Origin of the sequence: Mesorhizobium sp. M0621, from assembly GCF_040320745.1 — a bacterium.
Classification (GTDB): Bacteria; Pseudomonadota; Alphaproteobacteria; order Rhizobiales; family Rhizobiaceae; genus Mesorhizobium.
Genome location: NZ_JAMYQF010000015.1, coordinates 56,587 through 112,545 on the forward strand (window position 1 = coordinate 56,587; position 55,959 = coordinate 112,545).

Annotated in this window: 54 protein-coding genes (2 of these 54 cut by a window edge); 21 read left to right on the forward strand and 33 right to left on the reverse strand. The window is 64.0% G+C overall.

Annotated elements, in window-relative coordinates; genetic code table 11:
- From NKI38_RS13245 to NKI38_RS13260, 4 genes are all read right to left on the reverse strand, one after another.
- A protein-coding gene (locus NKI38_RS13245; RefSeq protein WP_352658216.1) for a TonB family protein crosses the window boundary here: on the reverse strand, positions 1 to 68 show its 5' portion. 874 nt of this gene lie to the left of the window's left edge; only the first 68 of its 942 coding nucleotides appear in the window; its start codon is at positions 66 to 68; its stop codon lies beyond the left edge, outside the window.
- Entirely contained in the window at positions 65 to 511 is a 447-nt protein-coding gene (gene exbD / locus NKI38_RS13250; protein WP_352658219.1) for a TonB system transport protein ExbD, read from the reverse strand. The genes NKI38_RS13245 and exbD overlap by 4 nt, the downstream gene beginning before the upstream one ends.
- Before the next feature lie 4 nt (positions 512 to 515).
- Positions 516 to 1,460: a tonB-system energizer ExbB gene (exbB, locus tag NKI38_RS13255; protein WP_352658222.1), complete on the reverse strand. Its 945-nt coding sequence runs from the start codon at positions 1,458 to 1,460 to the stop codon at positions 516 to 518.
- A 151-nt stretch (positions 1,461 to 1,611) separates the two neighbouring features.
- Positions 1,612 to 2,409 (reverse strand): ATP-binding cassette domain-containing protein, encoded by a 798-nt coding sequence (locus NKI38_RS13260; protein ID WP_352635870.1) that lies wholly within the window; start codon positions 2,407 to 2,409, stop codon positions 1,612 to 1,614.
- A gap of 297 nt (positions 2,410 to 2,706) precedes the next feature.
- Here NKI38_RS13260 and NKI38_RS13265 point away from each other — a divergent pair, with 297 nt between their 5' ends.
- Positions 2,707 to 3,381 carry a cysteine hydrolase family protein gene (locus NKI38_RS13265; protein ID WP_352658225.1) on the forward strand — a complete coding sequence of 225 codons (675 nt, stop codon included), beginning with the start codon at positions 2,707 to 2,709 and terminating at the stop codon, positions 3,379 to 3,381.
- 93 nt (positions 3,382 to 3,474) lie between these two features.
- On the opposite strand, the gene NKI38_RS13270 is transcribed toward NKI38_RS13265, so the two are convergent.
- Together NKI38_RS13270 and NKI38_RS13275 are read right to left on the reverse strand one after the other, a co-directional pair.
- Positions 3,475 to 4,416, reverse strand: coding sequence for an LLM class flavin-dependent oxidoreductase (locus NKI38_RS13270; RefSeq protein WP_352658228.1), 942 nt, complete (start codon positions 4,414 to 4,416; stop codon positions 3,475 to 3,477).
- Positions 4,417 to 4,527: 111 nt separating this feature from the next.
- A complete protein-coding gene (locus NKI38_RS13275) occupies positions 4,528 to 4,683 on the reverse strand; it encodes a hypothetical protein (RefSeq protein WP_023760893.1) in 156 nt (51 codons plus the stop codon).
- Positions 4,684 to 4,972: 289 nt separating this feature from the next.
- Between NKI38_RS13275 and NKI38_RS13280 the strand changes: the two genes are divergently transcribed.
- Positions 4,973 to 5,740 carry an SDR family NAD(P)-dependent oxidoreductase gene (locus NKI38_RS13280; RefSeq protein WP_352658231.1) on the forward strand — a complete coding sequence of 256 codons (768 nt, stop codon included), beginning with the start codon at positions 4,973 to 4,975 and terminating at the stop codon, positions 5,738 to 5,740.
- Between the two features lie 254 nt (positions 5,741 to 5,994).
- Here the strand turns inward: NKI38_RS13280 and NKI38_RS13285 are convergent, their stop codons facing one another.
- The 7 genes from NKI38_RS13285 to NKI38_RS13315 all read right to left on the reverse strand — a co-directional run bounded on the left by NKI38_RS13285 (position 5,995) and on the right by NKI38_RS13315 (position 13,975).
- Entirely contained in the window at positions 5,995 to 6,939 is a 945-nt protein-coding gene (locus NKI38_RS13285; protein WP_352658234.1) for an ABC transporter permease, read from the reverse strand.
- The gene (locus tag NKI38_RS13290; RefSeq protein ID WP_352658236.1) at positions 6,936 to 7,991 is read right to left on the reverse strand and encodes an ABC transporter permease; all 1,056 of its coding nucleotides are present in this window, start codon (positions 7,989 to 7,991) and stop codon (positions 6,936 to 6,938) included. The genes NKI38_RS13285 and NKI38_RS13290 overlap by 4 nt, the downstream gene beginning before the upstream one ends.
- A gap of 224 nt (positions 7,992 to 8,215) precedes the next feature.
- Positions 8,216 to 9,727 carry an ABC transporter ATP-binding protein gene (locus tag NKI38_RS13295; protein WP_352658239.1) on the reverse strand — a complete coding sequence of 504 codons (1,512 nt, stop codon included), beginning with the start codon at positions 9,725 to 9,727 and terminating at the stop codon, positions 8,216 to 8,218.
- Between the two features lie 195 nt (positions 9,728 to 9,922).
- Positions 9,923 to 10,954, reverse strand: a complete 1,032-nt coding sequence (locus NKI38_RS13300; protein WP_352658242.1) for a BMP family protein — start codon at positions 10,952 to 10,954, stop codon at positions 9,923 to 9,925.
- 153 nt (positions 10,955 to 11,107) lie between these two features.
- Entirely contained in the window at positions 11,108 to 12,313 is a 1,206-nt protein-coding gene (gene pcaF / locus NKI38_RS13305) for a 3-oxoadipyl-CoA thiolase (RefSeq protein WP_352658343.1), read from the reverse strand.
- Between the two features lies 1 nt (position 12,314).
- Complete coding sequence (locus tag NKI38_RS13310) at positions 12,315 to 13,121, reverse strand: CoA-transferase subunit beta (protein ID WP_352658245.1); 807 nt, start codon at positions 13,119 to 13,121, stop codon at positions 12,315 to 12,317.
- Positions 13,118 to 13,975 (reverse strand): CoA transferase subunit A, encoded by an 858-nt coding sequence (locus NKI38_RS13315; protein ID WP_352658247.1) that lies wholly within the window; start codon positions 13,973 to 13,975, stop codon positions 13,118 to 13,120. The genes NKI38_RS13310 and NKI38_RS13315 overlap by 4 nt, the downstream gene beginning before the upstream one ends.
- A 120-nt stretch (positions 13,976 to 14,095) precedes the next feature.
- Between NKI38_RS13315 and NKI38_RS13320 the strand changes: the two genes are divergently transcribed.
- Entirely contained in the window at positions 14,096 to 14,866 is a 771-nt protein-coding gene (locus NKI38_RS13320; RefSeq protein WP_352658248.1) for an IclR family transcriptional regulator domain-containing protein, read from the forward strand.
- A gap of 240 nt (positions 14,867 to 15,106) precedes the next feature.
- Here NKI38_RS13320 and NKI38_RS13325 read toward each other — a convergent pair whose 3' ends face one another.
- From NKI38_RS13325 to NKI38_RS13340, 4 genes are read right to left on the reverse strand one after another with little or no spacing between them, the layout of a single operon-like run.
- On the reverse strand, positions 15,107 to 16,408 hold the full coding sequence (locus tag NKI38_RS13325; protein WP_352658250.1) for an NAD(P)/FAD-dependent oxidoreductase: 1,302 nt from the start codon (positions 16,406 to 16,408) through the stop codon (positions 15,107 to 15,109).
- Positions 16,409 to 16,410: 2 nt separating this feature from the next.
- Positions 16,411 to 17,790, reverse strand: coding sequence for a glutamine synthetase family protein (locus tag NKI38_RS13330; RefSeq protein ID WP_352658252.1), 1,380 nt, complete (start codon positions 17,788 to 17,790; stop codon positions 16,411 to 16,413).
- A 5-nt stretch (positions 17,791 to 17,795) separates the two neighbouring features.
- Complete coding sequence (locus tag NKI38_RS13335) at positions 17,796 to 19,079, reverse strand: glycosyltransferase (protein WP_352658254.1); 1,284 nt, start codon at positions 19,077 to 19,079, stop codon at positions 17,796 to 17,798.
- A gap of 10 nt (positions 19,080 to 19,089) precedes the next feature.
- Positions 19,090 to 20,028, reverse strand: a complete 939-nt coding sequence (locus NKI38_RS13340) for a GntR family transcriptional regulator (RefSeq protein ID WP_352658256.1) — start codon at positions 20,026 to 20,028, stop codon at positions 19,090 to 19,092.
- 230 nt (positions 20,029 to 20,258) lie between these two features.
- Between NKI38_RS13340 and NKI38_RS13345 the strand changes: the two genes are divergently transcribed.
- The 9 genes from NKI38_RS13345 to NKI38_RS13385 all read left to right on the forward strand — a co-directional run bounded on the left by NKI38_RS13345 (position 20,259) and on the right by NKI38_RS13385 (position 28,577).
- On the forward strand, positions 20,259 to 21,323 hold the full coding sequence (locus tag NKI38_RS13345) for a polyamine ABC transporter substrate-binding protein (RefSeq protein ID WP_352658258.1): 1,065 nt from the start codon (positions 20,259 to 20,261) through the stop codon (positions 21,321 to 21,323).
- Positions 21,324 to 21,561: 238 nt separating this feature from the next.
- Positions 21,562 to 22,404 carry an ABC transporter permease gene (locus NKI38_RS13350; RefSeq protein ID WP_352658344.1) on the forward strand — a complete coding sequence of 281 codons (843 nt, stop codon included), beginning with the start codon at positions 21,562 to 21,564 and terminating at the stop codon, positions 22,402 to 22,404.
- A 183-nt stretch (positions 22,405 to 22,587) separates the two neighbouring features.
- Positions 22,588 to 23,379, forward strand: a complete 792-nt coding sequence (locus NKI38_RS13355; RefSeq protein ID WP_352658260.1) for an ABC transporter permease — start codon at positions 22,588 to 22,590, stop codon at positions 23,377 to 23,379.
- Positions 23,376 to 24,449: an ABC transporter ATP-binding protein gene (locus NKI38_RS13360; RefSeq protein WP_352658262.1), complete on the forward strand. Its 1,074-nt coding sequence runs from the start codon at positions 23,376 to 23,378 to the stop codon at positions 24,447 to 24,449. The genes NKI38_RS13355 and NKI38_RS13360 overlap by 4 nt, the downstream gene beginning before the upstream one ends.
- A 13-nt stretch (positions 24,450 to 24,462) precedes the next feature.
- Complete coding sequence (locus NKI38_RS13365) at positions 24,463 to 25,737, forward strand: glycosyltransferase (RefSeq protein WP_352658264.1); 1,275 nt, start codon at positions 24,463 to 24,465, stop codon at positions 25,735 to 25,737.
- A 238-nt stretch (positions 25,738 to 25,975) separates the two neighbouring features.
- Positions 25,976 to 26,326, forward strand: coding sequence for a cupin domain-containing protein (locus NKI38_RS13370; protein ID WP_352658266.1), 351 nt, complete (start codon positions 25,976 to 25,978; stop codon positions 26,324 to 26,326).
- Between the two features lie 17 nt (positions 26,327 to 26,343).
- Positions 26,344 to 26,685 carry a cupin domain-containing protein gene (locus NKI38_RS13375; protein WP_352630946.1) on the forward strand — a complete coding sequence of 114 codons (342 nt, stop codon included), beginning with the start codon at positions 26,344 to 26,346 and terminating at the stop codon, positions 26,683 to 26,685.
- A 17-nt stretch (positions 26,686 to 26,702) separates the two neighbouring features.
- Positions 26,703 to 27,047 (forward strand): cupin domain-containing protein, encoded by a 345-nt coding sequence (locus tag NKI38_RS13380; RefSeq protein ID WP_352658268.1) that lies wholly within the window; start codon positions 26,703 to 26,705, stop codon positions 27,045 to 27,047.
- 21 nt (positions 27,048 to 27,068) lie between these two features.
- Positions 27,069 to 28,577 (forward strand): aldehyde dehydrogenase family protein, encoded by a 1,509-nt coding sequence (locus NKI38_RS13385; RefSeq protein WP_352658270.1) that lies wholly within the window; start codon positions 27,069 to 27,071, stop codon positions 28,575 to 28,577.
- A gap of 107 nt (positions 28,578 to 28,684) precedes the next feature.
- On the opposite strand, the gene NKI38_RS13390 is transcribed toward NKI38_RS13385, so the two are convergent.
- From NKI38_RS13390 to NKI38_RS13415, 6 genes are all read right to left on the reverse strand, one after another.
- On the reverse strand, positions 28,685 to 29,443 hold the full coding sequence (locus NKI38_RS13390; protein WP_352658272.1) for a hypothetical protein: 759 nt from the start codon (positions 29,441 to 29,443) through the stop codon (positions 28,685 to 28,687).
- 312 nt (positions 29,444 to 29,755) lie between these two features.
- The gene (locus tag NKI38_RS13395; RefSeq protein WP_352658273.1) at positions 29,756 to 30,517 is read right to left on the reverse strand and encodes an SDR family NAD(P)-dependent oxidoreductase; all 762 of its coding nucleotides are present in this window, start codon (positions 30,515 to 30,517) and stop codon (positions 29,756 to 29,758) included.
- Positions 30,518 to 30,527: 10 nt separating this feature from the next.
- On the reverse strand, positions 30,528 to 31,340 hold the full coding sequence (locus tag NKI38_RS13400) for an ABC transporter permease (protein ID WP_352658275.1): 813 nt from the start codon (positions 31,338 to 31,340) through the stop codon (positions 30,528 to 30,530).
- Positions 31,340 to 32,203, reverse strand: coding sequence for an ABC transporter permease (locus tag NKI38_RS13405; protein WP_352658277.1), 864 nt, complete (start codon positions 32,201 to 32,203; stop codon positions 31,340 to 31,342). Before NKI38_RS13405 ends, NKI38_RS13400 begins: the two co-directional genes overlap by 1 nt.
- Positions 32,204 to 32,276: 73 nt before the next feature.
- On the reverse strand, positions 32,277 to 33,440 hold the full coding sequence (locus NKI38_RS13410; RefSeq protein ID WP_352658279.1) for an ABC transporter substrate-binding protein: 1,164 nt from the start codon (positions 33,438 to 33,440) through the stop codon (positions 32,277 to 32,279).
- Complete coding sequence (locus tag NKI38_RS13415; RefSeq protein ID WP_352658281.1) at positions 33,421 to 34,557, reverse strand: ABC transporter ATP-binding protein; 1,137 nt, start codon at positions 34,555 to 34,557, stop codon at positions 33,421 to 33,423. The genes NKI38_RS13410 and NKI38_RS13415 overlap by 20 nt, the downstream gene beginning before the upstream one ends.
- A 117-nt stretch (positions 34,558 to 34,674) precedes the next feature.
- Here NKI38_RS13415 and NKI38_RS13420 point away from each other — a divergent pair, with 117 nt between their 5' ends.
- On the forward strand, positions 34,675 to 35,481 hold the full coding sequence (locus NKI38_RS13420; protein ID WP_352658283.1) for a response regulator transcription factor: 807 nt from the start codon (positions 34,675 to 34,677) through the stop codon (positions 35,479 to 35,481).
- A gap of 27 nt (positions 35,482 to 35,508) precedes the next feature.
- On the opposite strand, the gene NKI38_RS13425 is transcribed toward NKI38_RS13420, so the two are convergent.
- From NKI38_RS13425 to NKI38_RS13460, 8 genes are all read right to left on the reverse strand, one after another.
- Positions 35,509 to 37,581, reverse strand: a complete 2,073-nt coding sequence (locus tag NKI38_RS13425; RefSeq protein ID WP_352658285.1) for a 3-hydroxyacyl-CoA dehydrogenase NAD-binding domain-containing protein — start codon at positions 37,579 to 37,581, stop codon at positions 35,509 to 35,511.
- A gap of 322 nt (positions 37,582 to 37,903) precedes the next feature.
- Entirely contained in the window at positions 37,904 to 38,851 is a 948-nt protein-coding gene (locus NKI38_RS13430; RefSeq protein ID WP_352658287.1) for an ABC transporter permease, read from the reverse strand.
- A 3-nt stretch (positions 38,852 to 38,854) separates the two neighbouring features.
- Complete coding sequence (locus NKI38_RS13435; protein WP_352658289.1) at positions 38,855 to 39,835, reverse strand: ABC transporter permease; 981 nt, start codon at positions 39,833 to 39,835, stop codon at positions 38,855 to 38,857.
- 1 nt (position 39,836) lies between these two features.
- A complete protein-coding gene (locus tag NKI38_RS13440) occupies positions 39,837 to 41,306 on the reverse strand; it encodes a sugar ABC transporter ATP-binding protein (protein ID WP_352658291.1) in 1,470 nt (489 codons plus the stop codon).
- Positions 41,307 to 41,355: 49 nt separating this feature from the next.
- A complete protein-coding gene (locus tag NKI38_RS13445) occupies positions 41,356 to 42,369 on the reverse strand; it encodes an ABC transporter substrate-binding protein (RefSeq protein WP_352658293.1) in 1,014 nt (337 codons plus the stop codon).
- Positions 42,370 to 42,459: 90 nt separating this feature from the next.
- Entirely contained in the window at positions 42,460 to 43,350 is an 891-nt protein-coding gene (locus NKI38_RS13450) for an SMP-30/gluconolactonase/LRE family protein (protein ID WP_352658295.1), read from the reverse strand.
- A gap of 175 nt (positions 43,351 to 43,525) precedes the next feature.
- Positions 43,526 to 44,260: a response regulator gene (locus NKI38_RS13455; protein WP_352658297.1), complete on the reverse strand. Its 735-nt coding sequence runs from the start codon at positions 44,258 to 44,260 to the stop codon at positions 43,526 to 43,528.
- The gene (locus tag NKI38_RS13460; RefSeq protein WP_352658299.1) at positions 44,260 to 45,546 is read right to left on the reverse strand and encodes a GAF domain-containing sensor histidine kinase; all 1,287 of its coding nucleotides are present in this window, start codon (positions 45,544 to 45,546) and stop codon (positions 44,260 to 44,262) included. Before NKI38_RS13460 ends, NKI38_RS13455 begins: the two co-directional genes overlap by 1 nt.
- Before the next feature lie 395 nt (positions 45,547 to 45,941).
- Here NKI38_RS13460 and NKI38_RS13465 point away from each other — a divergent pair, with 395 nt between their 5' ends.
- From NKI38_RS13465 to NKI38_RS13500, 8 genes are all read left to right on the forward strand, one after another.
- Positions 45,942 to 48,374: a glucan 1,4-alpha-glucosidase gene (locus NKI38_RS13465; RefSeq protein WP_352658301.1), complete on the forward strand. Its 2,433-nt coding sequence runs from the start codon at positions 45,942 to 45,944 to the stop codon at positions 48,372 to 48,374.
- A gap of 35 nt (positions 48,375 to 48,409) precedes the next feature.
- Positions 48,410 to 49,417, forward strand: a complete 1,008-nt coding sequence (gnd, locus tag NKI38_RS13470) for a phosphogluconate dehydrogenase (NAD(+)-dependent, decarboxylating) (RefSeq protein ID WP_352658303.1) — start codon at positions 48,410 to 48,412, stop codon at positions 49,415 to 49,417.
- A gap of 22 nt (positions 49,418 to 49,439) precedes the next feature.
- Positions 49,440 to 50,816 carry a glucose-6-phosphate dehydrogenase gene (gene zwf / locus NKI38_RS13475; protein WP_352658305.1) on the forward strand — a complete coding sequence of 459 codons (1,377 nt, stop codon included), beginning with the start codon at positions 49,440 to 49,442 and terminating at the stop codon, positions 50,814 to 50,816.
- Positions 50,817 to 50,828: 12 nt separating this feature from the next.
- Complete coding sequence (locus NKI38_RS13480; protein ID WP_352658306.1) at positions 50,829 to 51,548, forward strand: ROK family protein; 720 nt, start codon at positions 50,829 to 50,831, stop codon at positions 51,546 to 51,548.
- 215 nt (positions 51,549 to 51,763) lie between these two features.
- A complete protein-coding gene (locus NKI38_RS13485) occupies positions 51,764 to 52,225 on the forward strand; it encodes a Ros/MucR family transcriptional regulator (RefSeq protein WP_352658308.1) in 462 nt (153 codons plus the stop codon).
- A 120-nt stretch (positions 52,226 to 52,345) separates the two neighbouring features.
- Entirely contained in the window at positions 52,346 to 53,446 is a 1,101-nt protein-coding gene (locus NKI38_RS13490; protein WP_352658309.1) for an aminotransferase class I/II-fold pyridoxal phosphate-dependent enzyme, read from the forward strand.
- Positions 53,447 to 53,605: 159 nt separating this feature from the next.
- On the forward strand, positions 53,606 to 54,841 hold the full coding sequence (locus tag NKI38_RS13495) for an MFS transporter (protein WP_352658311.1): 1,236 nt from the start codon (positions 53,606 to 53,608) through the stop codon (positions 54,839 to 54,841).
- Positions 54,842 to 54,892: 51 nt separating this feature from the next.
- On the forward strand, positions 54,893 to 55,201 hold the full coding sequence (locus tag NKI38_RS13500; RefSeq protein WP_352658313.1) for an NIPSNAP family protein: 309 nt from the start codon (positions 54,893 to 54,895) through the stop codon (positions 55,199 to 55,201).
- Here NKI38_RS13500 and NKI38_RS13505 read toward each other — a convergent pair.
- Positions 55,198 to 55,914: a glutamine amidotransferase gene (locus NKI38_RS13505; RefSeq protein ID WP_352658315.1), complete on the reverse strand. Its 717-nt coding sequence runs from the start codon at positions 55,912 to 55,914 to the stop codon at positions 55,198 to 55,200. The genes NKI38_RS13500 and NKI38_RS13505 overlap by 4 nt on opposite strands.
- A 15-nt stretch (positions 55,915 to 55,929) precedes the next feature.
- Positions 55,930 to 55,959, reverse strand: the 3' end of a protein-coding gene (locus tag NKI38_RS13510) for a tellurite resistance TerB family protein (RefSeq protein WP_352630874.1). It continues 450 nt past the right edge of the window; only the last 30 of its 480 coding nucleotides appear in the window; its start codon lies off the right edge, out of view — the gene reads right to left on this strand; the stop codon is at positions 55,930 to 55,932.

Consider the following 55,959-nt stretch of genomic DNA (forward strand, 5'->3'; position numbering starts at 1 on the left):
CACAAGCCGAGGTCGCGCCAGTTGAGGCGCGACAACTCGACCGAAGGCAAGGCGGCCGCTTGCGTCATGGCGCCGCCGCACCAGTGGCTGCCGGCGCCGCCTCCAGGCCGACCAGCGCGATCTTCGGATAGCCGGCGCCGCGCAGCAGGTTCATCGCCTCCATCAGGTCGCCATAGGCGACCGCCTTGTCGGCGCGCAGGAATATGCGCGCCTGCTTGTCGCCTTTTGTCCTGCTGTCCAGCGTCGCGGCAAAAGCCGGGCGCGGCACGCTATCGTTGCCGATCGCCAGCGTCAGATCGTCCTTCAGCGTCAGGAACAATGGTGTCTCGGGGCGAGGCGCGGGCGTTGCGGTCGAGCCCGGGAGGTCGACATTGACATCCACGGTCGCCAGCGGCGCCGCGACCATGAAGATGATCAAAAGCACCAGGATGACATCGATGAACGGGGTGACGTTGATCTCGTGGCTTTCCTCGAGATCGTCATCCATGGTCTGTCGGATTCTGCTTGCCATAGCGCTACTCCGCCGCCAGAGCCGTTGCCGGTGCGACGGTGCGGAAGTCGAGGTCGCGGCTGACCAGCCGTTCGACGCCCGCCGACGCATCGGCGAGGATCTGCCGGTAGCCGGCTATCGAGCGGGCAAAGACGTTGTAGACGACGACAGCCGGTATCGCCGCGACAAGGCCCATCGCCGTGGCCAGCAGCGCTTCGGCGATACCGGGCGCGACCACGGCCAGATTGGTGGTCTGCGCCTGCGAGATACCGATGAACGCGTTCATGATGCCCCAGACGGTACCGAACAGGCCGACGAAGGGTGCCGTCGAGCCTATCGTCGCCAGCACGCCGGTGCCGCGCGACATGCGCCGCGACGCCGCCGCCTCGATGCGCGACAGGCGCGACGTGACCCGTTCCTTCAGCCCGTCGCCCGAGACGTGGTCGAGCGCACCGGCCGAAAGCGCGGTCTCCTCCTCGGCCGCCCGCACCAGCAGCGCGCCGGGGCCGCCGCTGCGGTCGAGGGCGCGGCTCGCCTGCTTCAACGTGGCGGCATCGCCAATCGCCCGGACGGCGCGGCGGATGCGCAGCTTGCCGCCAAGGATCTCCAGCGATTTGGCCAGCCATATCGTCCAGGTGACGAGGGAGGCAAAGGCCAGCCCGATCATCACCGCCTTGACGATGATGTCGGCCGCCATGAACATGCCCCATGGCGACAGATCGTGCGGCAGGGTCAGCTCCATCGCCGTCGAAGGCGCGGCCTCGGCCGGCACGGCCGTGTTCGGCTGGTTGGCTGGCTGCGCGGGCGCCATCGTGGCCGGCGGGACGACTGCCGGTGAGGCAGGAGCAGCGGGCGCGGCAGGTGCGTCGATCGTGGGGGCAGCTCCGGCCGGTTGCTCCTGGGCGGTCGCGCTACCGACCGTCAGGATGACGGATGCGACCAACGCCGCCAACAAACCAGTTCTAGACATTAGCGTCTTCCTTGTTCTCACAGCGGCAAGCCGCTTTCTATCTCAGTGTTGGAGCATGATCTCTGGACAAAACGGTTTTCCGTTTGTCCGAGAAAACCGGTATCCACTTTTCGGGATCATGCTCTGGTTCCCACCGCCGCATCAAATCTCGTCACTGCACGTAACCGACGGGCTGGCCGGTGACGGGATGCGCGAACACGCCCATCTCGACGCCGAAAATGCCTTTCAGCACATCGCTTCGCATGATCTCGCCGGGCGTGCCGCGCGTCAGCAGCTTGCCATCCTTGAGCGCGATCAGCTCGTCGCAGTAGCGCGCCGCCATGTTGGGATCATGCAGCACCACGACGACGCAAAGGTCGCGTTTGCGGCTGAGATCCCTGACCAGCCCGAGCACCTCGACCTGATGGGCGATGTCGAGCGCCGAGATCGGCTCGTCGAGCAGCATGACACCGGCGTTCTGCGCCACCAGCATGGCGAGCCAGGCGCGCTGGCGTTCGCCGCCGGACAGTTCGTCCACCAGCCGATGTGCGAAACCTTCCATGTCGGTCAGGGCCAGCGCCTCGTCGACATGCTGCCTGTCCTCGGCGCGAAAACGGCCAAGCGCGCCATGCCAGGGATAGCGCCCGAGCGTTGCCAGTTCGCGCACGGTGAGGCCGGTCGCCGCCGGTGTCGTCTGCGGCAGATAGGCAAGCGCACGGGCGAGTTCTCGCGCCCCCCATTGCGGCAGCGGACGCCTGGAGAAGGTGATGGCGCCCGAGCTTGCCGGCTGCTGGCGCGCCATGAGCTTGATCAGCGTCGACTTGCCCGACCCATTGTGGCCGATCAACCCGTAGACGCGCGAACGCTCCAGTTCGAGCGAGACCGGACCGAGCAGCGTCCGCTCGCCGACGGCAAAGCGCACTGCGTCGATGTGGAAGGCAGTCTGGGCGTCAATTCCAGCCACGGTCATGGCTTTCTCCAGTGCGGCGGCCCGCATTTCCAGATTCCGGCTTTCGGCAAGCCGATGCCGGTTGACTAGGAAACATGATCTTACTAGTCAACATTAAAGATGACTGCAACGATCAACAAATCGTCGCGACCTGCCCGACCGCGTCGTTGTCGAACCGAGTTTGCACAGCGAACTGATCCGCGCCGGCAGTCCCTGTTGGTGACTGCATGACGCCCAGCGTTCTGCCTCTTCGCGTTGGGTGGACGGCTGCTGCTTCGCCGGTCAGGATGGGCCCCTCAATCGGCGAGGAGAGCCCGAATGATCAAGGCAACGCCCTTCCACTTCCCTTATGACGGCAGGCTGGTTGCCGAAAACACCGCGCTCGTCCTCATCGACATGCAGCAGGATTTTCTGTCGACGACGGGCTACTTCGCCAGGCAGGGATATGACCCGTCGCCGCTCAGGGCGATCCTGCCGGCCGTGAGCCGGCTGATAGCGGCCGCCCGCAAGGCCGGCGTCAGGATCATCCACACGCGGCAGGGCTATCGGGCTGACATGGCCGACATGACGCCCTACGAGAAATGGCGCCGCAAGCGCGCCGGACTCGAAGGCACCGAAATCCTGCTGCGCTCGGGCCCGGGGTTCCAGATCGTGCCGGAGATCGACGTGGCGCCGCAGGACATCATCGTCGACAAGACCTGCAACAGCGCCTTCACCTATACGGATTTCGAGCTTGTGCTTCGCGCGCAAGGCATCACGCATCTGATGTTTTCCGGATGCACCACGGATGTCTGCGTCCACACCACACTGCGCGAGGCATGCGACCGAAATTTTCAATGCCTGACGGTTTCCGATGCCTGCGCCAGCGGCGACCAGAAGGCCCACGAAGCCGCGCTGCATATGGTGACGGTCGAAGACGGCGTCTTCGGCACGCTGGCGGATTCGAGCGCTGTTATCAAAGGCCTGTCGCGGCTTGGCGAGTTAGAGCGTTAAAATCGATGCCGTATCGCCGGGCACCAGGCAATGCAGATTTTTGGACGCCAGAGGGGGTGTGAAGGATCGCTACGGAACGGTTTTCAGCGCAATTCACCCCGCCGCGCGCGTCTCCAGTCCCGCGCGAGACGCGTACGCCCCAGGCTGGAATGCGTCGGTTTCGCGACGCGCCAGCGAATTGCGCAGCAGCGCGATCGTTTCCCGGCCTGCCGTGGCGATCTCGCGCGGCGTGTCGACGCCGACAATCATGAATTCATCGATCCCGAGAGCGGCATAGGCAAGCAGCGACAGGGCAGCCTGAGCCGGTGGCCCGGAAAGGTCGACCGCCTTGTGGCCGGTGGCGGCGGCGCCTTGGTGAATCCTGACTGGAAGCGCAAAGCGCAGCTTGCCGGCGCGGCCATGTTCGGCGGCGGCGCCCCGCACACGCTCCATCATCTGCCGGACCTCTTCGATAGAGCCCGGCGCCAGTTCGAAGACATCGGCATGCCGGCCGGCCACCTTGAGCGCCGTTCCGGATTGCCCGCCCATACGGATGATCAGGTCGGCGCCGTGCGGACCCTTGCGCGGCACGTAGCCGCCCTTGATGCTGTAGAACGCGCCTTCATGGTCGAAGGGCCGATCATTCGACCACAGCCGCTTGAGCAGCACCAGATATTCGTCGATGCGCTGCCAGATGACGGCATGCCCGACCGGCCGTGTTTCGGCATCGGCGTCGCTCAGCGGCTCGCTGATCATCCGCAGCGCCAGCCGTCCGCCGCTTTTCCTGTCGATCGACGCCAGCTGGCGGGCCGCCACGGTCGGTTCAACCACGCCCGCCCAATGCGTGAGCACAACTTCCAGCGACGAGGTGCGGTCGAGCACCTGGGCAGCAAGATCCATGTTGGTCAGCAGCCCGGCCGAGTCGTCGATGACGATCTTGCGGAAGCCGCCATCCTCGATCAGCCCGAGCTTGGTCCCGGTCTCGGCAAAGTCGTAGAAAAAGGGAACTGCGGCGTCCTCGGTCTTGCCGGGAACATGCGTGAACTCGATCGGCATTGCCATCTCCTCCATTGTGTCAGGCGCGCGCAGGCGCACCGAGGATTCGGTTCATTCAACTCCGATAGCCTGAAAGCGGTGGGGCAGCTAACCCCGGTCGATCTGACGACTCTAGGGGATAAGACCCAGAACAACGGCCCCGGTGAACACGAACGCAAGGGCAAAGACGACATAGGCGAAGGCACCGGCATAGGCCGGGCGAAAGGTCTGGGCATTGGCCAGCCTCTGGCCGCTGCGATCCGTCTGGGCGTTCTGGATATAGGACATATCGACCTCCGTCTCGCCGGTTAATCTATAAAACTTGTAGACTTTGTCGATTGCTATTTTTTGGCTACAGGCAGAATAATTTTCCCCTGAACGCCTAGAAATTGGTGGCTACTTGCTGAGAGAGCCCGTCCGGCGACCGATCGACATGACATGTCCGTTTCGCCTCCGCACCTGAATGTACCCTATAGCCTTGTCCGCGCTGCACCCAATTCGTGGATTGGCCGCCCAGTGCGGGCGCGGTAGCATCGCCCAACCAGCAAAGCGAAATCGTCAAAGAGGGAGCGAGGAAATGGGCACAAGACTGGCCGGTAAGGTCGCCATCATCTCGGGTGGCGCGACAGGCATGGGCGGGGCGGCCTCGGAACTGTTCGCCGCCGAAGGCGCCAAGGTGGCGATCATCGACCGTAACGGCGAGGCGGCTGCGGCCACTGCAGCAGCGATACGCGCGCGCGGCCACGTCGCCGAGCATTTTGTCGCCGACGTCTCCGACGAAGCTCAGGTCGAGGCGGCCGTGAAGGGCGCGACGGAAAAACTCGGGCCTGTCACCGTGCTGTTCAACCACGCCGGCACCATCGTGATCAAACCCTTCCTGGAGACGACGGTCCAGGAGTGGGACTGGCTGCATGCCGTCAATGTGCGCTCGATGTTCCTGATGACGCGTGCCGTGCTGCCCGGCATGATTGCGGCCGGCGGCGGCTCTATCGTCTGCACCTCGTCGATCTCGGCGGTGGCGGCGACGCCGAACGAAGTGCTCTACGACACCACCAAGGGCGCCTGCCACATGTTCGCGCGCGCCATCGCCGTCGAATTCCGCGACCGCAACATCCGCTGCAACGCGATCTGCCCCGGCTTCATCCGCACGCCGCACGGCCTGCGCGAAGTCGCCGATCTCGGCAAGCTCGGCGTCGACGTCTCCGACGCCGCACTTGCCGCGCAGCAGGGCCGCATCGGCGAGCCGCAAGAGGTGGCGAGGGCGGCGCTTTACCTGGCCAGCGACGAGTCTAGCTTCGTCAACGGCACGCATCTGTTCGTCGACAACGGCTTTACCGCGATGTGAGGCTTTCCAGTATCCAGGTTCTTCGTCAGCTTGGCGCCCTTCCTCTACCCCGTCGATCGGGGGAGAGGTGTCGAGCGTAGCTCGACGGAGGGGGGGTCGACCGTTGGCGCGGCACAGGAAGGTTCTTGCGCCTTGGTCCCCTTTCAATATCCGTTGGCGGCCGTTGCCGGGTGGTTCCCCCACTCCGTCGCTGCTTCGCAGCGCCACCTCTCCCCCCTCCGGAGGGAGAGGAAAGGACACCAAGTCCTACTCGCTTACCGCTCTTCCCGTCGAAATGGCTTGAGCAGTGCCGACGGCGCCACCGCGTTGCGCGACATCACCGCCATGGCGACGATGGTGAAAATGAACGGCAGCATCAGGAACGCCTCGTAGGGGATATGTCCGAGCCCGCTCGCCTGCATGCGCAATTGCAAGGCGTCGACGAAGGCGAACAGAAGTGCCGCACCCGCCGAACGCCACGGGTCCCAGCGTCCGAAGACGACCAGCGCGATCGCCACCCAGCCGCGCCCCGACACCACGCCGAAGGTGAAGGCGTTGAACTGCGCCATCGACAGGAAGGCGCCGGCCAGACCCATCAGCGCCCCGCCGAGGATGACCGCCTCGAAACGCGCGGCGATGACGCTGACGCCGGCCGAATCGGCGGCGCGCGGGTTTTCGCCGACCATGCGCACCGACAGGCCCCATGGCGTGCGGTAGAGCACGAAGGCGGCCAGCGGGATCGCAAGGATCGCCATGTAGACCAGCGCAAACTGGTTGAACACCGCCGGCCCGAGCACCGGAATGTCGGACAGGATCGGGATCGGCAGTGTCTGAAAACCCTTGATGTTCGGCGGCACCGATTGCTGGCCGAAGATCAGCCGGTAGAGGAAATAGGCAAGGCCCGAAGAGAATAGCGTCACGCCGATGCCGCAGACATGCTGGCTGAGGCCTAGCGCCACAGTGAACAGCGCGTGCAGCGCGCCCATGAGCATGCCGGTCAGCACCGCCGCCAACACGCCCAGCCACAGGCTGCCGCTGAGGCTGGCGGCGGTGAAGCCGGTCATCGCCGACAAAAGCATGATGCCTTCGATGCCGAGATTGAGCACGCCGGCGCGCTCGGAGAACATTTCGCCGAGCGTCGCAAAAGCCAGCGGCGTGGCGATTCGGATGATGGCGGCGAGGAAGCCGACCTGAAAGATCTGTTCGAACACCGCGCTCATCGGGCCGCTCCGACACGGCGGATGCGATAGGCGGTGAACAGCAGCGCCACCAGCATGGCAAGCAACGCGGTTCCCTGGATGACATCGCTGAGGAAGGCCGGCACGCCGGTCGCCCGCGACATCGCCTCGGCGCCGGTCATCACGGCGGCAAGAAAGATCGCCGCCGGCACCACGCCAAGCGGGTTGAGCCGCGCCAGCATGGCAACGACGATGCCGGAATAGCCGTAGCCCGGCGAGATGTCGCTCATCACCTGGAAATGCACGCCGCCGACCTCGCCGACGCCGGCCAGCCCCGCCAGCGCACCGGACAGCAACGCTGTCGAGAGCAGCACGCGTTCGACGTTGATGCCGCCATATCTAGCGGCTTCCGGGTTTTCGCCGGTGACCCTGATCCGGAAGCCAAGCGTCGTGCGCACGATCAGGAACCAGATCAGCGGTGCCGCGATCAGCGCCACGACGACGCCGAGATGCAGTCTTGTGCCTTCGAGCAGCACCGGGAAATTGGCCGAATCCTCGATCGGCGGCGAGATCGGATAACCGCTGAAGGAGTCCTTCCACGGCCCCTCGATCAGCGCCATCAGCGCATAGTAGATGACCGAGTTGAGCAGCAGCGAACTGACGACATCGTCGACCTTGAATTTTACGCGCAATGTCGCCGGCACCAGCGCCACCGCAGCGCCGGCGGCAGCACCCGCCACCGCCATCAAGACCATGGCGAGCGGCCCAGGCATCGGGATGGCGCCGACAAAGCAGCTGGCAACCGCGCCGGCCAGCAACTGCCCCTCGGCGCCGATGTTCCAGAATTTGGCCCGGAAGGCGACCGCGACCGCCAGCCCGGTAAAAATCATCGGCGCGGCGCGCACCATCGTCTCGGTGATCGCATAGCTGTCACCCAGCGAGGCCGTGAACATCACGCCATAGGCTTCGAGCACGCCGGCGCCGGCCAGCGCGATGAGGCCGCTGCACAAGATGAGCGTTGCTCCGATCGCCAGCAATGGCAAAGCGAGGTTGAACCAGGCAGGAGTGCTTGCGCGGACTTCCAGGCGGAACATTAGGCGGCACCCTCTGTTCGGTCTGTCGAACAAGGATTCTGACGAAGAGGGACCCCCACCCCTAGCCCCTCCCCACAAGGGGGAGGGGAACTCTCGGAGGCGCTGACCACGACAAAACGGCTGAAGTTTGGGCTCGGAAGCTGTGTGACCGGAGCGCGGCAGCATCCCCCTCCCCCTTGTGGGGAGGGGTTAGGGGTGGGGGTCAGCGCCGCCAGAAGGTTCATCTAGACTCTCCCCTCCGCCCCGGTCATCATCAGGCCAAGCCGCGCGATCGTCGCATCGGCACTGTCGAGCGTGCCGGCGATGCGGCCCTCATACATCACCGCGATGCGGTCGCAGAGCACCAGCAGCTCTTCGAGATCCTCGCCGATGACGATGATGCCGCAGCCCTTCGCTCGCATGTCGAGGAACTTTTCATGGATGAAACGGGCGGCACCGATGTCGAGGCCGCGCGTCGGCTGCGAGACAACAAGCACCTTCGGATCGAAGGCGAGCTCGCGTGCCAGCAGCGCCTTCTGCAGATTGCCGCCGGACAGCGCGCCGGCGCGCGTCATCGGCCCGGGGCACCTGATATCATAGGCCTTGATCTGCTCTTCGGTGAAGGCGCGGATCGCATCCGGCTTGAGCAGGCCCCTGCTGCTGAAAGCGGCGGTGCCGATGCGCGGCAACACCATCGAATCGGCAAGCGGCAGGTTGGTGACCAGCCCCGTCGTCATGCGGTCTTCCGGAATGCGGCCAAGACCGAGCGCCTGCACTTCGCGCGGCGAGAACCGTGTGACCTTGCTGCTGGCGATCGTCATCTGGCCGGCGTCAGGCACACGCGTCCCGGAGATCACCTCCGCCAAGGCACGCTGGCCATTGCCCGACACGCCGGCAATGCCGAGGATCTCGCCGGCACGAACGGCAAGCGACACATCGCGCAGCGGCGTACCCGAATGATGCGATGTCGAGATGCCCTTGAGGGTGAGCACATCAGCACCGGGCGTCGATGGTCCCCGCGCCGGCGGCGCGATCTCGTGGCCGCACATCAGTTGCGCCATTGCGGCCGATGTCGTGTTGGCCGGGTCATCGACGTGGCCGGCGACGCGGCCATGCCGCAGCACCGTGCAGCGATGCGTCAGCGCCCGCACCTCGTTGAGCTTGTGCGAGATGAAGATGATGCCGAGGCCTTGCGCCGCCATCGACCGCAATGCCGAAAACAGTCCGTCGACCTCGCTCGGCGCCAGCACCGCCGTCGGCTCGTCGAGGATCAGCAGCCTGGCGCCGCGAAACAGCGCCTTGACGATTTCCAGCCGCTGCTGTTCGCCGACCGACAGCGCCGAGACGGGAAGAGCCGGATCAAGCGTCAGTCCATGCTGCCTGCTGATTTCTGCCAGTCGCGCCAGCCCGCCGGCGCGGTCGATCCGCCCTGTCTTGCCGGGAATGCCGATCAAAAGGTTTTCCAGCACAGTGAGCCGTGGCGCGAGGTGAAAATGCTGGTGCACCATGCCGATGCCGGCGGCCAGCGCATCGGCCGAACTGGTGATCCGGACCGGTTGGCCCTGGATGAGAATTTCACCCGCGTCGGGCGCATAGGCGCCGAACAGCACGTTCATCAGCGTCGTCTTGCCGGCGCCGTTCTCGCCCAGTAGCCCGAGGATTTCGCCGGGAGCGACGCTGAGGTCGACAGCCTCGTTGGCCTTGACCGCGCCAAAGCTCTTGGTGATGCCGCGCATTTCGATGAGGGGGGCGGGCAAGGGTGCTCCAATTGGCTCTGATCGATGGGATGCGCTGCACCCCCCTCTGTCCTGCCGGATGTCACTTTCGGCCTTCGCCAATTTTCCGCCCTGAAAAAACGGCGCGTCAACGAAGCTGCCAATCTCCCCCCTTGAGGGGGAGATGTCCGGCAGGACAGAGGGGGGCGCCTGGCACCACCCCCTAAAGACCGGCTATCAATCCGAAACCGGCGTGTTCTCGTCGACATCGACCCGGAAATTGCCTTCCAGGATCTCGGCCTTCTTCTTCTCGACCAGATCCTTGACGTCCGTCGGCAGCGTCTTGTCGAATTTGTGGTAGGGCGCCAGATGCGAGCCGCCCTTGGCCATGCGCGAGAAATCGCCATAGTCCTGCGCGGTAAAGACGCCGGCCTTGACCAGTTTGATCGCCTGCTCGACGGTCGGATACATGTCCCAGACCGGGCCGGTAATCACCGTGTCCGGGCCGAGGCTCGACTGGTCGGACATGTTGGAGATGGCGAGGATCTTCTTGTCCACCGCCGCTTCGATGACGCCGAAGCGCTCGGCATAGATGACGTCGACACCGGCGTCGATCTGCGCGACCGCCGCCTCCTTGGCCTTCGGCGGGTCGAAGAAGGAACCGATGAAGGCGACCTTCTTCTTGATGTTGGGATTGACCTCCTTGGCGCCGGCGAAGAACGCGTTGACCAGCCGGTTCACTTCCGGAATGCCCATCGCCGCGACGGCGCCGATCGTGCCCGACTTCGACATCTTGCCAGCGATCATGCCGGAGAGGTAGGCCGGCTCGTGAATCCAATTGTCGAAGACGCCGAAATTGGGTTCCGCCGGCCCGGCGCCCGAGCCGAACAGGAAGGCGGTCTTCGGAAACTGCTTGGCGGTGCGGCGCGACTCGCGCTCGGCGGCGAAGGCATCGCCCAGCATCAGCTGGTAGCCGCCTTGTGCATATTCGCGCATCACGCGGCTGAAATCGGCGGTCTGCACCTTCTCCGACCATTTGTACTCGATGCCGAGTTCCTTCTCGGCTTTCTGCAAGGCGACATGGATCTGGTTGTCCCATGGCTCCTCGATCGGCGTGGCGAAGATCGCCGCCACCTTCAGCTTCTTGTCCTTGCCGAAGGCAGCGCCCGGCAGCATCGCCGCGGCCAGGCCAAGTGCGCCCAGCTCCAGCACGTTGCGTCGCGAAAGCCCGTCGCGTTCTATCTGGACTCTGTTCTTCCGGTTTTTCATTGCATTCCCCTCTGTTCGACAGCCGTGTCGAGCCGGCTGTTCGTGAAAATATCAGACGGGGAACTATGGAACGGGTCCGGACTTTTGTCCACGTGGTCAAATTTGACCACGCACCGGATTCTCGATCTTGGCCGGCCAAAAGAGGGCTGCCGGTCAGACCCGTTCGAGCGCGATCGCGATGCCCTGGCCGACGCCGATGCACATGGTCGCCAGCGCGTAGCGGCCGCCGCGTTCGCGAAGCTCCAGCGCCGCCGTACCGGAAATGCGGGCGCCCGACATGCCCAAGGGATGGCCGAGCGCGATGGCACCGCCATTCGGGTTGACGTGCTCCGCGTCCTCGGCGATGCCGAGCTGGCGCAGCACGGCGATGCCTTGCGAGGCAAAGGCTTCGTTGAGTTCGATGACATCGAACTGTTTTGGCGCCAGCCCGAGCCGCGCGCAGAGCTTTTGCGTCGCCGGCGCCGGACCTATGCCCATGATGCGCGGCGCCACACCGGCGGCGGCACCACCGAGGATGCGGGCGATCGGTGTCAGGCCGTATTTCTTGATGGCAGTCTCGGAGGCAACGATCAGCGCCGCCGCCCCGTCATTGACGCCGGAGGCGTTGCCGGCCGTCACCGTGCCGCCCTGCCGGAACGGCGTCGGCAGCTTGGCCAGCGCCTCGACCGTTGAGCCCGCTCGCGGATGCTCGTCCTTCGAGACGACCACCGGATCGCCCTTGCGCTGCGGGATCGTCACTGGGGTGATTTCCTTGGCCAGCCGGCCATTGGCCTGTGCGGCGACCGCCTTGTCCTGGCTGCGCACGGCAAAGGCGTCCTGGTCGGCGCGAGACACCGAAAAATCCTCGGCGACGTTCTCGCCGGTCTCCGGCATCGAATCGACGCCATACTGCTTCTTCATCAGCGGATTGACGAAGCGCCAGCCGATTGTGGTGTCGTAAATCTCGGCATTGCGCGAAAATGCCGTGTCGGCCTTGGGCATGACGAAGGGCGCGCGGCTCATCGATTCGACACCGCCGGCGATCATCAATTCCGCCTCGCCGGCCTTGATGGCGCGCGCGGCAATGGTCAGCGCATCCATGCCCGAGCCGCACAGGCGATTGACGGTCGAGCCCGGGATCTCCTTCGGCAGCCCTGCCAGCAGCAGCGCCATGCGCGCCACGTTGCGATTGTCCTCGCCAGCCTGGTTGGCGCAGCCATAGACGACATCGTCCACCGCCTGCCAGTCGATGCCAGGATTGCGCTCGACCAGCGCTCTTAGCGGGATGGCGCCGAGATCGTCTGATCGTACCGAAGACAGCGAACCGCCAAAACGGCCGATCGGCGTGCGGATATAGTCGCAGATATAGGCCTCGGCCATGTCATGCAGCCTTTGTTTTTCCGGTTCCCTCATGCGCCGCCTTGGTGCGGGCCTGCAGGTCACGCAATGTCTTGAGTTCGAGTTCGCTTGGCGCCGGCGTTTCGTCAAGCGCTTGGGCGAATTTTACCAACCAGCCACAGCTCTCCTGCACCTGCTCACGTGTGACGCCTGGATGCAGCGACACGACGGTGAATTCCTTGCTCACCGGATCCGGCTTCCAGATGGCGAGATCGGTGATCAGCAAGGTCGGGCCTGATGTCTCGATGCCAAGGCGTTGGCGATGATCGCCGCCCTCGCCATGGCCGAAGGAGGTGAAGAAATCGATCTTCTCGACCATGCCGCGCTTGGTCTGCGCCATGGTGATGTAGATCTCCTTCGACGACGTCGCGATCTCCGGCGCGCCGCCGCCGCCGTGCAGCCTGGTCTTGGGATGGAAATAGTCGCCGATGACCGTGGTGTTGATGTTGCCGAACTTGTCGAGCTGCGCCGCCCCGAGGAAGCCGATCGAGATGCGGCCGCCCTGCAGCCAATAGCGGAACATCTCCGGCACCGCGACGGTGGTCACAGCAGTCTCGCACAATTCGCCGTCGCCGATCGACAGCGGCAGCACGTCTGGCGCAGTGCCGATCGTGCCGCTCTCGTAGATCAAGGTAATGTCGTGCGCATGTGTCAGCCGCGCCACATTGCAGGCGGCGGACGGCGCACCGATGCCGACGAAGCAGACATCGTCATTGCGCAGCGCGCGGCTGGCGGCGATCATCATCATCTCGTTGGGGGTGAAGCCCAAGGGCTTCTGATCGCCGCTCATGCCACTTTCCTCAGATGCTCGACGCGGGCCGCGAAATCGCCGGCGCTCTTCTCGATGACGTTGACCTGCATCCACGCCTGGAATTTCTCGCGGTCGGCGGCGATCTCGTCCCATTCCAGATAGGCCGCATTGTCGCGCGCATAGTAGCCATGCGCGTAGGACGGATGCGAACCGCCGGGCACCACCGATATCGCCGCGATCGTCCAGCGAGGCAGCACGGTCAGATTGGGGTGCAGATCGTCGAAATTGTCGACCACTTCCTCGACCGTCACCACCGCGCGCCTGGCCGCCAGCACCGCTTCCTTCTGGATGCCGATAATACCCTCGACCAGCACATTGCCTTGTCTGTCGGCCTTCTGCGCGTGGATGAAGGTGACGTCGGGCCGGATCGAAGGGACAGCCGCCAGCACTTCGCCGGTGAACGGACAAGTCACCGATTTGATGTTCGGATTGACCGCCGCGAGGCCGGCGCCGCGATAGCCGCGAAACACAGCGCAAGGCAGACCGGCCGCACCTGCCTCATAGGCGTTGGCCATGCCGGCATGGCTGTGCTCTTCGATCTCGATCGACCTAGGAAAACCGTTCTCGATGGCATCGCGGGCGCGCCTAAGCAAGCCGACGCCGGGATTGCCGACATAGGAGAAGACGATCTTCTTCGCCATGCCCATGCCGATCATCTGGTCGTAGATCAGGTCCGGCGTCATGCGGATCAGGGTTAGGTCACGAAAGCCCTGGCGGATCGCCTCATGCGCCGCCGCCGTCGGAATCAGATGAGTGAAGCCCTCGAAGGCGACCGTGTCGCCATGGTTCAAATTCTCCGCCACGGCCTGTTTGAGCGGCAGGAACTTGACCATCGCTTCGGCTCCGGATTGAGAAAGTTCGTATTGCGAACATATGTTTCGTATGTGATACTTTCTACGTTAAGCGAGGGCGTGGAGTCAATCCTGACGCCGATGCCGTTCTGCGGAGACAAGATGGACGAAGAGGCCGTTTCCCGTGATCATGTCGGCTCGCTTGAGCGCGGCCTTGCCGTCATGGAGATCCTGGCCCGGCACCCTTCGGGCATGACGCTGACCGAAATGGCCGAGGAAGCGGGTCTGACCCGTGCGGGCGCTCGCCGTTTTCTGCTGACGCTTGTCGCCACTGGCTACGCCACACAGGCCGGCCGCGTGTTCTCGCTGTCGCCGCGCCTGCTGACGGTTGCCCGCACCTGGCTCGGCGGCGCCTCGCTATGGGCCTTCGCCGCCCCCATCATGCGCGCGGTCGCCGCTCAGCTGAACGAGGCCTGCTCGGCAGCCATCCTGTCGGGTGAGGATGTCGTCTATGTCGCCCGCATTCCCGGCCGCCGCATTCTCAGCGTGTCACTCGATGTCGGCACCAGGCTGCCTGCCTATTGCACCTCGATGGGGCGCATCCTGCTCGCGGGCCTGACATCAGGGGAATTGGACGTATTTCTCGGCCAGGCAACGATCGAAAAACGAACGCCGAAGACGATCATCGATACCAGCCTGCTGGCCAACGCCATCGGCAAGGCCAAGGCAGACGGTTTTGCCATCGTCGACGAGGAACTGGAACTCGGCCTGCGCTCGATCGCCGTGCCGATCCGTGACCGCTCTGGGAGCACGGTCGCGGCCATCAACGTCTCGACCCAGTCCGCACGTTTTTCCGTCGCCGAGATGGAGCGGGAAATCCTGCCGGCGCTGCTTGGAGCCAGGCAGCGTATCGAGGATTTTTTTGTGGTCTGAGAGGCCTTCTCCAGTAACCTTCAATGTCGACGGGACAGCGCCCCCCTCTGCCCTACCGGGCATCTCCCCCACTTGGGGGGAGATCGGACGTCACGCCGGCTTTCGCCAATCTCCGACGGCGCAGGAGTGGGCGAAGCGACGAAGCTGCCAATCTCCCCCCTTGCGGGGGAGATGTCCGGCAGGACAGAGGGGGGCGCGAAGGATCGCGGCTTTTGCACTTTGTCGCCGCCCCGCTGGCCCTCAATGCTTGATGCGATCCCTCATCGCATACCACAGCATGCCAAGCACATAGAGCGGAACGCGCAACGCTGTGCCGCCTGGAAACGGCATCGGCGTCAGCGTCGAGAACAAATCGAGCCGCGCGGCGTCGCCCGTGATCGCTTCGGCCAGCAGCTTACCCGACAGCGTCGACAGGATGACGCCCTTGCCGGAATAGCCATGCGCGAAATAGACCTCGCCATAATGCCCGACATGCGGCAGCCGCGACGTCGTCACCGACACCAGCCCACCCCAGGCATGGTCGATGCGGCAGCCCTGAAGTTGCGGGAAAGTGGCTTCCATGTGCGGCCGCACGAAGCCGGCAATGTCGGCCGGCGGCGATGGCGTGTAACGCTCGCCGCCTCCGAACAGCAGGCGGCCATCCGCCGACATCCGGTAATAGTTGACGACGAAGCGGGTATCGGACACCGCGACATTGGCCGGGATGACATTGCGCTTGCCCTCCAGCGGCTCGGTGGCGATGATGTAGTTGCCGACCGGCATGATGCGGCTGTTGACGCGCGGCTCCAGTCCATCGAGCAGCGCATCGCCCGCCAGCACGACGTATTTTGCCCGGACCGAACCCTTTGCTGTCGAGACCCGGATCGAAGGCTCGCGCTCCAGCCGCACGGCAACGGAATTCTCGTGGATGGTGACGCCGGCAGCGACCGCGGCGCGGGCAAGGCCGAGCGTGTAATTCAGCGGATGCATGTGGCCGCCAAGCGGCTCGTACATCGCGCCGTGATAGGGCGTATCGACCTTGCCGCGTGCCTCCGCCGCCGACAGGATTTCGGCGTGCGGGAACTTCATCACCGTGGCCAGGCACTCAGCTTCTTCCTCAAGGTCTCTGAGATCGGAGCCATTGACCGCGCCAACCAGATGGCCGGTCAACCTGAGATCGCAGTCGATGGCGTGGCGTTCGATGATATCGAGCACCAGGCCGCGCGCCTCGAAGGCGAGATCGAACAGCACCTTTGCCCGCTCGGGCCCATAGAGCTTGACCAGACCCTTGGCGCCCTTGCGCAGGCCGGGGATCATCTGGCCGCCATTGCGCCCCGATGCGCCCCAGCCGATCTTGCCGCCTTCGAGCAGCACCACTTTCAGGCCACGCTCGGCGGCGTGAAGGGCGGCAGAGAGCCCGGTGCAGCCGCCGCCAACCACGACAAGGTCAGCGTCGACATCGCCCTGCAGGGCAGGATGATCCGGCGACGGATTAGCCGTCGCGACATAGTAGGATTTGCCGATATCCAAACCGGAATTAAAGCCCTCGGAATTGAAGCCCATCACTACACCTTCAGCAGCAGGTGATCGCGTTCCCAGCTCGTCACCACGCCCTGGAACAGATCGAGCTCCACGCTCTTGACGCGCAGATAGGTCTGGAAGAAATCCTCGCCGAGCAGTTCCCGCACCGGGTCGCAAGCAGCGAAACGGTCAAGCGCCTCCTCCATGGTCTTCGGCAGCGTGCTTTTGATCTTGTAGGCGTTGCCCGACGCCTCGGCCGACCGTGCGAGCTTTCGCTCGACGCCGAGATAGCCGGCAAGCAGCGAGCCGGCGATTGCCAGGTAGGGATTGGAATCAGCTCCCGGAAGCCGGTTCTCCACCCGCCGAGCGGCACGGCCGCCAGCCGGCACGCGTAGGCCGCAGGAGCGATTGTCATGCGACCATTCGATGTTGGCCGGCGCGCTGTGGTTCGGCCTTATGCGGCGGAACGAGTTCACGTTGGGCGCAAACAGCAGCATGATTTCGGGGACATATCTCTGCAGGCCGCCGATGAAATGGCCGAACATCGCGGTGTCGGCATCGTCGCTACCGGCAAACAGCGTCTTGCCGGCCTCGTCGATGACGGACATGTGCAGATGCATCGAGCTTCCCGCCTGCGCGGCGATCGGCTTGGCCATGAAGGTGGCGTGCATGCCGCTTTGCTGGGCGGCCTGGCGCGTCAATCGCTTGAACAGCAGCACCTTATCGGCCAGCGGCAGCGCATCGCCATGCAGGAAATTGATCTCCAGCTGTGCCGTACCCGATTCATGGATCAGCGTATCGAGCGGCAGTCCGGCCGCCGCCGCATAATCATAGATGCGCCGGATCACCGGCTCGAACTCCTCGAGCGCCGCCATGTCATAGGGATGCTGCACGGTCTCCGCGCGGCCATTGGCGCCGACCGGCGCGGTTAGAGGCTGGTCCGGATCGGGATTGGGCGCGGTGAGATAGAATTCAAGCTCCGGCGCCACCACCGCCCGCCAGCCGCGCTGGCGATAGAGATCGAGCACGGCCCGCAGCACATGGCGTGGCGAGGCCATCCATGGCCGGTTGTCCATGTGGAAGGCATCGGCGAAAACATAGGCCTTGCCAGCACCAGCGCCCGGCGCCAGGCAGAGCGTCGAAACATCAGGCACCATGCGCATATCCGGGTCCGAATAAGCAAAACCCTCGTCGATCGAGCCGGAATAACGGCCGTCGATGCTGACCAGGAAAGCACTGCTCGGCAAATAGAGCGCACGGTCCTCCAGCGCCTGGAGGAATTTGGCCGTCGGCAAGGCCTTGCCGCGCAGCACGCCATTCATGTCCGGCACCAGGCACTCGACCTCGTTGATGCCGTGCTGGGCCAACCAGGCTTTGGGATCCTTACCGCTGGAGAGTGAGGTATTCACGTTATTGTCAGGCATTTCATTCATGTCCGTATCAGAGAGAGTATGGCTTGCGCGGCCACATCCGTTCCAGGTTTCAGCGCCATTTGGGCTGCATTGTCCCTGAGGCGGGCGCGCATGGCGTCGTCGGCCAGCAGGCCGAGAATCGCTCTCTCCAGTACTCCTTCGGTCCAGGCGTCACGGCCGATATGGTCGCCGACGCCGGTCTCTCCGGCGCGCCGCGCATTGTCATGTCCGTCCCAGCAATAGGGCATGATCAGCGACGGCACGCCGAAGCGCAGCGCTTCGCAAAAGCTGTTGTTGCCGCCGTGATGGATGAACAGGTCGGATTTCGCCACCACCGAAGGCTGCGGAAACCAGGCGTCGAGATAGACGTTGTCCGGCACCGCGCGATAGGCATCGCGCAAGCCGCCGGCATTGACGATGAAGCGCGCCGGCAGCCTGTCGAACACCGCCAGCATGCGCTCGATCAGCCCGACATCCATGGCGCCGAGACTGCCGAAGCTGAGATAGACCAGCGGCCCGCCATTGCGCGGGAAAACTGGCACCTCGAACGGCCCTTCCGAACGCACGCAGCCTTCCAGATAGATGAAGCGGGCCGGGTCGAGCGGCTCGGCGCGCTCGCGGCGCACGATCGCGGGGGTCAGCAGCAAATTGAGGTCGGGGGAGGTCTCGAGGAACTGACCCTTCGGCAGCGGCCCCAGTCCGGCATCCGCCCGGAAACGATTGAAGCGGTCATGCGCCGGTGCCGAGGCCTTGAGATAGCGCGCCTCGAACGCCGCGCGTTGCGGGTCATCAGTGCCAAGCCCCGACAGATAGGGTGGCACATTGGCGTCCGGCAGCTCGGTCTCGGCGCACGAGACGACACGCACCCACGGGCAGCCGGCGGCGGCGATCGCCGGGAACATGATGACATTGTCGAGAACCACCGCGTCCGGCTTCAGCCGCGCCAGCAACTGGCGCAGCGGCGCCTCGGCATTGACCGCGGTGTCGACGATCGCTTGCCAGGTCGGCGCGACATAGGTTTCCAACTGATCGATCGGGCTCAGCCTGAAATGCGGCAGGTGCCTGCGCACGAAGGCCTGCCAGTAGCTCTGGCGTTCGCTGTCGCTCAGTGGCTCGTCGGTCGGCAGCTGGTATTCCTGAAAACCATAGTCGGCAAAGACGCCGGAGAAGCCGGCATGGCAGATGAACACGGGCCGGGCACCTCGCGCACGCAATGCCTGCGCGATGCCGACGCAATTCAACGCCGCGCCGAAACTCGCTTCGGGAAACAGCGCGATGGTCGGGCTGGCTTTACGCGTCAATTAATCCTCGTCATTCCGGCCGGCTGATCATGCCGAACAGCGCGGGAGCCCCGCGGCTGGCCGCTTGTGGTCGCTGGTTGCGGGAGAGCCGCAGATGAATGCGAAGCAGATCGGCCGCCACCTCATACTGCAGGCTTTCAAGATGGTCGAGTATAACAAGGTGTTCGCGCAGCGATTGCCGCAAGCGGAAGACGTTGACGCCGGCATAGATGCCCGGCAGCCGGCGCAGCCTGAGGTGATCGGACAGCGCGTCGGCAACGAAGCGGTTGGCGCAGCCCTCGGCCAGCATACCGTGAAAATCGATATCCAGCCGCTGGAACTCGCGCGTGTCGAATGCGGCGTCCGGCAATGCCACCAGCGCTTCCATGCCCTGGCGCAACGCCGCCGCCCGCGCGCCGTCCAGCCGGAAGCCCGGCGTCAGGATGGCCGCGGGCTCCAGCAGCAAGCGGAACTCGTAGCTGTCGCCTTGTGCTTCCGGATCGCCGGGCGTGCGCCGAAACAGCCAGGACTGACCAGGCGCACGGTCGAGCAGATTCTCTTCGGTCAGTTTATTGAGAGCTTTTAGTACCGTCTTGCGCTCGGCATTGTAGCGCCGCATCAGCCCTGCGACCGTCACCGTCTGGTCCAGCCGCCGCGCCGAGCGGTCGCGCAGGATCGCCTCGGCCAGTTCATCCTCCTCGGCAGCGGGCAATTCTGTGGCGACCGAAGCCTGCGCGGTGAGGTCGATTGCCAGGTGATAACCGGAATCCGCCTCCCAGCGTACGACGCCCCGCTCCGCGAGCAGGCCGAGCGCCGCCCGCACCGGCGTGCGCGAGACATTGCACAGCGACGCGATCTGCTGCTCCGGCAAGCGTGCGCCGGGTTCAAAACCGCGCTGCCGCGCCACATCCAGGATGCGCTGCGCCAGGTCGAGATGGTTGGTGCGAGGTCGTCGGGCTGCGGCTTGCATGAGTGATCTCGTGAACGGACGTGACCGCATTGATTTGACCGATCGCCTGCGCGGACGCAATCGGCCAGATTCCTCGGTCGCTTGACAAATTATGGATTGACGTACTTTTTTCTGCAATAGTACTGTCAGGACAATCGGCGAGAAAAAGACCGAGGGAACAGGATCATGGCAGCGGCATGGGTCGCAGCCGGCGAATGAAATTCGACGATCAACCGGAATGGGAGTCTGTCATGACCGCTACCAGCCTGCGGCGCCGTGCGCTGAAAACATCTTCGATCGCACTCGGCCTGGCCTTGGCGCTGTCCGCGCCGGCGATGGCCGCCGACCTCGTCATTTCCAACTGGGACGGCTACATGGCGCCAGACGCCATGGCCGCCTTCAAGACCGCGACCGGCGTCTCCGGCGAAGTCGTGGTCCACGCCACCAATGAAGAGATCATGGGCAAGCTCATCGCCGCCGGCGGCAAGGGTTATGACGTGGTCTTCGTTTCCTCGCCCTTCGCCGAAGTGTTGAACAAGCTCGGCCTGATCGAGCCGATCGACCATGCCAAGATACCGAACCTCGCCAATCTCTATCCGGAAGCGACCAAGCTGCCGCACGATGTCGGCAATGCATTCTCCGTCCCCTACACCTGGGGCACCACCGGCCTCTGCTACCGCTCGGATCTAGTCAAGACAGTGCCGACCAGCTGGAGCGATCTGCTTAGCCCTTCCGACGAATTGAAGGGCAAGACCACCATGCTGGCCACCGACCGCTGGCTGCTGGCCGCCGGGCAGCTCGACAAGGGCTATTCGGTCAACGAAACCGACTCGGCCAAGATGGCCGAGGTGAAGGACCTGCTGATCTCGGCCAAGAAAACCCTGCTCGCCTATGACGACACCACCTTCTATTCCAAGCTGGTTTCGGGCGAAGCGCTGATGGTGCAGGCATGGGACGGCTGGTGCAATTACGGCATAGCCGACAAGCCCGAGATCAAATACGTCATCCCCAAGGAAGGTTCCGACCTCTGGGTCGACACGATGGTGGTGATGAAGGCCTCCGCCAACAAGGACGCCGCCTTCCAGTTTATCAACTTCATGCTCGACGCCAAGAACCACGCCTGGGCGGCGCAGAACATCGACTACAAGGTGCCGAACAAGCCGGCGATGGAAAGCCTGCCAGCCGATTTCCTGACCAAATTCCCCAACATGGCGATGCCGGTGGCGGACCTCGTCAAGTTCGAGCAGCTGCGTGACGTCGGCGACGCCCAGCGCGACTATTCGAAGATCGTCAGCGAGATCAAGGCCGCGCAGTAAGCGCTAGTTTCAGCATCTAGGAATCAAGCTTGCATTCCGTGTCGCCCCCCTCTGGCCTGCCGGCCATCTCCCCCTCAAGGGGGGAGATTGGCTGTGGCATCGCTTTGGCCAATCTTCAACGCTTCAGGGTGAGTGGGACCTTGGGGCTGCTAATCTCCTCCCTTGAGGGGGAGATGGCCGGCAGGCCAGAGGGGGGTGCGGCGTGACGCCTCCCGTTCCCTCCCGCTCTTCCCTGCTGATGGCCCCGGCCCTGGCCTGGCTGACTGCGCTGATGGTGGTGCCGTGCGCGCTGGTGCTGGCGCTCGCCTTCTTCCGGCGCGGTATCTATGGCGGCATCGAATACACTTTCACGTTGGAGAATTTCGGCCTGGTCCTCGACCCGCTCTATGCCGGCATCTTCCTCAACTCGGCGCGCATCGCCGGCACCGCGACCTTGATCGCGGCGGTGATCGGCTATGCCGCCGCCTACGCTATCGCAGCCGCCCCGCGCCGGCTGCAGCCAATTTTCCTGTTCTTCGCCGTGTTGCCGTTCTGGTCCAACTATCTGATCCGCACCTATGCCTGGATCGTGCTGCTCAACCGCGAGGGCCTGATCACCCAGTTGCTGCGCTGGTTCGGCTACACCGGCGAACCACCATCAATGCTCTACACGGAAGGCGCCGTCATCGCCGGTCTGGTCTACAACTACCTGCCCTTCGTCATCCTCGCCTGCTATGCGCCGCTGTCGCGGCTCAACCCGGAACTCGCCGAAGCCTCGCGTGACCTCGGCGCCTCCGCCATCACCACATTCAGGCGTGTCATCCTGCCGCTGACCGTGCCCGGCATCGCGGCCGGTGCGGTGTTCGTCTTCGTGCTGTCGATCGGCAATTTCGTCACCCCGGCACTACTCGGCGGCGGCCGCTTCCAGATGATCGGCAATCTCGTCTACGACCAGTTCCTGACCGCCAATGACTGGCCGTTCGGGGCGGCACTCGCCATGGCGCTGATCGCCATCATGCTTCTGGTGCTGATGGCGCAGGCGCTGGCCGCCAACCGCGCCTCGGGCCATGCGGCGCAAGCCGGCGGAGACACCGATGGCTGAGCGCTCCTTCTTTCCCTTCTCCCCGTTCACGGGGAGAAGGTGCCCCGAAGGGGCGGATGAGGGGCGGCGCCAGCTTCTGCAAGGTTGGGCGCTGCCCCTCATCTGCCTGCCGGCATCTTCTCCCCGTGAACGGGGAGAAGGACGCAGTTTGCTTCCGCAGCTCCAAACCATCGGAGGGCAGCGATGAATCAATCTCTTGTTCGCGCTTTCGGCATGCGGACGATTCTCGTTCTCGTCTTCGCTTTCCTCTACATCCCCATCGCCGTGCTGGTGGCGCTTTCCTTCAACGAAGGCGGCTTGCCGACGGCATGGTCGGGCTTTTCGCTGAAATGGTACGCCTCGTTGGCGGGCAATTCCGCGATCCTCTCCGCCGCCCTCAACACGCTGATCGTCGCGCTGGTCTCGACGGCAATCGCCACGCTGCTCGGAACGCTGCTGGCGATCGGCGTCGAGATGCGCCGGCAATACGGCAAGGGTCTCGAAGCGCTGATCTTCGCGCCGATGATCATTCCCGACATCGTGCTGGCGATTGCGCTGCTCTCGTTCTTCTCAATGCTCAACCTGACCATGGGCCTGCACACCATCATTCTCGCCCATGTCGTCTTCAACCTCGCCTTCGTCTGCTCGGTGGTGCGCGCGCGGCTGAAGAGTTTCGACTGGTCGATCGTCGAGGCTTCCGCCGATCTCGGCGCTTCCGCCGTCACGACCTTCCGGCGCGTGACATTGCCGGTTATCGCGCCGGCAGTGATCGCCGGCGCGCTGCTTGCCTTCACCCTGTCGGTCGACGAGTTCATTATCGCCTTCTTCACCGCCGGCGCCGGCCGTGCCTCGACGACGCTGCCGATGCAGATCTACGCCATGATCCGCTTCGGCATCACGCCGGAGATTAACGCGCTGGCGACCATCGTCATGGCGGTCTCGATCACCGCGCTGACCCTGTCGCAGCGGCTCAACCGTGGGATCATTGGCCAATGAGCGAACATCGCACGCTTTTGGCCATCGACAATGTGTCGAAGAATTTCGGCCGGGTGACGGCTGTCGACGGCGTCTCACTCGACATCAGAGAGAACGAGTTCTTCGCCTTGCTCGGCCCGTCAGGCTGCGGCAAGACCACGCTGCTGCGCATGCTGGCCGGTTTCGAGACGCCCAATGACGGGCGCATTCTGCTCGACGGCCACGACATCGCCAGGACCCCGCCCAACAAGCGGCCGGTCAATCTGATGTTCCAGTCCTACGCGCTGTTTCCGCATATGAGCGTCCGCGCCAATGTGTCCTACGGCCTCGAAATGGAGCATTTGCCAGCTAAGGAAATCCGCTCCCGCGTCGACGCTATCCTGGCGACCACCGAACTCGTCCCCTTCGCCGACCGCAAGCCGGAGCAATTGTCGGGTGGCCAGAAGCAGCGCGTCGCGCTGGCCCGCGCGCTGGTCAAGCGGCCCCGACTGCTGTTGCTCGACGAACCGCTCGGCGCGCTCGACAAGAAACTGCGCGGCGCCATGCAACTGGAATTGAAGCGCCTGCAGCACGAGGTCGGCATCACCTTCGTCATCGTCACCCACGACCAGGAAGAATCGCTTGTCATGGCCGACCGCATGGCGGTGCTCAAGGATGGCAAGCTGCTGCAATGCGACACGCCGCACGCGATCTATGAGCACCCGGCCGACCGTTTCGTTGCCGACTTCATCGGCGTGATGAATTTTGTGCCGGGCAAGGTGTCAGCCGATGGCGTGCTGACGACAAACGGCACGCGCATTACCGGCAAGGTTCCCGCCACACTTTCGCCCGAGGCATCCGCTGTCGCGTCGGTGCGGCCCGAGCGCATCCGGCTTTTCCCATCGGCCGAGACCGCCAACCGCACCACCGGCACGGTCGAAGCGTTGGCCTATCAGGGCCTCGACCTGCAGCTGCATGTCCGCACGCCCCTGTCGCCAAAACCGTTCCTGGTGCGCGTCACCGCCGATGCCGCCGACCGCCGGCCGGTCTCGTCGGGCGACCAGGTCGAACTGGGCTGGGACCCCGCCGATGTCAGAATTTTCGCAGAATGACAGGAGTAGCTTGATGGCGCAGAAGACGATCGCGTTTTTTCCCGAAGCGGCCTACGGCCCGGCGCTGAATTCCGTCGGCATCGCCCAGGCGGTCGAGGCGCGCGGCCACAAGGCGGTGTTCCTGTCCGATCCCGGCTTCGTTGATGTCTACAAGGGCTACGGCTTCGAGGCGCATCCGGTAAACCTGTCCGAGCCGATGCCGCCCGAGCAGATGGCGAAGTTCTGGGAGGATTTCATCAATGGCCACATCCCGAACTTCCGCAAATCGCCCTACGACCAGGTCGACAATTACGTCAAGGATTGCTGGACGGCGATCGTCGACAGCGCGAAGTGGGCGCAGAAGGATCTGCCGCGCGTTCTGGCCGGCATCAAGCCTGACGTGATCTGCGTCGACAACGTCATCCTGTTCCCTGCGATCAAGCAGTACGGCAAGCCGTGGGTGCGCGTCATCTCCTGCTCGGAAAACGAGATCGAGGACGAGGACATCCCGCCGCATCTGTCAGGCTGCGGCGAGAACGATCATGCCGGACACCAGCGCTATCGCGATCATTTCAACGCCGTCATCAAGCCGATCCATGACGACTTCAACACCTTCCTCACCGCCAATAACGAGGCGCCCTATCCGATCGGCCAGTTCTTCGAAGCCTCGCCCTATTTGAACCTGCTGCTCTATCCCGAAGCGGCAAAGTTCAAGCGCCGCCATCCGCTCGACCCGGCAAAGTTCCAGTATCTCGAAGGCTGCGTGCGGCAGGAGAAGCCATACACGGTGCCGACCTTCGCGAAAAACAATGACGGGCCGCTACTCTACGTCTCCTTCGGCAGTCTCGGCGCCGGCGATGTCGACCTGCTGAAGCGCATTATCGCGACGCTGGACAAGACGCGCTACCGGGCACTGGTCAATGTCGGCGGCTACAAGGACCAGTATACGGACGTGCCCGGCAACGTAATCGTCGAAAGCTGGTTCCCGCAGCCTTCGGTCATCCCGCAGGTCGATGCTGTCATTCACCATGGCGGCAACAACTCGTTCACCGAATGCCTCTATTTCGGCAAGCCGGCCATCATCATGCCCTATGTCTGGGACGGCCACGACAATGCCACCCGCGTCGAGGAAACCGGCCATGGCTTCGGCATGCCGCGCTACGATTGGACCGATGCCGGGCTGATCACAAAGATCGAAGCGTGTCTGACCGATCCGAAGATGAAGGCCAAGCTGGCAAAGACATCGGCACAGATGCAGGGGCAGAATGGGCCGGAGAAGGCGGCTGGGTCGTTGGAGGGATTGCTGTGAGCGCGATGTCCGACATGCCGAGCCAAGGCACCCCCCTCTGGCCTGCCGGCCATCTCCCCCTCAAGGGGGGAGATTGGCTGTCACCACCGCTTTCGCCAATCGCAAAGCTAGGGAGCAAGGCACCGTCGCAGAAACTGCCAATCTCCCCCCTTGAGGGGGAGATGTCCGGCAGGACAGAGGGGGGCCTCGTAGAGCCGCAACGGGTCGGCGTTGAGCATCATAGTCATGGAGCACACCCATGACCTCCTCCGCCCCGCACCTTTACCAGGCCACCACCCGCACCGACCTCGTCGACTGGGGCGTCCAGCCGGATGCTTTGGACGGCGCTTCGCACTCGACCGGCAAACTCGTGCACAAAGGGCCGAACAACCAGCCGGAATCCGGCATATGGGTCTGCACGCCGGGCCGCTGGCGGCTCTCGATCCCGCGCGACGAGTTGTGCCATTTCGTTGCCGGCCGTGCGACCTACCGATCGGATGTCGGCGAAGTGGTAGAGGTCACCACCGGGACCGTGGTCATGTTCCCTGCTGGCTGGACAGGCGAATGCACCGTGCATGAGACCATGCGCAACGTCTATATGCTGGCCTGATCCACGGAGTTGAAGACATGCCGACACCGCACTGGCCGAAGGCCTCGAGCGTGGAACTGGAGGATTGGGGCGCGGGCAGCAATACGCTTGCCGGCGCGCCGCGCGCCTCGGGCAGGATCCTGTCGCAAAACCCGGACGGATCGAGTGAATGCGGCCTGTGGTCGTGCACGCCGGGCACGCGCAAGGTCACCTTTGGCGCTGACGAATTCTGCCACTTCCTCTCAGGGCACGGCAGCTACGTCCATGACGACGGCGAACGGATTGCTGTCGAGGCCGGCACGCTGGTGTTCTTTCCCGCCGGGTGGACCGGCATCTCCATCATCACGCAAACGCTGACCAAGGCCTTCATGTGCCGGTGAGCTTCAAGGAAATCGATATGACAACGCCGATCATGAAATCCCCCCTCGCCATGTCAGACCTCGTCGACTGGGGTGTCATCTCGACGATGATCGAGGGCGAATCCCGCACCTCGGGCAAGTTGCTGCACAAGGGGCCGGAAGGCCGCTCCGAATGCGGGCTTTGGGTCTGCACGCCAGGCAAATGGCACTGCCACGTCACCCGCGACGAGTTCTGCCACTTCCTCGAAGGCCGCTGCACCTATGTCCATGAATCCGGCGAAGTCATCGAGATCGAGCCGGACACGGCGGCCTTCTTCCCGCAGGACTGGAAAGGCGTCTGCACCGTCCATGAGACCATCAAGAAGGTCTACATGATCCGCTGAGCGGATCTGAGAGGGATGCCCATGGATTTCTCCCCTGACCGGCCGGTTTTCTTCGTCAATCCGGACTACCGGCCGATGACCGGCGTGAACAAACCGGTGATCGATCCGGCGACGCTCGAAACCGTCGGCACTATCTCGGCCGCTACCGACGGCGAGATCGACGCCGCGCTCACCGCTGCTACCAAGGCGCAGGCCGCCTGGAAAAAGCTCGACGCCAAGAGCCGGGCAAAGCACCTGCATGCCGTCGCCAATGCCATCGAGGCGGCGGACTTCACGCGCTGCGCCGAGCTGATGGTGCGCGAGATGGGCAAGCCCTATCCCGAAGCGATCGGCGAAATCGCCAATTGCGCGCCGATTTTCCGCTACTATGCCGAGATGGCGCGCGACGACGCCGGCAAGATCGCCGGCACGACGCAGGCTGGTTCGTTTCAATATGCGCGCTACGAGCCCTATGGCGTGTCGGTCCACATCATGCCCTACAACTTCCCGATCCTCTTGATGTGCTGGACCGTCGCGGCATCGCTTGCATCAGGCAATGCCTGCATCATCAAGCCGGCCGAGGCGACAACGCTGTCGACGCTGGACTACATGACCGTGTTCCGCTCGCTGCCGGAAGGGCTGGTCTCCTGCCTGCCTGGCGGAGCGGCCACGGCGCAGGCGCTGATCGCTTCCGACCGCACCCACGCGGTCGCCTTCACCGGCTCGGTCGCCGCCGGCGAGGCAGTGGCCGTGGCCTGCGCCGGACGCATGAAACCTTGCGTCATCGAGGCCGGCGGCAGCGATCCGCTGATTATCAGCCAGCACGCCCCGCTCGACGTGGCGGCGGCCGGGAGCGTCACCGCCGCCTTCCATCTCACCGGCCAGGTCTGCACCTCGGCCGAGCGTTTCTTCGTGGTCGATTCGGTTCATGATCGTTTCGTCGAGCTGTTCGCCGAAAAGACGCGTGCCCTGCGTATCGGCAACGGCATGGACAAGACCGAGATCGGCCCGATGGTCAGTGAGGCCGCGCGGGCCAAGGTGATCCGCTTGGTGGACGATGCGATCGCTCATGGCGCCAAAGCAGTGACTGGTGGGCGTATCCCGCCGGCACACAACACCGGCTGGTTCTACGAACCGACGATCCTGACGGGCGTCACGCCAGACATGGCCATCGTGCGCGAGGAGTGCTTCGGCCCGGTCGCCGCCATCTGCCGGGTGAAAAGTTTCGACGAGGCGATCCGGCTTGCCAATGACAGCCCGTTCGGGCTCGGCGCCTCCGTCTTCACCACCGACCTGGCCGAGGCGCATGAGGCAGCCGAAAGGCTCGAGGCCGGCATGGTCTGGGTCAACAATCCGCTGATCGACAATGACGCTCTGCCCTTCGGCGGTTGGAAGGCCTCGGGCCTCGGCCGCGAGCTTGGCCGCCAGGGACTGGATGCCTTCCGCCGCTCCAAAATGGTGATCATCGACCACAAACCGGCGATCCAGGAATGGTGGTATCCCTATCCCGACAGCTGGTTCCGCGCGACCGGCGGCCGCAAGCACGTATGAATGTCTCGAAACTTAGCCTGCCCGATCATGGCCGGGAAACAGCAATGCCGCCGGGCGAGACCCGGCGGCATCTTTGACTGGCTACTGCCGTTTCGGCGGCGAAATCGCTACGGCGTCGTTTCCGCTTCAATCGCGGCCGCCGTCTGGTCGATCTTGCCGGCAAGAACCCCTTGGGCCCAGGCCGTAACCTCGGCATCGACGGGCTTGTTGGCCATGTCCGTCAGCGCCGCGTCGAGCGAGGCGTCATCGGTGCCCTCCGTTGCCGCGGCAGCCGCCTCATTGGCGGCGGTGACCTCAGCCTCCTGGGCGGTGATTTCGGCCTGCAGATCCGCTATCTTCCCAGGCAAGGCCGCCTGATCTTCGGGCGTCATGGCCGCAATCTCATCGGCCGTCAGCGACGTCAAGGCGTTCAACTGCGAATTCAGCGCATCCAGCTTATCCTGGGCCGCCTCGGCGGCGGCCTCGGCGACCTTGGCTTTCGCGGACTGAGTCACGAAAGCCTGAATGGCAGCGAACTTCTTGCTCTTCGAGTTCATGTAGGCGTTGATGTTGCGCTGCAGTGAGTTCAGCCGGCCAAGCTTGGCGTGGATGTTTTTCTCCTTGGGCACGGCCGAGACCTTTGTGGTCGTGTCGACCGTGGTGTCGTCCACTTTGGCCTTTGCCACCTGCCCCCGAGCCGACGCGGACTTGCCGTGCGAAGTGCTGCTCTTGCCGCCGCCGTTGCCATTGCCGCCACCGTTCCCGCCGGAATTGCCACCGCCGCTACCGTGCCCGTTGCCACCGCCGTGCCCGTTGCCGGCCATCGCCGGAGACGCCAGAAGCGCCAATGCGGCAAGCGCCGCGAACAGAGTTTTTCGATTTGTCATGGTAACCTCCTCGGGGAATCGCCACCCTTCGCCCGACCGCTAGGCGACCGTCGTATGAGAAATAGCTAATTGTACAGAGTAAACTTTAGACAAATGCTGTCTCAATACGCGAGCTGGCAACCGGCCGACACCATAACCATTTGATATCAAATACAAATCAGCGCGCTTGGACGTCCATGGCACTGAAGTCCCATGCCGGCCGGACCATAGTCCTGGCTGCCGACCAGCGGCACGAAGAAAGTCGTAAAGCAGTGCATCGGAGAGGCGTTGAAATAAAGGAAAACAAAGGAAGTTGATGACCGAAACGTAGTCTCAGCCGATGCTTTCGCCGCCATCGATCACCAGCGCCTGACCGGTCATGAAGGATGAGCGGTCGGAGACGAGGAACAGGATCGCTTCGGCGATCTCATCGGCGCTGGCCCAGCGCCCCATCGGGATTTTGGTGCGGACATAGGTTTCGATCGCCTCGCGTCCACCCATCTGGGCGATGAACGGTTCGTTGAACGGCGTGTCGACCCAGCCCGGGCAGAGCGCGTTGACGCGGACATTGTGCCGGGCATAGTCGAGCGACATCTGCCGTGTCATCGCCACCACCGCATGTTTGGAGGTGGCGTAGGCGATCATCTCGCGGTCGTAGAACACGCCCGAATTGGAGGCTGTGTTGAGGATAACGCCGCCGCCTCGTGCGACCATCGATGGCATGACCATCCTGGCCGCCAGGAACTGCGCCCGCACATTGACCCGCCACGAGGCATCCATGCCTTCGGTCTCGACTTCGGTCAGCGTGCCGCCGACCTGGATGCCGGCATGATTGTGCAGGATGTCGATGCGCCCATGCCTGTCGAGCGTGCCGGCAATGAGTTGCCCGACCGCCGCGTCCTCAGCGACATCGGTCGCGATCGCCTCGGCCTGCCCGCCCACTGCCTGGATGTCCGAAGCCGTTGCTTCGCCAGCGGCCTGATCCCTGTCGGCGATGACGACCACCGCGCCCTCCCTGGCCATGATCATGGCGCCGGCGCGCCCGATGCCGGAGCCGGCGCCTGTCACCACGGCGATGCGGTCTTTGAGGATCATGATGCGACTTTCAGTTCGATGGTTTGCGCTGGCGCAGCTGCCATTGGGCAAGCACCACAATCAGCACGGAGGCGACGAGCACGATCGTCGCGATGGCATTGATTTCCGGCGTCACCCCGCGCCGGATCGACGCAAAGACATAGATCGGCAACGTCGTCTGCGCCCCGGCGACGAAGAAGGCGACGATAAAATCGTCGAAGGAGAAGGTGAAGGCGAGCAGGAAGCCGGCAACGACGGCCGGCATGATCTGCGGAAACACGATGCTGCGGAACGTCGTCAGCGGCGTGGCGTAGAGATCGCTCGACGCCTCGACCAGATTGCGGTCGAGGCTGCCCAGCCGCGTGCCGACGATCATCGTCACCAGCGCCATCGAGAACAGCCCATGCGCCGCGATGATCGAACCGTAGCCGAGCGCCAGGCGCGGCGGCTGGTCGTCAGGCCAGATCGAGGCGAGAAACGGATTGACGACCGTGAACAACTGGACGAGCGCGACCAGCGTCGAAATGCCGATAACGACGCCCGGAACGACGATCGCGGCACCCAGCAGGGCATCGAAGACAGCGCGGGTCCGGACGCTGACGCGCGCCAGGCCGAGCGCAGCCGCCGTGCCGCACAGCGCCGCCAGCGAGGCGCTGGTGGTGGCGATGAACAGGCTGTTCTTCAGCGCTTCGACCAGGAACGGGTTGGCCAGCGCCTTGCCGTACCATTGCACCGAAAAGCCGGTGAACTCGCTGGCATGGTGGCCTGCATTGAAGGAGAACAGCACGACCAGCGCGATCGGCAGATAGAGGAAGGCGAAGACGGCAATGACGAAGGCGCGCATCAGATCAGATCCACCCGGCGCGCGCCCGAAACCCGGGTCGAGATGCGGTTGGCGGCAATCAGCACCACCACCGAGACCAGCACCAGCGTGATGGCGATGGCCGATCCGAACGGCCAGTTACGCGACTGCAGGAACAGGTCGACCAGCGCATTGCCGATGAAGAACACCTTGCCGCCGCCGAGCAGCGTCGGGATCAGATATTCGCCAAGCAGCAGGATCATCACCAGCGAGAAGCCGGTCATCACGCCCGGCAGCGACAGTTTCAGGGTTACGCCAAGGAAAGTCGAAATCGGCGTCGCACCGAGATCGGCGGAGGCTTCCAACAGCCTGCGATCAAGCCGCTCGAGGCTGACATAGATCGGCAGGATCATCAGCGGCAGATAGCCGTAGACGATGCCGAGCAGCACTGCGCCCGGCGTATTGATCAGCCTGACATCCTCGAACCCGATATAAGCAAGCAATGCCGGGATGCCGCGCCCGCCCAGCACATACATCCAGGCATAGGTCCGCATCAGAAGGCTGGTCCAGAACGGGATGACGACCAGCGCCAACAGGATCAGCCGCCAGCGCTGCGGCGCCTGCAAGGCGAGGTAATAGGCAACCGGATAGGCGACGAACAGACAGGCAAGCGCCCCCACCGGCGCCAGCAGCATCGTGTTCCAGAACGCGGTCGCGCGCGCCGGAAGATTGGCATATTGCGCCAGCGTAAAGGCAGCCTGATAGCCGCCTTCCGGCGCCCGTTCGCCGACGCTGAACACGGCGATGGCGATGAACGGCAGCACCAGAAACACCACCAGCCACGCGGTCGCCGGACCGAGCAGCATGGCGGTCAGAAGATTCTTGCGAAGACGGCTGCCGTGCATGGAAGGATTGCCCCGTGCCGGCGGGCATGACCCGCCGGTCAAGTTATCTGAGTCGAATTTGAGGCGGCTTGGCTTAGGCCGACTTGAAGCGCGCCATCAATTCGGCGCGGCCGGGATCGGTCAGCGTCGCCGCCGCGCCGAATTCCAGCGGCGTCAACAAGTCCGCCGCCGGATAGAGGATCGGATTGTCGAGCACCTCCTTCGGCAGCAGCTTGTTGACCCGCGCATCGGTCGAAGGCGCACCATTGGCCAGGTGCTCCTTCACCGCGACCTGCGGGTTCATCAGATAGTTGAGCAGGGCATAGCCGGCGGGCTTGTTCGGGGCGTCCTTTGGAATGGCGTAGAAATCGGTCCAGATCTCGCCGCCTTCCTTGCCCAGCACATAGGCGATCTCGGGAATGTCGCGATGCAGCTGCGCACCGTCGTTGGTCCAGCACATGGTCATCCAGGCATCGCCCGCGCGCATCCCCGGTTGATAGTCGGATGAGACCGCGAACAGATGCGGCTTGACCTTCAGCAGCAGTTCTTCCGCCTTGGCGAGTTCGTCTAATTTGAGCGAGTTGAACGAGTAGCCGTAATATTTCAGAGCATTGCCGATCGTGGTCAGCTGGTAGTCGTGCACCATTGTGCGGCTGTCGCCTTCCGCCATGGCGGTGTCCCAGAACTCCTTCCAGCTCGTCATCGGCTTGGTCAGCTTCTTGGTGTTGACGGCAAAGCCGGTGGTGCCCCAGTTCTTCGGCACGGCGTAGGTCACCGCGTCGATCGTGCCCTCCGAGGTGAAGCGCGGATCCTCCTGCGGGCCGTCGAAATTCGGCAGCTTCGCCATCTCCAGCGGCTCGATGATGCCGAGCTTCTTGTAGGTGGAAATCGTGTAGTTGGTCGGCACGAAAAGGCTCCAGCCCGAGGCGCCGGCCTGCAGCTTGGCCAGCATCTCCTCATTGGAGCCGAACACGTTGACCTCGACGGCGACGCCGGTGTCCTTCTTGAAATTTTCGAATGTCGCCGGGTCATGATAATTCGGCCAGGTGGCGATCGACATGCGGTCGCCAAGGCTTTCCGCGGCAAAGGCCGGCGTCGGCATGATGCCGATCTCGCGCGCCATCACCGCCGTCGCAATGCCAAGGCCGGTGAGGCCAAGGAAGTCGCGGCGGCCGATCGAGCCGCGCTTCAGGCGCATCAGCTGATCGACGAAGTTTTCAGGGCTTATCGGCAGTCCATCACGATATGATTTCGACATGTTTATCTACCCTCTGGTTGGTCCCGTTGTTTTTGGTTTCCGGAAACGCCAGCGGCGTTCCGGAGGCAAAGCCGATGGCGACGGGTTCACCCGGCTTGAAGAGATTGCCGTGGCCGATCAGATGATCGGCCTTGGCCAGCAGCGTTCCGATGCCGTGGACCTCGATCGCGTATTCCGCCGTCGAGCCCAGGAAGATCCGGTTGCGGACGATGCCTTTGAAGCGGCTGCTTTCGGAAGTGCCGAGACTGAGCGATTCAGGACGCAGGCTGACCGACACGGCCTCGCCTTGCTGTAAGGCGGTGCGCTTGCGCGCCGCAATCACGGTGCCGTCGGCAAGCGCTACCTCCACCAGATCGCCCATATGCCCGGCGACGGTGCCGCTCAAGAGATTGGTCTTGCCGACAAAATCGGCGACGAACAGGTCGGCCGGCTCATCATAGATCTCGCTCGGCTGTCCGAGCTGGACAATACGGCCGCCATTCATGACGCAGACGAAATCGCTCATCGACAGCGCTTCCTCCTGGTCGTGCGTGACCAGCACGAAGGTGATGCCGATCTCGCGCTGCAGGTTCTGCAACTCGATCTGCATGTCGGTGCGCAGCTTCTTGTCGAGCGCCGCCAGCGGCTCGTCGAGCAGCAGCACCGCCGGCTTGTTGACCAGCGCGCGCGCCAGCGCCACACGCTGCTGCTGGCCGCCGGACAGTTCGTGGATCTTGCGTTGGCCATAGCCGGCAAGCCGCACCATTTCGAGCGCTTCGCCTGCTCTTGAGGTGACCTCGCGCGACGACAGCCGCGGCCTGGCTTGGCGCAGCCCGTAGGCGACATTGTCCTCGACATCGAGATGCGGAAACAGCGCGTATTGCTGGAACACCATGTTGACTGGGCGCCGGTAGGGCGGCGTGCCGGCCATGTCCTGGCCGCGAATGAACACCTTGCCTTCGCTCGGCTGTTCGAAACCGCCGATCATGCGCAGGCACGTGGTCTTGCCGCAGCCGGACGGCCCGAGCAGGGCGACGAAAGCGGATGGCGGGACAGCGAGATCGATGCCGCTCACGGCCGTCACGCCGCCATAGCGCTTGGTGACGCCGCGAAACTCGATGTCGGGCACTGCGGTCAAGGTGCTGGCTCCAGCGGCAGGCGATGCGATTTCAAGACGCTACCAGAGCCAATGCCGGCTAGTATATACCTCGTGGGTGGTATATCTAACCTATTTTCTCGTTTAAGGGGGTATGGATTGTCCCGCAGCGACGAATACAGCCAGCTCGCCACGCTTATCGCAGCGACGCGGGAGACGAGCGGCGACCTCTTCGGCAAGGCGCTGGTCGGTTGGCTGCGGCAGCATGTCAGCTTCGATCACTGCGTGATCTTCGGCTATCGCGGCGCCTCGCGCCCGCCGCTGCTGTTCGAGACCTTCTCGCCGGCCGAAAGCCACGTCTTCGTCGCGCTCTATCAGGAGGGGCCGTATCTGCTCGACCCGTTCCATCACGCGGCGGTCGAACGCAAGGAAGGTTTCTGGCGCATGCGCGAACTGGCGCCGGACCGCTTCTACGCCAGCGAGTATTTTCGCTCCTACTACAGCCAGACCAGGCTGGCCGAGGAGGTCGGCTTCTTCGTGCCGCTGCCCGGCAAGGACGCGCTTGTGCTCTCGCTGATGCGCCTGCGCGCTTCGGGCCCGTTCGGCACCGCCGATGCCAGGCTGCTGCGCGACATGGCGCCGGCGGTGATCAGCTTCATCAGGTTGCGTTGGCCAGCCCTTCCGGCCGACGAGCCGGCAGCAGTGAAGCAGGACGAGACGATAGCGCCGGTCAACGAATTCGACCGTGCTCATATCTGGCAGAGCCTGTCGCTGACGCCGCGCGAAAAGCATGTCGTCGACCTGGTGCTGCAGGGGCATTCCACGGAATCGATCGCCCGGGCGATGCGCATCGTGCCGGGAACCGTGAAGGTCCATCGCCGCAACATCTACCGCAAGCTGAAGATCAAGTCGCAGGCCGGCCTGTTCGCGCGCTTCGTCGAGATCATCGACGCGCGGATCCGGTAATTCTGCCGGCCTTGAATCACCGCTCGATCAGGCCGTTGCGCCGGCTTCCCAGGAGCCCGTCTCGGCCATTGTCTTGAGCAGCGGCGCCGGCTTGAAAACGTCCTTGCCGGTGCGTTGATGCCAGTACTCGAGCCGCTCGACAATCCTGGCCCCGCCTTCAAGTCCGGCCCAGAACATCGGGCCGCCCTTGCCGATGGGAAAGCCGTAGCCGTTGACCCAGACGACATCGATGTCGGATGCGCGGGCCGCGATCCCTTCCTCCAGGATCTTCGCGCCTTCGTTTATCAGCGGATAGAGCGTGCGCTCGATGATTTCTTCCGCACTGATCGCGCGCGGCGCGATGCCCTTTTCGTCCGCCTTGGCACAGATCAGCGCTTCAACCTCGGGATCCGGAACCGGTGTGCGCGAGCCGTTCTCGTAGAGATAGAACCCTCTGCCGGTCTTCTGGCCGAAACGCCCCTGTTCGCACAGTGTGTCGGCGATGACGGCTATCTGGCCGCGCGCCTTGCGGTTGCGCCAGCCGATGTCGAGCCCGGCCAGATCGCCCATCTGGAACGGTCCCATCGGCCAGCCGAAATCGGTGAACACCCGGTCGATCTGGCGCGGGGTAGCGCCTTCCAAAAGAAGCGCTTCGGATTCCGAACCACGCGCCGCCAGCATGCGGTTGCCGACGAAACCATGGCAGACGCCGACGACCACAGCCACCTTGCCGATCCGCCGCGCCAGGTCGACTGATGTCACCAGCGCATCGGGTGCGGTCCTCTGCGCCCGCACGATCTCCAGCAGCTTCATGACATTGGCCGGCGAGAAGAAGTGCAGGCCGACCACATCCTGCGGGCGCGAGGTCGAGGCGGCGATTTCGTTAACGTCGAGATAGGATGTGTTGGTGGCGAGGATCGCACCGGGCTTCGCCACCGCATCGAGCTTGCCGAAGACTTCCTTCTTGACCGCCATGTCCTCGAACACAGCCTCGACAATCAGGTCGCAATCGGCGAGATCGGCATAGTCGGTGGAACCCTTGAACTGGGCGAGCCGCTGGCGCTTGGCATCTTCGGTCAGGGAGCCGCGCATGACGGAAACGGCATAGTTCTTCTCGATCGTGCCGAGACCGCGCTGCAACGCTTCCTGGCTGGTTTCCAGGAGGATAACGGGATAGCCGCCGTTGGCGAAGGCCATGGCAATGCCGCCGCCCATCGTGCCGGCGCCGATGACGCCGACGCGGGCAATCCCGCGCTTGACGATGTCCTTGGCCGAAATCTTTGCCGCCTCACGTTCGGCGAAGAACAGATGGCGCTGCGCCCGCGACTGATCGCTGCCGACCAGTTTCACGAACAAAGCACGCTCCGCCGCCAGTGCCGCGTCGAAGGGCAGCGTGACGGCATTGCGCACCGATAGCGCGCAGGCGACCGGCGCCTCGAGGCCGCGCGCCTTCCTGGCAAGATCCGCGGCCTCGGCGTCGAGAGCCGCGAGGTCGGTCTCCTTGAGCCCGTCATCGCGATCGCGCACCGGGGTGAAGGGACCACCCTTGCGGGCTATTTCCCTGGCGAAGTTCACGGCATGCGTGGTCAGATCGCCTTTGAAGACGGCATCGACGAGGCCGGCTTCATGCGCCTCGGCCGCGCCGATCGGCGCGCCTGAAACGATCATCTTCAACGCCTTCATCGCGCCTACCAGGCGCGGCAGCCGCACCGTGCCACCACCGCCCGGCAACAGGCCAAGCTTCACCTCGGGCAAGCCGAGCTTGGCGCCCGCATCGGCGACGCGGAAGTGACAGCCGAGCGCCAGCTCCAGGCCGCCGCCAAGTGCGGTGCCATGAATGGCCGCGATCGTCGGCTTGGCGATTGTTTCCAGCAAGGCCACGATGGCGCGCAACTCGGGTTGCTGCATCGGCTTGCCGAACTCGGTGATGTCGGCCCCGGCAACAAAGGTCCGGCCGGCGCAAGCGATGACGATGGCCGCGACCGAAGCATCATCCCGCAAGCCGACCAGCGCCTGCATCAGCGGCTCACGGACATGAAAGCTCAGCGCGTTGACCGGCGGATTGTCGATGGTGACGATGGCGACATCGCCATCACGACTGACCTTGAGGAAATCGGACACACAAACCTCCCAGCAATGGTCGTGATTTACAGCGTCACGACGCGGATGGGAACCGGATGCCGGCCTGGCACAATGATTGCCGGTCGAGATGCCTGGCCGCCATCATCTCCGAAGTAGCGATCCTTCACACCCCCCTCTGCCCTGCCGGGCATCTCCCCCGCAAGGGGGGAGATTGACAGCTTCTGCGCCTCGCTCACTTTGCAACGTTGCAGATTGGCGAAGGCCACGACAACTGCCGATCTCCCTCCTTGCGGGGGAGATGCCCGGCAGGACAGAGGGGGGTGCTGTCCCGCCAACGTCCCATGTCGTGCGCCCATCACATTCACCGCAGCGCCTTCTGCCCGCCCGCCGCCGTAATCACCCCGACGATGATCAGCCCCGTCAGCAGCAATCGCACGCCGGCGCTGACGCCGAAGGTGTTGAGCATGGTCAGCAAAAGCACGAGGAACAGCGCCGCGCCCCAGACGCCGGGGACATTGGCCTTGCCGCCGGCGACCGACGTGCCGCCGATGACGACGACGGCGATCGATGCCAGCAGATACTCATTGCCGATATCGACATTGGCGCCGCGGAAATAGCCGGCGAGCAGCGCGCCATCGATGCCGCCGAGCGCTCCCGACAGCGTGTAGGTGAGGAAGCGGATGCGGCCGACATTGACGCCGGCCAGCCACGCGGCGCGGATGTTCTGGCCGATCGCCAGCACCGAGCGGCCATAGATCATGCGCTGCAGCGCGATGGCAGCACCGATGGTGAACAGCACGGTGAGGATCGCCAGCACCGGAATGCCCAGCACCTGCCAATTGGCGAAATCGGCGAAGCCCGGCGGCGGCTTGATCTGCAAGCCGCGCCCATAGCTGATGTCGATCGACTGGATGATGAAACTGGCCGACAGCGTGGCGATGATCGGCGGGATACGTAGCGCCCAGATCAGCAGATAGTTGGCGACGCCGATCGCAGCCCCGCAGGCCAGCGCCGCCAGAAGCCCGACTGCGATCATGGCGTCGTTGCCGTCCATCACCTTCATGGCGACGGCACTGGCAAGGCCGATATTGGCCGGCAGTGACAGGTCGACATTGCCCGGGCCAAGCGTGATGACGAACATCTGCCCGACACCGACGATGACCGTGAATACCGCCAGCGACAGCGCGGCGGTCACCATTCCGCCGGCGCCATAGCCGCCGGTGAAGGCGATCGTCGCCAGCCACACCAGTAGGGCGCCGAGAAACGACCAGATCCAGGGTTTGGTCAGCAGCGATTTCACTGAGATCATCGCTCACCTTTCCTTGCGGCTGATCAGCACCCGCGCCGCCAGCACGATAATGAGGATCGCGCCGTTGGCGGCCACCTGCCAGTCGGGTGGGATGTGCATGAAGGTGAGCAGCGGCGAAGCGGCCAGCGCCAGCGTCAGCGCACCGATCACCGCGCCGATCGGCGACACCCGGCCGCCGACGAATTCGCCGCCGCCGAGGATGACGCCGGCGATCGCCAGCAGCGTATAGCCATTGCCGATATTGGCATCGGCCGAAGTGGTGATGCCGATCAGCGCCATGCCCGACAGCACGCCGAACAGGCCGGCCAGCGAAAACAGCACGATCTTGGTCTTGAGCAGCGACCAGCCTGCGCGCCCGAGCGCCGCCGGATTGCCACCCGAGCCGCGCAGGATCACGCCATAGGAGGTGCGCATCAGGCCGAAATGGACCATGAAACCGATCAGCAGCGCGGCAATGATCGGGAACGGCACCAAAGGCGGCTTGAACGCCATCAGCCCAAGCAGCCAGTCCGGCGCCTTGCCGCCCGGTTTGGGCAGGATGAGGATGGCCAGGCCTTGCCAGACGAAGCTCATGCCGAGCGTCACCACGATCGACGGCAAATTGCGCAGATAGATCAGCGCGCCGAGCAGCGCGTAGACGCCGATCGATCCGAGCAGGATCACCACGCCGATGAGCGGCGCGTCCTTCAGCCAGGTCGCGGTGACACAGCCGACAAAGCCGACGAAAGTGCCGATCGACAGATCGAGTTCGTTGCCTGATATGACGAACATCTGCGCGATTGTCGCCAGCGCGATCGGGATCGCCAAATTGAGCATCAGGCTGAAGCCGAAATAGCTGATGGCGCGCGGGTTGAGCCAGGCGATGGCAAGCAGCACCAGCACCAGCGACAGTGCCGGCAGCAGGCCGCGCAGCAGGCGTGCGCGGGCCAGCGCACCACGCTCGGCGGAAGTCTTGGCAGCGGTTTCGAGGCTGGCGGCCGTCATCTCAGGCCGCATCGCCGAACGAGGATTGGATGATCTTCTCTTCCGTCAACTCGTCGCGGCGCAGATTGGCGACGATGCGGCCGTTCTTGAAGACATAGACGTGGTCGCAATTGTCGAGTTCTTCGGTTTCGGTGGTGTACCAGAGAAAGGTGCGGCCGCGGCCGGCTTCCTCACGCACGAGGTCGTAGACCTCCAGCTTGGTGCCGATATCGACGCCGCGCATCGGATCGTCCATCAGCACGATCTGTGCGTCGGAGCCGAGGGCGCGGGCAAACAGCGCTTTCTGCTGGTTGCCGCCCGACAGCGAGAAGATGTTGTTGTTCATATCAGGCGTACGGATGCCGATCTTCTTTTGCCAGAACTGGGCGAGCTCGGCCTCGCGCTGCGGCGAGATCAGCAGCCCGTTGCGCAGGCGCGTAAGCGAGCGGATGCCGATGTTCTCAGTGATCGACCATTGCGGGAAAATGCCGTCCGCCTGGCGGTCGCCGGCCACCAGCGCCACCGGCGCGGTCACCTCGATGCCGGCCCGAGCGCGCGATGCCGCGGCGAAGATCGCCAGCAGCAGGTCGGTCTGGCCATGTCCCGCCAGCCCGGCAAGGCCGATGATCTCGCCGGCGCAAGCGACAAGGTCGGCGCCGTCCTTCTGCGCGGCCGGCCGCGCCCGGACCCGCAGCGGACTGGCCCCGGGCTTGGCGGCAGCGATTTCGGCGGCGATCTTCTGGCGCGCTTCCGCACCGCCCATCGCCGTCACCAGCCGGTCGCGGTCGAAAGCATCCGCTGCGTCGGTGACAACCACCTTGCCGTCGCGCATCACCACGATGCGGTCGGCGTTGCGCAACACTTCGCCCAGCACATGCGAAATCAGGATGCAGCTTTTGCCGCCGGCAACGAAGCGGCGCACGAAGGCCAGCAACTGGCCGGCCGTATGCGCGTCCAGCGACGAGGTCGGCTCGTCGAGGATGACGAGGTCGAGCCGATCCTGGGTCACGGTGAACGCGCGCGCCACCTCCACCATCTGGCGCCGGCCGATCGACAGGTCGCCGACAATGTCCGAGGGCGAGATGCTGTGTCCCGGAAAGATCTCGTCGAGCTTGGCGGCGATCAGCTCGGCCGCCTTGCGCCGCCAGCCGAGCCCGCGCAGCGACGCGTGGTTGATGCGCGTGTTCTCGGCAACGCTGAGATTGGGACACAGCGACAATTCCTGAAACACGCAGCGTATGCCAAGCTGCTGCGCCCGCGACACCGAGTAATTGTCCTCGATGCCGCCATGCACGCCGATCTGCCCGCTGTCGGGCACCAGCGTGCCCGCCACCATGTGCATCAGCGTCGATTTGCCGGCGCCATTGTGGCCGACGAGACCGACGCATTCGCCCGGCCCGACGTGAAAATCCACGCCGCCCAGTGCGCGAACGGCGCCGAAATGCTTTTCGGCGCCGTTCAGTCTGATGATGTCAGCGTTCCCTTCAGGCATGCTCAACGATATCCGTTCGGCGATAGGGACGGCAACGCTGCCGTTATGCTCACTTGATGTTGGCTTTGATGGCCGCGATGGCGTCTTCCTGCGTGTATTCGTGGCTGGCGACGCCGCCCTTGGGTATCTTCGGCAGCTCGGCCTCGAAATCGTCCTGGGTGAACGCCAGATACGGCACCAGCAGATCGTGCGGAATATCCGTGCGGCCGTCGAGCACTTGCTGCGCCACCCAGAAGGCGAGCGAGGACACGCCGGGCGCGATCGATGCCGACCAGGTCTGGTAGCCGTCCTTGTCCTTCTGTTCCTTCCACCACTGCAGCTCGTCCTGCCGGTTGCCCATGATGATGGTCGGGCGCGGCTTGCCGGCGGCGGCGAAGGCCTGTGCCGCGCCATAGCCGTCGCCGCCCTGGTCGACGATACCGACGACATCGGGCAGCGACGGCAGGATGGTCGCCACCGCCTTCTGCGCCGTCGTCTGATCCCAGTCGCCGGTCACCGAACCGACGATCTTGAACTCGGGATGGGCGGCGACGCCTTCGAGGATGCCGGCATGGATGGCATCGTCGATCGAGGTGCCAGCAAGGCCACGGATTTCAAGCAGGTTGCCGCCCTTGGGCTGGAACTTGGCCATCTGCTCGACTTCCTGCTTGCCCATGTCCTTGAAGTCGACGACGACGCGATAGGCGCAAGGTTCGGTTACGGTGCCGTCGAAGGAGACAACGACAATGCCGGCATCGCAGGCCTGCTTGATGGCGCCATTGAGCGCATCCGGCGAGGCTGCGTTGATGACGATCGCGTCATAGCCCTGCAGGATCAGGTTCTGCACCTGCGCCGCCTGCGTCGGCACCTCCTTGTCGGCGGTGGTGAAGATATCGGCCGCCCCGACGATCTTGTCGGCGACCGCCTTCTTGGTGACGATGCCATAGCTGTCGAGCATCGCCTGCCGCCACGAATTGCCGGCATAGTTGTTGGAAAAGGCGATCTTCTTGCCACTGGTATCGGCCAGCGCCGTGCCCGAGGCGAGCATTGCCGCCAGAGCGCCCAGAACGAACAGTTTCTTCATGTCGTAATCCTCCCAGATGTGTTGACTGCTGCAATTCCCGCCGGCTTTGACCCCGGCCTCACTCTGATTTGAGCACGGATTGTCGCGCACTCAAAACAGTCTCAATCCCGGCACCCGCACCCGGAGCCGGTACAATGACGTCGACGCGGTTATGTAGAGGCTTTGTAGGTCGTCGTCGCCGAACGTGAAATTCGCGCAATCTTCGGGCGTCCGGATGACGCCAAGAATAGCGCCCGACGCATCAAAGACATGGATGCCGCCGGGCCCAGTGCAATAAAGATTGCCGCGGCTGTCGATCTTCATGCCGTCCGGCGCGCCCGGTCCTTCGCCCTCGGTCACGGCCCAGACGGCACCGCCGTTCAGATCGCCATTCGCCTCGACACCAAACACCCTGATGTGTCCTCGTTCGGTGTCGTTGATGAACAGCCGCGACTCGTCCAGCGAAAAGCAGAGTCCGTTCGGCTGCACGAAATCGTCGGCCAGCAGCATCAGCCGGGCACCGTTGCCGTCGATGCGGTAGACGCCCTGGAACGGCAGTTCCTGAGGGCGCGGCACACCATAGAATTCCACCCTGCCGTAGCCCGGATCGGTGAAGTAGATCGATCCGCCAGTGGCGATAACGATGTCGTTCGGGCTGTTGAGCTGCTTGCCCTGGTGATGCGTGGCAAGCACCGTGACGCTGCCGTTGGTCTCGGCGCGGGTCACCCGGCTCGTCGCGTGCTCGCAGGTGACCAGCCGCCCCTGGCGGTCCAGCGTGTTGCCATTGGCCTTGTGGCTCGGTTCGCGGAACAGCACGATCTCGCCCGCGCTGCCGCGGCGGTACATACGGCTTTCCGGAATGTCGGAGAAGACCAGCCACTTTTCGTAGGGGTGCCAGACCGGCCCTTCGAGGAAGCCGAAGCCGCTCGCCAGCGTTTCGATCGTCGCATCGCCGACGACGTCGTCCAGGCCGGAATGGCGGGCGCGCGCCGACACCGACATCACCGGCTCCCGGCGGCGCGAACAGCCGTGCGTATCCGCATGGTGACGAATGGCATGAGCGCTTCCCCGATATGGTCTTCTCGTTGGGGATCGAGCGTAGTTGCGGCGCCGACGTGGCGATACCGGTCAAAGCGCACGGCCGACTGTGCATTTGCACAGTCGCAAAGAACTGCAATCAGTGGCCCGGCGGCGCCTGGGCCAGCCAGGCATCGAGCCGGTCCTGCTCGCGGCGCAGCGCATCGATGTTGATCAGGCCGCGCGCCATGGCGAGATAGATCGCCCGCGTCCGCGAGTTGAACACGGAAGCATCGCCGGCGCCGTCTTCCGCCGGCACGATGCCGAGCTTGTCGTAGACATGCTTGATGCGGCTTTGCGCGCCACGGATCGACAGGCCGCGGCGTGCCGCGATCGCCCGGTCGGTGAGACCGAGTGCAATGTCGATCAGGCTTTCATATTCGCCATCGGTGATGCCCTCGAATTTGTCCTGCACGCGGTGCTGGATGCCGCGGATCTCGCGGTCGATGATGCAGTGGCCATCGCGGAAAACGCCGCGCAAGGCCGACCGCATGCCTTCTTCCGTCGCTGACTTCAGCACATAGCCATAGACGGAGCCGGGCGGCACGATGCGCGCCACGCCGCGCACATAGGCCTCGTCGGCGAAATTCGACCAGAACAGGATGTGCGTGCCGGCGCGGCGGTTCCAGATCGCCCTGGCAACCTCGATCCCCGTCGCTTTCGGCATCTGCAAATCAAGCACGACATGCGGCGGCTCGCGCTCGGCCGCCAGGCTGATGGCGTCCTCGCCGTCGCTGGCTTCGATCACCTCGACGTCGCCCGGCCATAATTGCTCCACCGTTCGCCGCGCGAAGGTGCGGTGCAGCCCGTCATTCTCGGCGATCATCACAAGCATCACATGGCCTCCGACACGGCGAACTCGCCGGGCGCTGTTGCAGTCGCCGCAACAGGCAATTCCCGCGATGGCTGACGGTCGATCTCGACGACGACACGCGTGCCGCCGCTCTTGCGTCCGGCCTGGCCGATGCGCAGCCGCGCCCCGATAAGGGCGGCCCGCGTGTGCATATGGCCGATGCCGCCATGCGCCGCCGGGTCGACGGCGCCGCAGCCCTTGCCGTCATCGGTGACGATCACCCGCAGCACGCTCGCTGTCGACGCCAGCAAGACGTCGATGCGGTGCGGCGCGGCGTGGCGAACGGCATTGTTGATGGCTTCCTGCACGATCCGGTAGAGCGCGGTGCGGACAGGCTCGGGCAGGCTGTCGGCGGCGCCATCGCTGGTGTCGGCGATGCGCACGGCGATCGGTGGCTTGGCCCTGGCGACGCTGCGGTTGAGATGCGCCTCGACGGCGTCGCGCAAGCCGAACAATTCGAGCACGCTCGGCCGCATGTCATCGACGATGTGGCGCAGTTCCGTCAGGCAGCCGGCGACCTCCTGCTCGAGATCGGCAAGCTGCGCGGCCCGCGCCACGCCCTGGCCACGAAGGGCCGAAAGCTGGCGGGCGATGCGGGCGAGATCGGCAAGCGTCTGGTCGTGCAGGTCCATGGCCATGCGCCGGCGTTCGCGCTCCATGCCTTCGGTCAATTGCGAAGCACCGACGCGCAGCAGTTCGACGCGGTTGCGCGCCTCGCTCTCGGCAAGCATGGCGCGGCGTGCCTCCTCGGTCTGGATCAGCGCGAAGATATAGGGCGCGATCAGGTCCGCGCATTGCTGGGCGACGGCGACGTCGGCAAGCGTGTAGCAATCGACCTCGTGCCGGCTGATGTTGAGCGCGCCGATGATGCCGCCGCGTGCCCTGAGCGGCACGACGATGCGGCTGCGCAGTTGGGCGGCGAAGATCGGCCCATCGAGGGCGGTGGCGAAATGGAAGCGCTCGTCGCTCAACGCGTCATCGGCGAGCAGATAGGGTACCTCGCCCCACAGCACCGAGCGGATCGGGCTGACTTCGGTCGGCAGCGGATGCTGGGCAAGCTCGCTCCAGCTGGTGTGGAAGCCGGCTTCATAACAGGCGTGGCGACGGCCGTCATGCGACAGCACCGCCAGATCCATGTGGTCGTGCGGAATGAGCGAGCCGATCTCGATGGCTGTCGCGCGAAACGCCGTGCCGGGATCGATATGGCCGGCAAGCGCCCGCGATATCGCCAGCAGCCGGTCGATCAGGACCAGGGACACTTCCGCCATTGCTCTCACGATCCTCCCGTGCCGGGAAATAGTGGACGCATGCCGCCGCCGCTGTCAACGAGGGCGCCGTTGGCCATAGGGCTTCGCACTCAGGTTGACAAAAGACCTGACGGCAGTTCGACGGTGTCGGCTTTCGTGCCGGTAATAGGAATTTTTTCTTGACTCCGTGCCCTCAGCTATCGTACATATTCGTCCATGGTGCTGATTTGCGCCAGTGACCCGCCGCACAGGCGGGTTTTTCGTTTGATGCTCCGTCATGCGCAGGCGAGGGCTCCGAAGGAACCGTTGACCCGAGTTCGTTGCCCTGCCGTTGGCCCGCCCGATCAACTTGCGGTGCAGTGATTGAAAAGGCTTTGCGTCCTGGTCTAGGGAGGGGATCAGGAGACCGACATCGAATGCCAGTGACGCCAACGATTGCTCCGGGCGCCCCGGGAATTCCGGCCCGTTGGACGTCTAGCGCCAAGAGTGGCGTCGGAACTTCGCTTTCGCCGGCCGGCCGGATCTGGTTCACGATCAGCCACGGCATCCTCAACGAAATCTACTATCCGCGCATCGACAGCGCCTGCACGCGCGACCTTGGCCTGATTGTCACCGGCCCCGACGGCTATTTCTCGGAAGAGAAGCGCGATGCAACGCATATCATCGAACCGTTCGAGGACGGCGTGCCCGCCTACAGGCTGGTCAACACCGCGACCGACGGCGCCTACCGGATCGAAAAGCGCATCCTTGCCGATCCGGCGCGGCCCGCTTTGCTGCAGGAAATCACCTTCACGCCGCTCACAGGCGCCGCCGGCGACTACCGTGTCTACGCCCTGCTGGCGCCGCATCTGGTCAATGCCGGCATGGGCAACACTGCCTGGGTCGGTGAGCACAAAGGCAAGCCCGTGCTGTTCGCCTCGGGGCGCGGCACCTGCCTAGCGTTAGCGTCGTCGCTGCCCTGGCGGAGCGGCTCCGCCGGTTATGTCGGTGTCTCCGACGGCTGGCAGCAACTGCACAATACCGGCGCGCTCGATCCGGCATGCCAGCGGGCCGAGGACGGCAATGTCGCGCTGACCGGCGAGATCGGCTTTTCCGAGACCAAGACCACGGCTTTGCTGGCGCTGGGGTTTGGCGCAACGCCCGACGAGGCGGCTGAAAATGCCTTCGCCAGCCTGAAACGAGGCTTTGAACCAGCTGCGAAGTCCTACGTCGAAAAATGGCGCAAGTGGCAAAAGAGCCTGCTGCCGCTGGACCGTCATGGCGAGTCGGGGATCAACAGCTACCGCATCAGCACCGCGGTTCTGGCGACACATCGCTCGATTACGCCACCGGGCGCCGCAGTCGCCAGTCTCTCGATCCCGTGGGGCTTCAACAAGGGCGACGACGACCTCGGCGGCTACCATCTGGTCTGGCCGCGCGATCTGGTTGAGACGGCCGGCGGCTTCCTCGCTGCCGGCGACGCCGCCTCGGCGTTGCAAATCCTCGACTATCTCAGCTCCATCCAGCAGCCCGACGGCCACTGGCCGCAGAACGCCTGGCTCGACGGATCGGCCTATTGGCCGGGCATCCAGATGGACGAATGCGCCTTCCCGCTGCTGCTGGCCGACGCTTTGCACCGCGCCGGCCATTTGCCGCGCGCCAGGCTCGCCGCCTTGCTGCCGATGGTCGAGCGCGCCGCCAGCTATATCGTGCGCAACGGACCGGTCACCGGCGAGGACCGCTGGGAAGAGGATGCCGGCTACAGCCCGTTCACGCTTGCCGTCGAGATCGCCGCCCTGCTTGCCGCTGCTGACCTGCTCGACGCCTGCGGCAAGCAGGTCGCAGCAAACTATCTGCGCGAGATCGCTGATGTCTGGAACGACCAGGTCGAACGCTGGGCCTATGTCACCGGCACGGCGACCTGCAAAGCGGTAGGCGTCGAAGGCTACTACGTCCGCATCGCGCCGCCCGACGGCGCCGAGGCCGGTTCGCCGAAGGATGGCTATGTGCCGATCAAGAACCGGCCGCCGGGCGATAGCGACCGGCCCGCCGAGGAAATCGTCAGCCCGGACGCGCTGGCGCTGGTGCGCTTCGGCCTGCGGGCGGCCGATGACCCGCGCATCGTCGATACGGCCAGGGCTATCGATGCGCAATTGCGTTGCGAGTTGCCGCAAGGGCCGCTCTGGTATCGCTACACCAGCGACGGCTATGGCGAGCACGAAGATGGCGCGCCATTCGACGGTACCGGCCAGGGCCGTCCGTGGCCGTTGCTGGCCGGCGAGCGCGCCCACTACGAGCTGGCGGCAGGGCGCAAGGACAAGGCGGCCAGCCTGCTGGCAGCACTGGAAGGCTCGGCCGGACCGGGCGGCCTGTTGCCGGAGCAAGTCTGGGAGGGCGCTGATATGCCGGAGCGCGAACTGCTGCATGGCCGCCCCTCGGGCAGCGCCATGCCGCTGGTCTGGGCGCATTCGGAGCATATCAAGCTGTTGCGTTCGCTGCGCGACGGCGCGGTCTTCGACATGCCGCCGCAAGGCGTCAAGCGCTACATCGAGAACAAGACGGTATCGCCGTTCAGGACATGGCGGTTCAACAACAAGATCCGCACCATGCCCGCCGGCAAGATGCTGCGCGTCGAGCTGCTGGCCCCAGCCACGATTCACTGGAGCACCGACAACTGGACGACCGCCCATGACAGTCAAACGGCGGAGAATGCGTTCGGCATCCATCTTGCCGACCTGCCCCTCGCCGGGCTCCCCGAGGGAAGCACGCTGATCTTCACTTTTTTCTGGCCGGGCACCGGCGATTGGGAGAATGTCGATTTCTCCGTCACATCAGGCGCCTGGGATAGCCAGGTGATCCTTCCTCGATAAACCCCGTAAATCTTTCAGCAAACAGGGACGAAACCATGCAGATCGGAATGATGGGACTGGGCCGGATGGGCGCCAACATGGTTCGGCGCCTGATGCGCGACGGCCACGAATGCGTCGTCTATGACATCAACCCCGCCAGCGTCGCGGCCCTGGTGACCGACGGCGCGCTAGGGGCGGCGTCAATGGAAGAATTCGTCGGCAAGCTCGCCAAGCCGCGTTGTGTGTGGCTGATGCTGCCGGCAGCCATCACCGGCAGGATCATCGATCAGGTCTCAGCGCTGATGGAGCCGGGCGACATCGTCATCGACGGCGGCAATTCCTACTATCACGACGCCGTCGACCAGGCCGCGAAACTGGCCACCAAGGGTATCCATCTTGTCGATGTCGGCACCAGCGGCGGGGTCTGGGGTCTGGAGCGTGGCTACTGCCTGATGATCGGCGGTCCCGATGTGGCGGTGCAACACCTCGATTCGGTCTTTGCCACGCTGGCGCCGGGCGCCGACGCCGGCTCCAATCCGCCCAGGGATGCCGGGACCGCGCCCTTTGGCTATCTGCATTGCGGACCGAGCGGCGCCGGCCACTTCGTCAAGATGGTGCACAACGGCATCGAATATGGCGTCATGGCCGCCTATGCCGAAGGCATGAACATCCTGAAGTCGGCCAATGCCGGCAAGCGGCAACGAACGGCGGACGCCGAGACCAGCCCGCTGGAAAACCCGCAATACTACCAGTTCGACATCGACCTTCCCCAGGTCGCCGAGGTCTGGCGGCATGGCAGCGTCATCGGCTCCTGGCTGCTCGACCTGACGGCCGGTGCGCTGAAGAGCGATCCGGGCCTGGCGAATTTCGGCGGCCGCGTCTCGGATTCCGGCGAAGGCCGCTGGACGCTGAAGGCGGCGATCGACACCGGCGTGCCAGCGCCAGTGCTGTCCTCGGCGCTGTTCGACCGCTTCTCCTCGCAAGGCGAATCCGAATTCGCCGACAAGCTGTTGTCCGCCATGCGCTATGCCTTTGGCGGCCATGTCGAAAAGGCCGGCAAGTGACGGCGGCAGGGGAGACGCGCGCATGAGCCAGGAACGGTCCGACACGCTGGTGCTCTTCGGGGCGACCGGCGACCTCGCCCACAAGAAGATATTTCCAGCGCTTTACCAGATGGTCGCCAAGGGCACGCTGACCGAGCCGGTGATCGGCGTCGCCTTCGACGCCTGGGACCTCAAGCAATTGCAGGCGCGCGCCCGCGACGGCATCGTCAATGCGCTCGGCAAGATCGACGAAGAGGCGTTCGCCAAATTCGCCTCCCTGCTGCGCTATGTCAGCGGCGACTACCGCGATGGGGCGACGTTCGAGAAACTGAAAAGCGCGCTCGGCACCGCGCAGCGGCCGCTGCATTACATGGCAGTGCCGCCGACCATGTTCGAGACGGTCATCCAGGGGTTGGAGCAATCGGGCACGGCGCACGGCGCGCGGCTGATGGTGGAAAAGCCATTCGGCCACGATCTGCAATCGGCACGCTGGCTGAACCGGGTCCTGCACCTGGTGTTCGACGAACAGTCGATCTTCCGCATCGACCACTATCTCGGCAAGGAAGCGATCCAGAACCTGCTCTATTTCCGCTTCGCCAATTCCCTCCTCGAGCCGATCTGGAACCGCAATTTCGTCGAGAGCGTGCAGATCACAATGGCCGAGGATTTCGGCATCGAGGGTCGTGGCCGCTTCTATGACGATGTCGGCTGCATCAGGGATGTCATCGAGAACCATCTGCTCAACATCCTGTTGCTGCTTGCCATGGAGCCGCCGGTCGGCCGCTCCGCCGACGACCTGATCGACGAGAAGGTGCAGGTGCTGCGCGCCATCCGCACGCTGACCAGGGACGATGTCGTGCGCGGCCAGTTCACCGGCTATCTCACTGAACCGGGCGTGGCGCCGAACTCACCCGTCGAGACCTTCGCGGCGGTGCGTTTCTTCGTCGACACCTGGCGCTGGCAGGACGTGCCGTTCTTCATCCGCGCCGGCAAGAACATGCCGGTGCACGTCACCGAAGTGGTGGTGCGGCTGAAGCGGCCGCCGCTCGACGTCTTCGACCCGATCAAGCCCGCCGACCAGAACTACGTCCGCTTCCGCATCGATCCGCAGGTGGTGATCGCCATCGGCGCCCAGCGCAAGGCGCCGGGCGACGATATGATCGGCGAGCAGGTCGAACTGACGGCGCTCGACGACAGCAAGGGCGACATGCCGCCCTATGAGCGGTTGATCGGCGACGCCATGAACGGCAACGGTCAGCTGTTCACCCGCCAGGATGCCAGCGAACTGGCCTGGCGCATCGTCGGCCCGGTGCTTGGCGACACGACGCCGCCGCATCTCTACGAGCCGGGAACATGGGGACCCACGGACGTCATGGCCGGGTTCGGGCCGCCCAACGGCTGGATCGATCCGGTAAAGTGAGAGGCTGACACTATGGCCAAGGCGGTGAAACAACAGGCATCGGGCCCGGAGAAGTCAGGCACTGAAAAGATCGTGCTTTCGATCGATATTGGCGGCTCGCACGTCAAGATCCTGACCAGCGCCGGCGGCGAGGAGCGCCGCGCCGATTCAGGGCCGGACCTGACGCCGCAGCAGATGATCGATGCGGTCAAGAAACTCGCCGAGGGCCTGTCCTATGACGTCATCTCGATGGGCTATCCCGGCCCGGTCAACCACAACAGGCCGCTCACCGACCCTGCCAATCTTGGCAAGGGTTGGGCTGGATTCGACTTCGCGGGTGCGTTCGGTAAACCGGTGAAGGTGGTCAACGATGCGCTGATGCAGGCCATCGGCAGCTATGAGGGCGGGCGTATGCTGTTCCTCGGGCTCGGCACCGGCCTGGGTGCGGCGATGATTGCCGACAACGTCGCCCAGCCGATGGAACTCGCCCACCTTCCCTACAAGAACGGCAAGAGTTTCGAGGATTATGTCGGCGAACGCGGCCTGGTAAAGCGCGGCAAGAAGAAATGGCGCAGATATGTCTTCGACGTCGTCGACCGGCTGCGTGCCGCCATGCAGCCTGACTATGTCGTCATTGGCGGCGGCAATGTCGACAAGCTCGATGAATTGCCCGCGGACTCCAGGCGCGGCGACAACACACGCGCCTTCGAAGGCGGATTTCGTTTGTGGCGCGACAAGGCGTTGATAGTCTGATATTGTTATTGTTTAATATAGTTGTTCAAAATAACGTGTGCCGCGGCATCAAGTCATTGCGCTACGCAGATTTGCCGACTAGGAATTCCGCGCCACAACAACGCCACCCGTCCCGTGGATGCACAGAGGACGCCGTAGCATTTTGATTTTGCGCATGATCCTTTCCGGGAATCGAATCCGATTTTCAGGTCATTCGCTTTAGACGGAGAAATAGAGTGACCGACGATAGCAACAGTGCCCGTAAAGACATCGACCTGCTCGAGCTGACCGCCCACATCGTGTCTGCTTACGTCGAGAAGAACCGCTTGCCCGCCTCCGGCCTGCCCGACCTCATCGCCAGCGTCAGCGCGTCGATAAGCGGGCTCGGCAAGCCGGTGGCTCCGGTGGCTGCCCCCCTGGTCCCCGCCGTCAATCCCAAGAAGTCGGTGACACCGGATTTCATCATCTGCCTCGAAGACGGCAAGAAGTTCAAATCGCTGAAGCGTCATCTCGGCGTGCATTTCGGCCTGACGCCGGACGCCTACCGCGCCAAATGGGGCTTGCCGTCGGACTATCCGATGGTCGCCCCCAACTATGCCGCCTCGCGTTCGCTGCTGGCGAAGTCGATCGGCCTCGGCCGCAAGGCCGCCCCCGTGAAGGCACCAGCCAAGGGCAGGAAGGCCAAGGTTTCAGCCTGAGGCAAAGACTCAATTTGGCTCTGAGCCAATAAATTGATTGGAGCCTGCCGGCGAATCCGCCTTGGCAGGCTTCATGTTTTTATGGCTTGGATGGATCGGACAAGGTCTCTGGGGGAAGCCATGAACTACACCAGGATGGTGATCGAGAAAGAGGCGCCGGAGGAGTACGGCTACGACCGCATCCGTTACAATCTCTCCGAAAGTTCGATCGCCGACCAGAAGCTCTCCGACATCGGCCTGTCACTGCCTGATCTGACGCTGTTCTATGGCGAGCATCGCGGCGACAAGGCGTTGCGCGCGCTGATTGCGGCGCAGGACGCCGGCATTTCATCAGATGATGTCCTGGTCACCGCCGGTGCCGCCGGCGCGCTGTTCATCATCTCGACCTCGCTTTTGTCGGCGAACGACCATCTCGTCGTCATCAGGCCCAACTACGCCACCAACATCGAAACCCCAAGGGCGATCGGCTGCGCCATCAGCTTTGTCGACCTGGCCTTCGAGGAAGGCTTCGCCATCGATGTCGAACGCGTCAAGGCGGCGATCCAGCCGAACACCAGGCTGATCAGCGTCACCTGCCCGCACAACCCGACCGGCACGATGATGAGCCGAACCGAACTCGATGCGCTGGTGGCGCTCGCCGAAAGCAGCAACTGCCATCTGCTGGTCGACGAGACCTACCGCGACCTTTCCTATGGCAAGCGGCTGCCGTCGGCGGCATCGCTGAGCCCGAAGGCGATCAGCGTCTCGTCGCTGTCCAAGGCCTTCGGCATCCCCGGTATCCGCATCGGCTGGCTGATCACCAGGGATGCGGAGCTTCAGGAGAAGTTCCTCGCCGCCAAGGAACAGATCGGCATTTGCGGCAGCGTCATCGACGAAGGCATCGCGCGCGGCATGCTCGAGCGCCGCGACGCCTTCCTGGCGACGCTGCTGCCCGAAATGGCGAAGCGGCGCGACATCGTCCAGGCCTGGATCGACCGCGAGCCGCTGGTCGACTGGGTGCGGCCGGAAGGTGGCGTCGTCGGCTTCCCGCGCCTGAATGTCGGTCCCGGTTTCGACCTCGACCGGTTCTATGTGAACCTGCTGGAGAACCACGGCACCTATGTCGGACCCGGCCACTGGTTCGAGATGGAGAAGCGCTTCTTCCGCATCGGCTTCGGCTGGCCGACGGAAGCCGAATTGAGCGGCGGCCTCGACGCCATCTCCACCGCTCTGCGGCAGTAACTTCCCCGTGCGGTCGATGGAGCAGGTTGAAAATTTCTTGATCCAGCACAGATTTTAACGCATATGCGCGGCGAACTGAGCTAAAGTTTCATTGGTTCGGAACAGCGCCCATCCGGGAAGTGCCCCGCCGGCCGATGCCATCGCAACGGGGCCATATCTATGACATCCCATCTATCATCTGATCAGCGCTATGCCGCGTTCCGTCACCGCTCCTTCCTGAGCTATTGGGCAGCGCGTTTCCTCACCACTTTCGCCACCATGATCGTGTCCGTCGCTGTCGGCTGGCAGATCTATGATTTGACGCGAGATCCCTTCGATCTCGGCATTGTCGGCATCGTCCAGTTCCTGCCGTCGCTCCTCTTGGTGCTGGTCACTGGCGTCGTCGCCGACCGTTTCGGCCGCCGGCTGATCATGGCTTTGGCGACGGTCATCGAGGCATGCTGTGCGCTTGTTCTCCTGTACTTCACGCTACGCGGCCTCGTCAGCCCGCTGCCGATCTTCGTCGTACTCGCGCTATTCGGTATGGCGCGCGCCTTTTATGGACCGGCCTCGTCGTCGCTATTCGCCAATCTGGTGCCGCCTGAGGATTTCGGCAACGCGATTGCCTGGAATTCATCCGCCTGGCAGACGGCGACTATCGTCGGCCCGGTTGCTGGCGGCCTTCTTTATGGTGTCTCGGCCGAGATCGCATACGGAGTGGCCTCTGTGTTGATGCTCGTGGCCGGCCTGCTGATCTTCACCATTCCCAAGCCCGCCCAGCAGGGGGTCACCGACAAGCCGACGATGGAAACGCTTTTTGCCGGTTTTCGCTATATCTGGAGCGAGAAGATCGTGCTCGGCGCCATCTCGCTCGATCTGTTCGCCGTGCTTTTGTCTGGCGCTTCGGCGCTGCTGCCGGTCTACGCCCGCGATATTCTGGAACTCGGCCCTTGGGGACTCGGCCTGCTTCGCTCGGCGCCCGGCATCGGCGCCATCTGCGTTGCCGTCTGGCTTGCCGGTCACCCGCTGCGAGACAATGCCGGCAAGATCATGCTCGGCTTCGTCGCGGCGTTTGGCGCCTTCACCGTGCTGTTCGGCCTGTCGACCATCACCTGGCTGTCGATCGCAGCCCTTGCCTTCCTTGGCGCCACCGACATGTTCAGCGTCTATATCAGGGAAACGCTGATCCAGCTGTGGACGCCCGATGAGGTGCGCGGCCGTGTCAATGCCGTCAACCAGGTCTTCGTCGGCGCCTCAAACGAGGTCGGCGAATTCCGCGCCGGAACGATGGCAGTACTGATCGGCACGGTGCCGGCCGTCGTGGTCGGCGGCGTCGGCGCGATCGCGGTCGCCGGATTGTGGATGGTGCTGTTCCCGCAACTGCGCAAGGTCCGCCACCTCAACGGGCGAAACTGATCCTTTTAAGGTTGACAGCCGACATGCCTCACCCATGCCACAGGAGCTCTCATGATCACTTGCTACTTGAAATATATCATTGACCCGTACAAGCTTGCTGAGTTTGAAGATTATGGCCGTCGCTGGATAGGTCTGGTCAATCGTCTCGGCGGAAACCATCATGGCTATTTCCTTCCGAGCGAGGGAGCCAACAATATCGCTTATGCGATGTTCAGCTTCCCGAGCCTTGCCGACTACGAGGACTATCGCAAACGGATGGCTGCCGACCCGGAATGCCAGGAAGTGTTTGAAATGGAAAAACGCAATCGCAGCATTCTCAGCTATGAGCGCAGCTTCCTGCGGCCGGTGCTTGAACCTTAGCTATTGCTTGGCTTGCCGAAAATCACCCGCAGGAACTCGTCCAGCCAGCGCTTGAGATGCATGTCCCAGATCAGCCGGCCGCCGAGATGGTCGCGGCCGGGCTGCGCGCCCGGCAACTCGAAGCGATGCGCGCCGCGCACCACCCAGCGCTGCATCATCACCCTGGTCAACTCGCCATGGAACTGGATGCCCCAGGCATTGTCGCCATAGCGGAAAGCCTGGTTGGGATAGGTCTCGGCCGTGGCCAGCAGCGTCGCGTCCCTGGGCAGCGAAAAGCCCTCGCGGTGGAACTGATAGACCATCTCCGGCCAGTGCATCAATTGCTTGCCGGCCTCGGTCGCCTTCAGCGGGTACCAGCCGATCTCGACCAGCCCGTCGCCGTGGCCCTCGACCTTGCCGCCGAGATGGTTGACCAGCATCTGCGCGCCAAGGCAGATGCCGAGACATGGCCGGTTCTCCCTCAGCGGGATTTCCAGCCAGTTGGTCTCGCGGCGGACGAACTCGTCCTCGTCATTGGCGCTCATCGGCCCGCCGAACACCACCGTGCCGGCGTGGCCGTCCAGCGTGTCCGGCAAGGTATCACCCAGCGGCGGACGGCGGATGTCGAGATCGAAACCTTCTTCCAGCAGCATGTGGCCGACGCGTCCGGGGCTCGAATTCTCCTGATGCAGCACGATCAGGATCTTTGGCTTCGAACTCGTCTGGCGCGGCATGGGAAGGCGAAAATCCTATTCGTCGCTCGATGTTCCGGTGGCGCC

What these genes read in the sequence shown, in the direction of transcription:
- NKI38_RS13265 (WP_352658225.1), top strand. Translation starts at nt 2,707, where the DNA reads ATGATCAAGGCAACGCCCTTCCACTTCCCTTATGACGGCAGGCTGGTT.
- NKI38_RS13455 (WP_352658297.1), bottom strand. Translation starts at nt 44,260, where the DNA reads ATGCTTGTGATGATCGCCGAGAATGACGGGCTGCACCGCACCTTCGCG.
- NKI38_RS13395 (WP_352658273.1), bottom strand. Translation starts at nt 30,517, where the DNA reads ATGATCCTCAAAGACCGCATCGCCGTGGTGACAGGCGCCGGCTCCGGC.
- NKI38_RS13490 (WP_352658309.1), top strand. Translation starts at nt 52,346, where the DNA reads ATGAACTACACCAGGATGGTGATCGAGAAAGAGGCGCCGGAGGAGTAC.
- NKI38_RS13435 (WP_352658289.1), bottom strand. Translation starts at nt 39,835, where the DNA reads ATGACGGCCGCCAGCCTCGAAACCGCTGCCAAGACTTCCGCCGAGCGT.
- NKI38_RS13370 (WP_352658266.1), top strand. Translation starts at nt 25,976, where the DNA reads ATGACCTCCTCCGCCCCGCACCTTTACCAGGCCACCACCCGCACCGAC.
- zwf (WP_352658305.1), top strand. Translation starts at nt 49,440, where the DNA reads ATGAGCCAGGAACGGTCCGACACGCTGGTGCTCTTCGGGGCGACCGGC.
- pcaF (WP_352658343.1), bottom strand. Translation starts at nt 12,313, where the DNA reads ATGGCCGAGGCCTATATCTGCGACTATATCCGCACGCCGATCGGCCGT.
- NKI38_RS13465 (WP_352658301.1), top strand. Translation starts at nt 45,942, where the DNA reads ATGCCAGTGACGCCAACGATTGCTCCGGGCGCCCCGGGAATTCCGGCC.
- NKI38_RS13375 (WP_352630946.1), top strand. Translation starts at nt 26,344, where the DNA reads ATGCCGACACCGCACTGGCCGAAGGCCTCGAGCGTGGAACTGGAGGAT.
- NKI38_RS13430 (WP_352658287.1), bottom strand. Translation starts at nt 38,851, where the DNA reads ATGATCTCAGTGAAATCGCTGCTGACCAAACCCTGGATCTGGTCGTTT.
- NKI38_RS13345 (WP_352658258.1), top strand. Translation starts at nt 20,259, where the DNA reads ATGACCGCTACCAGCCTGCGGCGCCGTGCGCTGAAAACATCTTCGATC.
- NKI38_RS13275 (WP_023760893.1), bottom strand. Translation starts at nt 4,683, where the DNA reads ATGTCCTATATCCAGAACGCCCAGACGGATCGCAGCGGCCAGAGGCTG.
- NKI38_RS13500 (WP_352658313.1), top strand. Translation starts at nt 54,893, where the DNA reads ATGATCACTTGCTACTTGAAATATATCATTGACCCGTACAAGCTTGCT.
- NKI38_RS13400 (WP_352658275.1), bottom strand. Translation starts at nt 31,340, where the DNA reads ATGCGCGCCTTCGTCATTGCCGTCTTCGCCTTCCTCTATCTGCCGATC.
- NKI38_RS13360 (WP_352658262.1), top strand. Translation starts at nt 23,376, where the DNA reads ATGAGCGAACATCGCACGCTTTTGGCCATCGACAATGTGTCGAAGAAT.
- NKI38_RS13410 (WP_352658279.1), bottom strand. Translation starts at nt 33,440, where the DNA reads ATGTCGAAATCATATCGTGATGGACTGCCGATAAGCCCTGAAAACTTC.
- NKI38_RS13495 (WP_352658311.1), top strand. Translation starts at nt 53,606, where the DNA reads ATGACATCCCATCTATCATCTGATCAGCGCTATGCCGCGTTCCGTCAC.
- NKI38_RS13440 (WP_352658291.1), bottom strand. Translation starts at nt 41,306, where the DNA reads ATGCCTGAAGGGAACGCTGACATCATCAGACTGAACGGCGCCGAAAAG.
- NKI38_RS13290 (WP_352658236.1), bottom strand. Translation starts at nt 7,991, where the DNA reads ATGTTCCGCCTGGAAGTCCGCGCAAGCACTCCTGCCTGGTTCAACCTC.
- NKI38_RS13315 (WP_352658247.1), bottom strand. Translation starts at nt 13,975, where the DNA reads ATGGTCAAGTTCCTGCCGCTCAAACAGGCCGTGGCGGAGAATTTGAAC.
- NKI38_RS13350 (WP_352658344.1), top strand. Translation starts at nt 21,562, where the DNA reads ATGGCCCCGGCCCTGGCCTGGCTGACTGCGCTGATGGTGGTGCCGTGC.
- NKI38_RS13365 (WP_352658264.1), top strand. Translation starts at nt 24,463, where the DNA reads ATGGCGCAGAAGACGATCGCGTTTTTTCCCGAAGCGGCCTACGGCCCG.
- NKI38_RS13385 (WP_352658270.1), top strand. Translation starts at nt 27,069, where the DNA reads ATGGATTTCTCCCCTGACCGGCCGGTTTTCTTCGTCAATCCGGACTAC.
- exbB (WP_352658222.1), bottom strand. Translation starts at nt 1,460, where the DNA reads ATGTCTAGAACTGGTTTGTTGGCGGCGTTGGTCGCATCCGTCATCCTG.
- NKI38_RS13380 (WP_352658268.1), top strand. Translation starts at nt 26,703, where the DNA reads ATGACAACGCCGATCATGAAATCCCCCCTCGCCATGTCAGACCTCGTC.
- NKI38_RS13445 (WP_352658293.1), bottom strand. Translation starts at nt 42,369, where the DNA reads ATGAAGAAACTGTTCGTTCTGGGCGCTCTGGCGGCAATGCTCGCCTCG.
- NKI38_RS13280 (WP_352658231.1), top strand. Translation starts at nt 4,973, where the DNA reads ATGGGCACAAGACTGGCCGGTAAGGTCGCCATCATCTCGGGTGGCGCG.
- NKI38_RS13355 (WP_352658260.1), top strand. Translation starts at nt 22,588, where the DNA reads ATGAATCAATCTCTTGTTCGCGCTTTCGGCATGCGGACGATTCTCGTT.
- NKI38_RS13310 (WP_352658245.1), bottom strand. Translation starts at nt 13,121, where the DNA reads ATGAGCGGCGATCAGAAGCCCTTGGGCTTCACCCCCAACGAGATGATG.
- NKI38_RS13320 (WP_352658248.1), top strand. Translation starts at nt 14,096, where the DNA reads ATGGACGAAGAGGCCGTTTCCCGTGATCATGTCGGCTCGCTTGAGCGC.
- NKI38_RS13405 (WP_352658277.1), bottom strand. Translation starts at nt 32,203, where the DNA reads ATGCACGGCAGCCGTCTTCGCAAGAATCTTCTGACCGCCATGCTGCTC.
- NKI38_RS13505 (WP_352658315.1), bottom strand. Translation starts at nt 55,914, where the DNA reads ATGCCGCGCCAGACGAGTTCGAAGCCAAAGATCCTGATCGTGCTGCAT.
- NKI38_RS13330 (WP_352658252.1), bottom strand. Translation starts at nt 17,790, where the DNA reads ATGCCTGACAATAACGTGAATACCTCACTCTCCAGCGGTAAGGATCCC.
- NKI38_RS13270 (WP_352658228.1), bottom strand. Translation starts at nt 4,416, where the DNA reads ATGCCGATCGAGTTCACGCATGTTCCCGGCAAGACCGAGGACGCCGCA.
- NKI38_RS13450 (WP_352658295.1), bottom strand. Translation starts at nt 43,350, where the DNA reads ATGTCGGTGTCGGCGCGCGCCCGCCATTCCGGCCTGGACGACGTCGTC.
- NKI38_RS13300 (WP_352658242.1), bottom strand. Translation starts at nt 10,954, where the DNA reads ATGAAAAACCGGAAGAACAGAGTCCAGATAGAACGCGACGGGCTTTCG.
- NKI38_RS13390 (WP_352658272.1), bottom strand. Translation starts at nt 29,443, where the DNA reads ATGACAAATCGAAAAACTCTGTTCGCGGCGCTTGCCGCATTGGCGCTT.
- gnd (WP_352658303.1), top strand. Translation starts at nt 48,410, where the DNA reads ATGCAGATCGGAATGATGGGACTGGGCCGGATGGGCGCCAACATGGTT.
- exbD (WP_352658219.1), bottom strand. Translation starts at nt 511, where the DNA reads ATGGCAAGCAGAATCCGACAGACCATGGATGACGATCTCGAGGAAAGC.
- NKI38_RS13285 (WP_352658234.1), bottom strand. Translation starts at nt 6,939, where the DNA reads ATGAGCGCGGTGTTCGAACAGATCTTTCAGGTCGGCTTCCTCGCCGCC.
- NKI38_RS13325 (WP_352658250.1), bottom strand. Translation starts at nt 16,408, where the DNA reads ATGGGCTTCAATTCCGAGGGCTTTAATTCCGGTTTGGATATCGGCAAA.
- NKI38_RS13460 (WP_352658299.1), bottom strand. Translation starts at nt 45,546, where the DNA reads ATGGCGGAAGTGTCCCTGGTCCTGATCGACCGGCTGCTGGCGATATCG.
- NKI38_RS13260 (WP_352635870.1), bottom strand. Translation starts at nt 2,409, where the DNA reads ATGACCGTGGCTGGAATTGACGCCCAGACTGCCTTCCACATCGACGCA.
- NKI38_RS13340 (WP_352658256.1), bottom strand. Translation starts at nt 20,028, where the DNA reads ATGCAAGCCGCAGCCCGACGACCTCGCACCAACCATCTCGACCTGGCG.
- NKI38_RS13480 (WP_352658306.1), top strand. Translation starts at nt 50,829, where the DNA reads ATGGCCAAGGCGGTGAAACAACAGGCATCGGGCCCGGAGAAGTCAGGC.